Here is a 54,641-nt window from a genome sequence, read left to right on the forward strand (position 1 = left end):
GGCCGAGGTCGAGGAGCGCGCCCGGGCGCTGCTCGCCAAGGTCAAGCTCGTCGACAAGGAAGACGCCTATCCGGCCGAGCTTTCAGGCGGCCAGCAGCAGCGCGTGGCGATCGCCCGGAGCCTCTGCATGCGGCCCGACGTCATGCTGTTCGACGAGGTCACCGCCGCGCTCGACCCGGAAACGGTCAAGGAAGTGCTGGTCACCATCAAGGAACTGGCGTCCGACGGCATGACCTGCGTCCTCGTCACCCACGAGATGGGCTTTGCCCGCGAGATCTCCGACCGCGTCTATTTCACCGACCACGGCAGGATCGTGGAAAGCGGCCCGCCGGAAATGATTTTCGAATCCCCACAGGACCCCCGCACGCGCGAGTTCCTCTCCAAGGTTCTCTGACGCGCGCCCACAAAAAAACGATTCCGGACGGGGCAACGCCCGAATTCCGTCCGCCTCCAGGAGACCATGCAATGAACGACCAGAGCCTTGTGCGAAGCCGGGACCCCTTGCTGCAGCCGCTGGCCATCAAGAAGCTGACGCTGCGCAACCGCATCATGAGCACGTCCCATGCCTGCGGCCTCGACAAGGACAACTTCCCCCAGGAGGCCTACCAGGCCTATCACGAGGAAAAGGCCAAGGGCGGCATAGCTCTCTCCATGTTCGGCGGCTCGTCCAATGTGGATATCGACAGCCCGGACATCTTCCGCCAGCTCAATGTCGGCACCGATGCCATCATCCCGCACCTGCAGCGCTTCTCCGAGCGCATGCACGCTGAAGGCGCGGCGCTGATGTGCCAGATCACCCATCTCGGCCGCCGCGGCGACCCCTATGCCCAGGACTGGCTGCCGGCCATCGCCCCCTCGCCGATCCGCGAGACCCTGCACCGGGCGATCCCGCGCGAGATGGACGAGGACGACATCGCGCGCATCGTGAAGGCCTACGGCCAAGCCGCAAGGCGCTGCGAGGAGGGCGGCCTCGACGGCATCGAAACGCTTTCGGGTGGCCACATCATCGGCCAGTTCCTGTCGACGAAGACCAACCACCGTACCGACCGCTTTGGCGGCTCGCTGGAGAACCGCATCCGCTTTGCGCTGATGGTGCATGAGGAGATTCGGCGCAATGTCAGCGATGACTTCATCGTCGGCATGCGCTTCGTGGTCGACGAGGGCATCGACGGCGAGCTCTCGCCGGAAGACTGCATCGAAGCGGCGCGCATCCTGCAGAGCGAGGGCGCCGTCGACTTTTTCAACGCCCTTTACGGCTCGATGGACACCGCCCGCGCCCTGTCGGAGGAGACCTTCCCCGGCATGGGAACGCCGGCCGCGCCCTGGGTCGGCGCCGTCGGCCGCTTCAAGCGCGAGGTCAATCTGCCGGTGTTCCACGCCGCCAAGCTCTCCGACCTTGCCTCCGCGCGCTTTGCCGTCTCCGAGGGCCATGTGGATATGGCCGGGCTGACCCGCCCGCAGATCGCCGACCCGCACATGACGGCAAAGCTGCTGAGGGGCGAGGAGGACCGCATCCGCCCCTGCGTCGGCGCCGGCCACTGCCAGTCGCCCCACCGCCCGAAATGCCTGCACAACGCCGCCACGGGACGCGAAACGACCCTCAGCCACGACATCGCCAGGGCCGACACGCCGCGCCGCGCGGTCATCGTCGGCGCCGGCCCCGGCGGGCTGGAGGCTGCCCGCATCCTCGCCCTCCGCGGCCATGAGGTCCGCATCTTCGAGGCGGCCGCCCAGCCCGGTGGCCAGCTCCTCCTTGCCGCCAATGGCTGGCGCCGCGACATGATCGGCATCGTCGAATGGCGCCTGGCCGAACTGGACCGGCTCGGGGTGACCGTCGAGTGCAACAAGTTCGTGGAAGCCGCGGACGTGCTGGCGGAATCCCCCGATCTCGTCATCCTCGCCACCGGCGGCGTGCCGCAGACGGAGTTCGGTTCGGGCGCGCATCTGGTGCACAGCGCCTGGGACGTCGTCGGACGTCAGGTGCGGCCCCAGGGCGACGTCCTCGTCTGGGACGGTACCGGACGTCATCCGGCCCTGATGGCCGCGCACATGGCCGGAGCCGACGGCGCCAACGTGCAACTGACGACCATCGACGCGAACGTCGCCCAGGACCTCGTCTATCCGGAAATCGTCCGCTGGCAGAAGGAGTTCGCCCTCTCCGGCCTCCGCGCTGAGGGGCATTTGCGCCTGACCGAGGTGCGCCGCACCGGCAACCGGCTGGAAGCCGTGCTCCTCAACGAACTGACTCACAAGACCGACACTCGCCTCGTCGACCAGGTGGTCGTCGACATGGGCACGATCCCGATGGACGATCTCTTCGAGGAGTTGCGCGAGCATTCGGGCAATCGCGGCATCACCGACATCCATGCCCTGAAGGAGGTGCGCCCCCAGCCGTGCGCCACCGACGGCTTCGAACTCCACCGCATCGGCGATGCCCAGGCCTCGCGCAACGTCCACGCGGCGATCTACGACGCCTTGCGCCTCTGCTCGGTGAGTTGATCCGGGGCGAGGGGAGGGCGGACCTTCCCTCAGCGCCCGTGCGGCAGGGTCACGCTGACCTCGACGCCGTCGGTGCGGCCGGTTGCCGGCGATCTGAGGTCGAGTGTCGCCGCCGCGCGTTCGCAAATGGTGCGCACGATGGCAAGGCCGAGGCCGCTGCCGTCGACCGTTCCGGCGGAGCGGGCAAAGCGCGCCGTCAGCCGGGTCAACTCGTCCGGCGGGATCACGGCCCCCGCATTGGCGACCGTGAGGCGGCCGGGTGCGATGAGGGAAACCGTCACGGGCGCATCCGCCGCGCCGTGTTTCAGGGCGTTCTCGACCAAATTGCGCGCCAGGATGCCGAAGGCATCCGGGTCGAGGTCGGAGAGCACCGGGTCGTCGGCCATCGTCAGGTCGAGCCGCCCGGCGGCGTTGCAGCGCTCGAAATCCTGCACGATCATCTTCAGGATCGGCCGCATGTCGCTCGCCGTATCGGTGCGCAGCCGGGCGCCCTCGGCCCGGGCAAGCTGCATCAGCTTTTCCGACAGGCTGTTGAGCCGCTTCAATGTGGTCTCGATCTCGCCGGCGCGGGCGGCGGCGCTCTCGTCCTTCGTTTCGGCCTTCAGCCGCTGCGCCTGGGCGATGGCGCCGGCAACGGGCGTGCGCAATTCGTGGGCGGCGTTGGCGGCAAAGCTGCGCTCCGCCTCGAAGGCGGCCTTGAGGCGGGCAAACAGCGCATTGATGCTGCCGACGATCGGCGTCAGCTCGCTCGGCAGGCCGTGGTCGGCAACGGGAGAAAGGTGCCGCGCGTCCCGGTCGCCGAGGTCGTCGCGCAGCTTGCGCACGGGCGTCAGGCTGCCGCGCACGACGAAGAAGATGGCGAGGATGCTGAGCGGAATGACGGCGAGCAGCGGCCAACTAAGCCCCATCGCCATTTCCCGCGCCACGGCGGCGCGCCGCGACAGGGGCTCGGCCATGACGATATAGACGTCGCGCCGGCGCGTGCGGTCGTAGAAGAACTTGTAGCCCTTGGCCTCGAAAAACCCTTCGCGCTCGAACGGCGGAAAGAAGGACGGGTCGACGCCGTCGGAAATCGCGATGACCTCTCGCGCCTCGTCGAAGATCGCATAGCGATAATTGTCCCGGGCCTCCGGCAGGCTGTCTTCGATATCCGGCGGCGGGCTGCCGTCCCCGGGCCGCGCTTCCTCCTGCCATCGCCGCCCGCCCCAGCCGCGGCCTCTACCTCGACCTTGTCCCCAGCCGCGCCCCGGTCCGGGGGGCCGTCGGCCATGCATGACCAGCGGCAACATCCGGTGCGCGGTGTCCCGCAGCGCCGCGTCGAACACCACCTCCATCTCGCGCTGGAGCTGCTTGGCCATGATCGCGGCGGCCGCCAGCCACAGAAGCGTGACCGCGACGCCGAGCGCCAGCGCCAGCCTGAGGAGAAGCGAGCGCGGGCCTTTCATGGAGTGGCCAGCCGGTAGCCGAGGCCGCGCTCGGTCTCGATCAGTTCCCGGCCGAGCTTCTTGCGCAACCGGCTGATATGGACCTCGATGGTGTTGCTCTCGATGATGTCGTCGAAGCTGTAGAGGTGCTCTTCCAATTGGGTCTTCGACAACAGGCGGCCCTTGGCCTGCACGAAGGCCTCGAACAGCGCCCATTCCCGTGCCGTCAGCGTCACCGGCGTTCTGTCGCGCCTGACCGTCTTGGCGGCAAGATCGACCTCCAGCGAACCCAGATGCACCAGCGGGTTCGGATTGCCCGTATAGCGCCGGGCGACCGAGCCGATGCGGGCGGAGAGTTCTGAGAGGTCGAAGGGCTTCACCATATAGTCGTCGGCGCCGGCATTGAGCCCCTCGATCCGGTCCGACACCTGGTCGAGCGCGGTCAGGATGATGACGGGCGTCGCGTCGCCGCGCGCCCGGAGCGCCTTCAGGAACGGGATCCCCCGTCCGTCCGGCAGCATCAGGTCGAGGAGCACCAGGTCGAAGACGCCGACGGCGAGCGTTTCCTCGGCCATGTCGAGACGCGTCGCCCAGTCGGCCGAATGGCCGTCGGCCTTGAGCTGGTCGTGCACGGCGGCGCCGAGCACCGTGTCGTCCTCGACGAGAAGGATTCGCATGGGTGTTCCTTTGTCGCGAACCACCCTACTGCGCCCCGATCCTGACAGGAAGCTGAAGCGGTTTTTCGTCCCTCGTCAGCAACGCTTCAGCCCCGCAGAGGAGGGTTTGGCTACCGATCCACCAAAGGAGGTTGCCATGAAACCCGCACTGAAGACCCTTCTCGCAGCAACGGTGCTCGCCGTGTCGCTGTCGCCCTTTGCCGGGGCGTCGGCCCAGACGTCGCAGCAGCCCGCCGCCAATGCCCAGACCCAGCAGCAGACCGTGCCGGTCCAGGCGCAGCCCGGCCCGAACACCTACGGTCAGCCCGGTCCCGGATGGGGCGGCCGTGGCTGGGGCGGCCCCGGTTGGGGTGGTCCCGGTTGGCGCGGGCAAGGCTGGAATGGTCAGGGCTGGCGTGGCCGCGGCTGGGGCGGTCCCGGCTGGGGCCGCGGCGGATGCTATCGCGGACGCGGCTACGGCCGGGGCGGCTATGGCTACGGTTACGGACGCCGCGGCTACGGCTATGGCGGCTGCCGCGGCAATTGCCCCGGCTGGTCTTACTAGGAGTTCCCCGCCGGTGCCGGATGTGCTCGTAGCATCCGGCGCCGGCCCGCCTTTCCGAGCAAAAAGAAATGCCCGCCGGCGATGTTGGCGGGCACTTTTGTGTCTGGGAAGAAGAAAAGGCCCTCCGCCGACCGCATGCCGGCGGAGGGGTTATTGCCTACTGAGCCTTGGCGGTCAGTGCCCTTGCCATATCCATCATCGACTTGCCGGAGCCTTCGGCGATGGCATTGAGGGACTGGCCCGGCGCAAGCTTGTAGCCGGCGGCGGCGAGCTTTTGCGTCAGCGCCTCTTCGGTGGTGCCGAGCGCCGGGGCGACCTCGGCGGGCGTGTGCTGCATGATCTGGCGCGACAGCGCAAAGACCGGCGGGCCGCCGCGGCCGGCATTGCCGGTCGGAATGAAGAAGATCGCCGAGGCGAGCACCGAGACGACGGCGGAGAGGAACAGCGGGCGTCCCTTCAGGTAGAGCGTCATCGGCCGCCAGTTGCGCCAGACATGGAGCACGAAGGGGATGATGAGCACCATCGACAGCCATTCGTGGATGCCGTGGAAGGCCGACGGGCCGACATGGAAGAAAAGGGCGATGCCGGAGACCAGCGAGACGATGAAAAGGGTGATCGTCGCTGGCGTTGCATAGCGCATCAGGAGAGCGGTCATTTCGGGTATTCCTGTTTCTCGGACGCGTTTTTCGCGAAGCCGGTGGGAGAACGGCAGGTCCGGGCGCATCGCCCGGCCTCGGAAACGAGAAAACCCCTTCTGCCTGACGGGAGGCTTAAGCGCGATCCGCGATGGCGATTTTTTTGAAGGAGAGGAGCCGTCGGGCCGCTGAAGAGCCCGGCGCCGGGACATCGCGCTGAGGAAACGGGGCCTTGGGGAAGGCCCTAAGCAGTCCGCGCGGCCACGGACGCCATGTAGCTGCGCCAGCCGCCGAAGGCGGTGATCTCCGTCGCCCCCTTGAGCCCGGCGGCCTCGCACAGGAACCCCTTGACCTCTTCGCCGCCCTCAAGGGTCAGCGTGCCGATGCCGAGCGGGCTTTTGACGCCGTCCATGAAGGCGCCGAATTGGCGTTTCGGAACGGCCCAGGTCTCCAGATCTATCGCCGCGCCGGCGCCGTCGCGCACCAGCCCCGGCTTGAAGGGTGGCCCGCCGGCAAGGGCATGGAGGCGATAGAAGGGTGCGGTGCGGGCGGCGCGCAGGAACCGTGCGCCGAGCCGCGTCAGTTCGCCATTCAGCGGCATCCCCGACATATGCGCGCCGACGACGGCAAGCTCGATCTCGTCCTCCGCCGGCCCGAAGGGCAGGGCAGCGGCCTGCGGCAGCGGCGCCCCGGTCGCGCCGAGCGTCGGTGCGGAAAGCGCATGGATCTCGCGCGCCAGCGCTGCGATGGCGGCGTCCCGGTCGGCACGGGCCAAAAGCGTGATGCTGCCGGGCCGTCCGTCCGCGCGCGGCCCCGTCGGCACGGCGATGCCGCACATGTCGAGGAGGTTGACGAAATTGGTGTAGGTGCCGAGCCGGGCATTGGTGCCGACGGGATCGGCGGCGATGTCGGCGACGGTGTAGAAGGTCGGGACGGTCGGCACGCAGAGCGCGTCGAGTGAGGCGGTGGCCGACGCGGTGATCCGTTCCAGGGCCTTCAGCCGGTAGATGCCGCGAAAGAGGTCCGCCGCGCTCATGTCGCGGCCCTTTTCGATGATCGCACGGGTGACCGGATGGACCGCCTCCGGCTGCGTTGCCAGCATCTCTTCCAGCACCACGAACCGCTCGGCCACCCAGGGGCCCTCATAGAGCATCTGCGCGGTTTCATAGAACGGCGCGAAGTCGATCTCGACGAGGTCTCCGCCGAGCGTCTCGACGAGCCGCAGGGCGTCAAGGAATGAGCGCTCCTGATCGGCGTCGCCGAAGAATTCCCGCGAGGCGGCATCGGGAATGCCGATGCGGAACGCCGGTGGCGGCCCGGAGAGGGGGCTGGTCGCGAAGTTGCGCGAATAGGCATCTGCCGGATCGGGACGGGCGGCGACCCGGTACGCCCGATAGGCGTCGTCGACGGTGAGCGCCAGCACCGAGACCGTGTCGAGGGACCGGCAGGCCGGCACGACGCCGGTGGAGGAAATCGCGCCGAGCGTCGGCTTCAGGCCGACGATGTTGTTGTAGGCGGCGGGCACGCGGCCGGAGCCGGCAGTGTCTGTCCCGAGCGCGAAGGCAACGATGCCGCGGGAAACGGCAACGGCCGAGCCGGAGCTGGACCCGCCTGGGGCGAGAGCCGGATCGACTGCGTTGCGCGGCGCTGGAAACGGGGTGCGCACGCCGACCAGTCCGGTCGCGAACTGGTCGAGATTGGTCTTGCCGATGAGGATCGCGCCGGCCGCGCGCAGCGCCGCCACGCAAAAGGCGTCGCGCTCGGCCCGGTAGGCATAGGCAGGGCAGGCCGCCGTCGTCGTCCGGTCGCCAACGTCGATATTGTCTTTCACGGCGAACGGGATGCCCCAGAGCGGCTTTGCCGCCGGGTCGAACGGGCCGAGGGAGGCGACCGCGGCCATTAGCGCGGCGCGGCTTTCCACATGGAGGAAGATGCCGTCGTCGTCGGCCGCATCGAGGCGGCGCAAGGCCTCGTCGATGACGGCTTCGGGCGAGAGCCCCGCGGCGTAGGCGGCATGCAGGGCGGGCACCGTGAAGGGACCGGAGACGGCCCCCTCGGCGAGAGGCGACGTTGCAAGCGTTTCCATGGCTGTCGTGGCGCTTCGGGCGTTATTCCGCCACGTCGGCGATGGCGGCGGCCTCGACCAGCGGCCCGTAGGTCGCCGTCAGCCGGTTGGCGAACATGTCGACCTTCGGGATCATCTGTTTCTGCCGGCAGACGGCGAGGTCGACGAACATCGGCATGACGGCGCCCATCTTCAGCGATTTCGGGGCGACGACATTGATGTCCCAGTGCGGGAAGCCGTTCGGCGGGACCGCCAGGCTGCCGCCCGGATAGGGGCAGTCGAGCCGGTTGGCGAGCACCAGGGCGATGCGGTTGTCGGCCGCGCGCGGCACGGTCAGCCATTCGCGCTCCTGGGGCGTCCTAAGCGCGGCGGGCCACAGCACGATGTCGGCGGCGGCAACGCCGAGGCAGCGCGAGGCCTCCGGGAAGAGGCCGTCATAGCCCATCATGATGCCGATGCGGCCGAAGGGCGTCTCGAACACCGGGAATTCGGAGCCGGGCGAGGCCCATTTCTCCTCCTCGGCGGTGAGGTGAACCTTGCGGTAGCTGCCGATCTCGCCCTCCGGCCCGACCAGCGTCGTTGCCGGAAAGAGGCGTCCGTTGTCCTTGAGGACGCCGGGCACGGCGATGACGCAGCCATAGCGCGTGGCGATCCCGGCCGCCCGCTCCACATGGGCCGGATGGACCTTCGCCAGCTCCGCCGCCCCGGCCGCATCGGGCATCCAGGCCGGCGAGAAGGCATATTCCGGCAGGCAAAGAACCTTCACGCCGAGCTTGGCCGTGTGGTCCAGCATATCGAAGACGTCGTCCGCGCCGGTCGTCTCCGGTCCCGGCAAAAGGTCGGCGACGTGGCTCTGGACGGCCGCGACCTTCGACGTCGCCTCGGCCGGCACGATCGGCTCGAAGGCGACCTTTGAGACCGGCGTCTCGTCATAGGGCGTCTTGAGGATGCCGTAGGCGTCGGGGCGCCGGTCGGCGATCTTGTTGCTGGCGCCGTAGACGCGCTTGTGCCGGGCCGCGGCAAGGTCGATGTCGGCGACCGCCACCCCGTGGGTATCGTAGGGAATGGAGGTGACGACGCGGCCCTCCGGGTCGGCGATCATGCTGCCGCCCGGATAGTAGATCGAGCGCTCGTAGCCGGCCTTGGTGGCGGCGACCAGCCAGATGCCGTTCTCGAAGGCGCGGGCCGGGCCCCACATGTCCGCCTGGTCCATGGCGAAGAAGTTGGCCATGTCGACGATCACCTCGGCGCCCTGCAGGGCGAGCGAGCGGGCGATTTCCGGAATGCGGCCGTCGAAGCAGATGAGGAGGCCGATGCGCCCGAGGTCGGTGTCGACCACCGGGCAGCCGCGCTCGCCGAAGGCGAACCAGTTCTGGTCGTGGGTGGCGAGGAACTGCTTGTGGTAGTGCACGGCGACCTGGCCGTCGCGGTCCAGCATCAGGCCGGTGTTGAAGATCTTGTCGCCGTCCTTTTCCGTGATGCCGCTGGCGATATAGATGCCGTGCTTCTTGCAAAGGCTCGCCATCGCCGTGACGAACGGCCCGCCGGGGATCGGCTCGGCGAGTTCCGCGCAGTGTTCCGGGGAATCGAAGAGGTAGCCGGTGTCCATGCATTCCGGCAGGACGACGAGTTCGGCGCCCTGGCGGACGGCCTCGTCCACATAGGTCGTCATCAGCGCGATGTTGTGGTCGAAATCGCCGAGCTTGGCGAGGGTCTGGACGACGGCGGCGCGAAAGACGGACTTAGGCATCTGGATGCTTCCCTTGTTCGGGTTTCTCGTTGGGGTGTTGCGGCCTCAGCGGACCGCCGCTTCGCGCTGGAACACCTTCAGGCAATGGCTTTTCAGGTCGACGAAGTGCGGATCGGCGACCGCTTCGGTGCCGCGCGGCCAGGCGAGGTCGATGTCGACGATTTCCGCGACGCGGGTCGGCCGCCGGGTCAGCAGCAGCACCTTGTCGGCAAGCTGCACGGCCTCTTCCAGGTCGTGGGAGACGAGGAGCATCGTCGTCCCGGTCTTCAGGAAAATCTTCTGCAACTGCTCGCGCATCGACAGGGTCATTTCGTAGTCGAGGGCGGAGAACGGCTCGTCGAGGAACAGCACCTCCGGATCGGTGACCAGCGCGCGCAGGATCGAGACCGTCTGCTGCTGGCCGCCGGACAGCTGGTAGGGGTAGGCGTTGAGGTCGATGTTGATCTCGAAGTCGGCGAGCAGTTCCTCGATGCGGGCGTCCTGCTCGCGGCGCTTGAGGCCCATGATCTTCAGCGGGTAGCGGATGTTGTCGATCGACCGGAACCACGGGAACAGCGCCTCCCGGTAGTTCTGGAAGACGTAGGAGATCCGCGTCTGGGCGATCGTCTTGCCGTCATAGAGGACGCGGCCGGCGTCGAACGGCATCAGGCCGGAGATCAGGTTGATCAGCGTGCTCTTGCCGCAGCCATTCGGCCCGAACACCGAGATCATCTTGCCTTCCGGCAGGCTGAGGGTGAAGTCCCGGTAGACCACATCCCGGCCGAACGACTTGCTGAGCCCTTCGATGGTGATGAAGGTCTGTCGTTTGCCGGAAGCGGGCGGCGTCGCGGTGCCGTCCGCCGCCTGCTGCCGGGAAGACGGCGCGACGGGTGTCGCGTCGCCTTCTCCGGTGCGGCCGGTGTGTTTCCTTGCGTTCAGCATTGCGGTGACGTTCATGCTCGCAAAGTTCCCTTTCGCGGGGCTGTCCTACGGGCGGCCGGTCGGCTTCAGCCCGCGAGGTCTTCCTTCTTCAGGATCTTTTCCCGGACGTTCATCTTTTCCTTCATGACGCCGAACTCATAGAAGATGTCGACGAAGGCCTGGTAGGAATTGAGGTCCGTCTCGTTGAGATCGTAGAACGGGCGCAGATAGGGCTGGGCCAGAAGGTCGAGCTGGCTTTCCTGGATCGCCGTGTATTTCGGGATGATGACCTTGTACTTCTCGAAGTCGGCGTTGACGAGGTCCGTCGCCTCGTCGATGACCTCGACCACCTTGGCCGCCACTTCCGGGCGCTCCTTCATGAACTTGGTGGTGAGCACGGCAGCGCCCGAATAGAACGGATCGGCGATGACGGAGGCGACCGGGTTGGTCATGGCGCGCTTGGCCTTGCCGGAGGCAACGGCAATCGAGCCGACCGGCTCCAGCGACAGGGTCGCATCGACCGAGCCGCCGGCAACGGCCGGCACCTGCATGGCGACCGCGAGGTCCGTCAGTGTCACGTCCTTGTCGGGATCGAGGCCGGCGGCCTTCACCATCTTCTTGGAAATGGTCCGCCACTGGATGCCGGGCACGTGGCCGAGGGTCTTGCCCTTCAGGTCGGCGAAGGATTCGATGCCGCTGTCCGGCTTGACGATCAGCCCGTCATTGATCAGGCCGACCTTGATGCCGCCGCCCTGCAGGCCGAACACCTTGAAGGTGCCGGGGAATTTCTCTTCCGCCAGCATGGCGATGCCGGCCGCCGCGCCCGGAGGCCCGAAATCGGCCCGGCCGCCGACCAGCGCGTCGATGATGTGGTTCGGCGACTGCATCTTGTTGGAGACGATCTCGATGCAGGCCTTCTCGAACAGCTTTTCCTCAAGCGCGACGTAGTAGGCCGTCGTCTGCATGATCGGCAGCCAGGCCGCGGTGACCGTTTCCATCTTGTCGCAGGCCATCGCCTGGCCCGTGGAGGCGGCCGTGACACCGGCAAGGGCCAGCGCAGACAAAAATTTCTTCATGATGTTTTCTCCGGGTTTGCTCATGACGGAATCCTGTTTCCTGCCCTTTGCGGATTGTGGGGTGAGGGGGCGGCCGGTCAGCGACCGGACCAGTGGACGAAGACGTCCTCGATGACGAGGAAGAAGAGGTTCAGCGCATAGCCGAGCGCACCGGCGATGAGGATCGAGCCGTACATGTCGGTGAGCTGATAGGAGATCTGCGCATCGATGATGCGGTGGCCGAGGCCGTCGACCGCGCCGATGAACATCTCCGCGACGATGATGACGACGAGCGCCATTGAGACGGCCGTGCGCAGGCCGACGAAGGTCTGCGGCAGGGTCTCGTAGAAGATGACGTCGCGGAAGATGCGAAGCTGCGAGGCGCCCATCGACTTTGCCGCCTGGATCCGCGTCGGCCGCGCGTTCATGACGCCGTAGGCCGTGTTGAAGACGACGACGAGCCAGGCCGCGAAGGCCGCGACCGCGATCTTGGCGAAGTCGCCGAGGCCGAACAGGAGCAGGAACAGCGGAAACATCGCCGTTGCCGGGGTCGAGCGGAACAGGTCGATGATGAATTCCAGCGACCGGTAGACCTTGGAATTGGCACCGAGCGCAATGCCCACCGGCACGCCGAAGACGGCGGCGATGGCGAAGGCGTAGCCGACGCGCACCAGCGTGCGCCACAGATCGAACAGCATGTCGCCGCCGACGATGTTGCCGGCAGTGTCGACCAGCGTGTCGACGGGGGAGGGGAGCAAATTCTTGTCGACGAGGTCGAGCGCCCACGCCACCCACCAGATGGCGAAGAGGATCAGCGGCCCGAGCGCAAAGCGGCCAAAGGATTGCAGGGATTGCGAGCCGGCGATGCGGCGAAGCGATCCCTGCGAAGCGTTGGCGGTCCTGTCGGTCGAGCTCATTTCAACCTCGTTTGCTGGAGAGGCGGCGTTGCCGCCGCCGGAGGCTTCTGTCGCGATCTGCCCTTTTCGGGTCGGGTGCGTCCTCTTGCCGCTGACCCTATCGAGGCTTTACGTTGCCGTCTGCTGTTATTTGAACGCGGCACCGGTGCAAAAAACGCAACAGTAGGACGGCGCCATGCGGCACCTGATCACCTATCGCTATGTGGACGAGGTGGCCAAGGCCGGCTCGATCCGCGGCGCGGCGGAGACGCTCAACATCACGCCCTCGGCCCTCAACCGGCGTATTCTGGGGCTGGAAGAGGAACTGGGGGTGCCGCTTTTCGAGCGCCTGCCGCGCGGCGTGCGGCTCAGCACGGCCGGCGAACTGATGATCCACCACATCCGCTCGCAGCTCTCCGACATGGAGCGGGTGCGCTCGCAGATCTCCGATCTCTCCGGCGTCCGGCGCGGCCATGTGGCCGTTGCCTGCAGCCAGGCGCTGCTGCCCTATTTCCTGCCCCAGCAGATCGAGACCTACCGGCGCAGCCACCCGGCGGTGACCTTCGGCGTCTTCGTGCGCGACCGCGAGGCGGCGGAAAACGCCCTGATGGACTATTCGGCGGACGTGGCGCTCGTCTTCGAGCCGGTGAAGCTGGCGGACTTCCACACGCTCCTGATCGTCAAGCAGCCGATCCACGCCATGATGGCGGCCGACCATCCGCTGGCGGACCGCGAGACCGTGCGGCTGTCGGATTGCCTGCAATATCCCTGTGCCATGCCGTCGCTGCCCTATGGCGTCAGGAGCCTGATGGAGGCGGCGGCCAAGCGCCACAACATGCGGCTGAGCCCGCAGGTCCAGTCCGACAGCTTCGATTTCCTGCGCAGCCTCGCCGAACGGGAGGGGTTCATCTCGTTCCAGATCCCGATCGGCCTGCCGCCGGAGGCTTCGCGCAACGGGCTTGCCCACCGACCGATCGACGCCAAGGACGTCGCCTTCGGCCAGCTCCACCTCGCCCAGCTCCGCGGCCGCACGCTGCCGGTCGCCGCCGCCCGTTTCGCCGACCAGTTGGCCGGCGTCTTCGCCGAAAGCTACGAATTCGCCTGAGGCGATGCTCCCCGGCATCAGGCCGCGGCCGGCATCGGCGTCTGCATCTCAAGCCAGGCGACGAAGGCGTCCAGATAGGGCCGCTTCGGCGAGCGCGGGTCGTGGCCCACATGATAGGTCCTGCCGGTGAGGGTGCGGCCGGGGAAGACCTCGGTGAGATGGCCGTCGTCGAGCAGTTGCGGGACGATCTCCAGCGGCACGACCATGGCGCCGCGGCCGGCGAGCGCCGCCTCAAGGGCGATGTAGTTGTGCGGGTAGTGGACCGCGGCTTCCGCTGCCTTGGCTCCGAAGCCGGCGGCATCGAGCCACGCGGCAAGCTCGCCGGGCCGGGTGTCGGCGGCGACGAGATCGCCGGGGCGCAACGCCCCCCGCGCCCCGCGCAGCCGCTCGGCGACGCACCGCGTCGCCACCAGTCCGATGGTCTCGGTGAAGAGCGGCCGGGAGAGGAAATGGGCGGGCATGTCCGCGCCGCGCCGGACCGCGATGTCGAAGGGAATGGTCTGCCAGTTGTCCGGCGTATGGGTCGGCCGGATCTGCGGGTGGACATGGGGGTGGCGGCCGGTGAAGTCCGGCAGGCGCGGGATCAGCCAGCGCATGGCGAAGGTCGCCGGCGCGACGATATCGAGTTCCACGGTGCCGCAGCGCTCGGCGATGCCGGCAAGGGCCCCGTCGATGAGGCTCTCCGCCTCGCGCACGGCCTTTGCCAGGACCTCCGCCTCCGCGGTCGGCATCAGCGTCCGCCCTGTCCGGTTGAACAGCGTGTGGCCGAGATAGTCCTCTAGTATAGATATGTTTTTCGATACTGCACTATGCGTGATGCAAAATTCATTGCCAGCTTTCATGACGCTTTTATGACGGACAACGCTCTCAAATACGAGGAGCGCCTTTACCGGAATTCTTGACCATGGCGATATGTGAGCGGATGGAACATTCATTCGCGTAACTTTCACTTTACCAGAACCATGGCGTCCAACATACCTTCACCGAGATCGAGACAGCGGGTCTTGGAACACCGGGGAAGGCTAGTCCATGGTTGCGACAGTACCGTTACACGAAGTGGCGCGCGGGAATGCCGCGGCCGAGAGCGGCCGCACCGTTACGGTCAACGGGCGCACCTATCGCCTGCCGCGCCGCCCGCTGGCGGTCATCTGCTTCGACGGCTGCGATCCGGCCTATCTGGAGACGGCTGCCGGCACCGGCCTCATCCCGACCATCGATCGCATGGTTCGCGAGGGTTTTTCTGCGACCGCGCTGTCGGCCATGCCGAGCTTCACCAATCCGAACAATCTCTCCGTCGTCTGCGGCGCGCCGCCGAGTGTCCACGGCGTCGCCGGCAATTTCTATCTCGACCGGGAGACCGGCGAGACGGTGATGATGACCGACACCCGCTCGCTGAAGGCGCCGACGGTGCTGGCCGCGCTGGCCCGTGAGGGCGTTTCGACCGCCGTCGTCACCGCGAAGGACAAGCTGCGCCAGGCGCTCGCCCTCGACCTCGACGGCATCTCGGTCTCGGCCGAATGCGCCGACAAGGTGGACGAAGCGACCAACGGCATTGCCGATGTCGCCAGCCTCCTCGACGCGCCGCTGCCCGACCGTTACTCCGCCGACCTCTCGCTCTACGTCCTCGACCTCGGGCTGGAACTGTTGAGGCGGGACAAGGCCCGGCTGCTCTATCTCTCCCTCTCCGACTACGTCCAGCATCGCCATGCGCCCGGCGCGCCGGAGGCCGACGCGTTCCTTGCCGCCGTCGACCGGCGCCTTGCCGCGCTCATCGCCGCCGGCGCCGATATAGGCATCGTCGCCGACCACGGCATGACGGACATGGCCAAGGCGGACGGGACGGCCAATGTGGTGTTCGTCGCCGACGAGATCGCGGCCCGGTTCGGCGAAGGCGCGGCGCGGGTGATCTGCCCCATCACCGATCCCTTCGTGCGCCACCACGGCGCCCTCGGCGGCCTCGTCCGCGTCCACGTGATGACCCCCGACCTCGACCTCGTCGCCCTCGGCGCGTTCCTCGCCAACCTTCCCGGCGCCGAGCGCGTCCTGCCGCGCGAGGAGGCCGCCCGCGTCCTGGAAACGCCGTTGGACTCCGAGGCCGATTTCGTCCTCACGGGCGAGAAGGGCGTCGCCCTCGGCAGCCATGCGGCCGAGCACGACCTTTCCGCGCTCGCCGGCGAACGGCTTCGGTCCCATGGCGGCTTCCACGAGCAGCGCGTGCCGTTCCTGCTCTCCCGCCCGCTTCGCGCCGACTACCGCGAGAAGGCCGGACCCTTGCGCAATTTCGACATCCTCGATTTTGCCCTCAACGGGACGGAGTAAGCCATGCGGCGCTCGGTTGTCGTCATCCTCGACGGTCTGCGGCGCGACTTCGTCGCCCCCGACCTGACGCCGAACCTCTGCCGGATCCGGCAGGAGGCCGAATGGTTTCCCGACCACCGCAGCGTGGTGCCGTCCGTCACCCGCGTTGCCTCGAGCTGCATCGCCACCGGCTGCTACCCGGACGCCCACGGCCTTGAGGGCAATGCGCTGGCGCTCCTGGAAGACGGCCGCCTCGTCGTCCACGATGCCGGCCTGCCGGAGTTCTTCCCGCACCGCAAGCGCGTCACCGGGCGTTCGCTCGACCTCCCGACGCTCTCGGAACGCCTGGCGCCCCATGGCGGCGCGGCGGTCTTTTCCAACGTTTCGCCCGGCGCCGCCTATGCCCAGGACCCGGACGGCTTTGGGACCATGTACCACCGTGCCGGCTCCCATGGGCCGGGGCGCACACCGCTCGATCCGCCCCCGGTCAAGGGCGGCACGGCCGGCGACCGCCACATCGCGGACCGGTTCCTGGAAACGCTGATGTCCGACGCCCCGCCCGCCCACGCCCTGCTATGGCTCTCCGAGCCCGACCTCAGCCAGCACGATTCTGGTATCGGATCGCCGGAGCACCTTGCCGCCCTGCGCGCCGCAGACGAAGAGGCCGGCCGCGTTTTCGATGCGGTCAGCGAGCTTCGTGCTCGCGGCGACGACGTCCTGTTCATCGTCGGCTCCGACCACGGCCACCAGACCGTCGCCGGCATCGTCGACATCGCAGCGGAACTGGACCGGCTCGGCTTCGGCGAAGCGCTTGCCGCCGGCGATATCGCCATCGCCCCGAACGGCACGGCCTTCCTCCTCTATGCGTCCGAGGCGGCCCGCGACCTCGTCCCCGCCCTTGCCGCCGCCGTCGGCGAGCAGCCCTGGGCCGGCGACGTGATCGCAGCGGACGCCCTTGCAACGGTCAACCACACCGACCGGCGCGGCCTTGCGCTCTACGTCTCCATGGCCGCCAGCGAGGAGCTCAATGCCTTCGGCGTGGCGGGGCTCAGCCACACCGCCAAGCCGGTGACCGGCGAGGGCAAGCCCGCCGGCTGCGGCCAGCATGGCGGGCTCGGCCGCTATGAGCAGGCACCGTTCCTGATGATCGCCGGCGCGGGATTTTCCGCCGGCGCAACCCGCAACGAGCCGACCGGCCTCGTCGATATCGCGCCCACCATCCTGGCGCATCTGGGCATCGCCGCAGACGGCATGGCCGGCCGCTCGCTTGCCTCCTCGTCCCCAGCCCAACTGCACCCTGAAAGGAAGTCCCATGCTTAGGTCCGCACTGACGCGAAGGACCGTCCTTGCCGGCGCCGCCGCGCTCGGCATGACGCTGTCCGTCGGCCAGACCCTTGCCGCCGACGAGCCGCACTATGGCGGCACGCTCAATTTCGCCACCCTCGGCCTCGACACCGCCGATCCGCACCGCCACACCGGCTCCATCGGCGTCCAGCAGGTCTATGCCGAGGCGCTCACCTCGATCGCCGACGACGGCTCCGTCAAGCCCTGGCTCGCCGAGAGCTTCAGCGTTTCCGACGACGGCCTGACCTACACCTTCAAGCTCCGCCCGGACGTTACCTTCCACAACGGCGAGACCATGACCGGCGCCGACGTCATGGCCAATTTCGAGCGCATCAAGGCCAACGTCACCAAGGGCTGGCTGGCCAGCGCCATGAAGCAGGTCGACGGCTTTGCCGCCCCCGACGCGACCACCTTCGTCGTCACCATGAAGAAGCCCTACGCGGCGTTCCTCAACCTCATCTCCGAGGCCTGGATCCTGTCGCCGAAATCGCCCGGCTGGGACGCGACCATCACGACGCCGATCGGCACCGGCCCGTTCAAGTTCGGCACCTGGACCCCGCAGGTGGAGCTGATCGCGCCGAAGAACGAGGACTATTGGCAGGCGGGCCTGCCCTATCTCGACGCGGTGCGCTTCGACCTGCGCGGCGCCACGAGTGAAAACGCCCTGGCCCTTCGCTCCGGCGACCTGCAGGTCGCCCGCGTTCCCGGCGATGCCCTGCCGGAGCTGCGCGCCGATCCGAAGATCGACATCCAGTTCCTGAAGGACACCACCTGGTACTTCTGGTCCTTCAACAACCGCTCGCCGAACCCGCCCTTCGACAATCCGAAGGTGCGCGAGGCGGTCGCCTATGCGCTCGACAAGAGCGCCTACATGACCTTCATCGCCGGCGAGGACGGCATCGTCACCAACCAGATGGCGATCCCTGGCAACTTCTATTACGACGAGGCCCTCGGCAACGCCGACCGGCACGCCAAGCCGGACCTTGAAAAGGCGAAGGCCATGCTCGCCGAGGAGGGCGTCGTGCCGGAAGAGACGACGATGAAGGTCGTCTCCTGGCAGGAGCCCTATTCGGAAGTCGCCGTGCAGATGCTGAAGAAGCTCGGCTTCAAGGTCGAGCACGAGGCCCTCGACGACCTCGGCACCCAGAAGATGCTCGGCGAGTACAAGTGGGACCTGGCGCCGATGGCCTCCGGTCCGCGCGCCGACATCTTCCTGCGCTTCGTGCGCTTCATGTCCGACGGCCCGAACCCGGTGTTGTGGGGCGGCGTGCAGGACCCCGAACTCGACGCCATGATCACCGACGCGGTGACTACCGTCGACGCCGATGCGCGCCGCGAGAAGTACCTCAAAGCCTGGAAGCGGATCATGGACCGCTACTACTCGGTCGTGGTCGGCCATGCCTCCAACGCCTTCGGCGTGCGCGGCGAGGTCAAGGGTTTTGAGACCGGCTTCACCTGGTCGCCGAACCGGGTCGATGGCGGTCTCGCCTTCACCTGGCTCGCCAGCGGGAAGTAAGACCGATGCACGGCAACGCCTTGGCCGACAAGATGGCGGAGACCGCGCCGGGCGCCCTGTCCGCGACGGCGAAGCCGCCGGCCGAGGCGTCCGCCCGTGACACCGCGAAGGCCAGGGCCCCGTTCTCCCTGCGGGGCCCTGGTCGCACGCTCCTGACTGTCCTCCCCCTCGCGATTGTCGTCCTGGCCCTCCTCGTCGCCATTCTCGGACCGACGCTCGGTGGGCTCGATCCCTTCGAGCAGGACCTGCTTGAGCGCAACAAGGGCCCGAGCGAGGTCTATCTCCTCGGCACCGACCATCTTGGCCGCGACGTGCTTGCCCGGCTGATCGTCGGCACGCGGCTGAGCCTGGAAGCCGGCCTCGGCGGCGTCGTGGTCGCCCTTGCCCTCGGCGGGCTCCTCGGCTTTGCCGCCTCGGTCGCGGGCGGTGTGGCCGAGACGGCCTTTTACGCCTTCGTCGATCTCATCCGCGCCATGCCGGGCGTGTTGCTGGCGCTGTTGCTGGTCGTTGCCCTCGGCGCCGGCCTAGGCCCGGTGACCGTCGCCCTCGGCGTCACCTTCGCGCCGATATTTGCCTATGTGGCGCGCGCCACCTACCGGCGGGAACTGGCGATGGACTACGTCACCGCCGCCGAAAGCTTCGGTGCCAGCGGCTGGCGCATCCTCATGACCCACATCCTGCCGAACGTCTCGGGCGCCTTCGTCACCCAGGGTGCCATCGTGCTGCCGCGCTGCATCGTCACGGAATCGGTGCTCAGCTTCCTCGGCCTCGGCGTCGAGCCGGACACCCCGACCTGGGGCCGCATGATCGCCCAGGCCAGCCAGTTCATCGAGCGCAACCCCGTCGCCGTCCTGGCGCCGGTGATCGCCCTGTCCCTGCTGACCATCTCGCTCGCCCTCCTCGGCGACCGCCTGCGCCGCCGCCTCGACCCCCGGCGCATCGACGAGGGAGCCGCAGCATGACGGGCCGCTTCGTCCTCATAGGCACCACGGTCCTGCGCTCCGCCTTTCTGGTTCTCGGCATGGCGGTGCTGATCTTCTTCCTGGTGCGGATCATCCCCGGCGACGTCGTCGATCTCGTCAGCATCGAGGGCGGCCTCACCGAAGAGGCCCAGCAGCAACTGCGCCAGGAACTCGGCCTTGACCGCAGCAAGCCGGAACAGTTGCTGATCTGGCTGTCCCATATGGCGGAAGGCGATCTGGGGCTTTCGGTGCGCTTCCAGCGCCCGGTCGCCGACCTCGTCACCCGCGCCCTGCCGACGACCCTGGCGCTCGCCTCGCTGAGCTTCGCGATCGGCCTCGCGCTCGCCATCGGCGTTGCCGTTGCCGCCGTCATCTGGCCGCGCTCGGCCTTTCCCGCGCTCGTCAATGCGGTCAATGTCTGGTCGATCGCCATGCCGACCTTCTGCGCCGGCATTCTCGGTATTCTCCTGTTCGTCCTCTGGCTCGGCTGGATGCCGCTGCTCGGCAACATGGTGCTGCCGAGCCTCATCATCGGCCTCGACGTCGCCGGCCAGATCGTCAAGCCGCTGCACGAGGACCTGAAGGAGGCGGCGACCGCGCCCTATATCCGCACGGCCCACGCCAAGGGCCTCGACCGGGCGACCATCGTCTGGCGCCACATCCTGCCCAATTCCCTGAGCGTGGTGATCGCGCTTTCCGGCCTGATCGCCACCGGCCTCGTCGGCGGCACCATCACCATGGAGGTGCTGTTCGGCCTGCCGGGCATCGGCAAGCTGGCCCTCGATTCGGTGCTCGGCCGCGACTACCCGACCATCCAGGCCGTCGCCGTGCTGCTCGCCGGCTCGGTCGTTGCCATCAACGCCGTCATGGGCATCGTCGCCCGCCTGTTCGATCCGAAGCTGAAGACATGACCGGGACACACGCCGAACCGATCCTGACGGTCGAGGACCTGCGCGTCGCCTTTGCCGACCGGGACCGCAGGACGGTCGCTGTCGACGGCATTTCGTTCAGCGTCCGGCGCGGCGAGACCCTTTCCATCGTCGGCGAATCGGGGTCGGGGAAATCGGTCACCGCGCTCGCCATACTGCGGCTCGTCGAACTCGCCGGCGGCAGCATCGAGACCGGAAAGGTGCTGTTCGCCGAGACGGCCGGAACCCCGCCGCTCGACCTCGTCGGCGCCGACCGGAGCACCTTGAGGGGCCTGCGCGGCCGCGCCGTCTCCATGGTGTTTCAGGAACCCATGTCCTCGCTCAACCCGGCACACACCGTCGGCGACCAGATCGCCGAGGTCGTCCGCCGGCACGAGCGGGTCGACAAGGCCGAAGCGATGCGCCGCGCGGTCGCGCTTTTGGGGCGCGTCCACCTGCCGGACGCCGAGCGCCGCATCACATCCTATCCGCATGAACTCTCCGGCGGCATGCAGCAGCGGGTCATGATCGCCATGGCGCTCGCGCTGAAGCCGGCGCTCCTGATCGCCGATGAGCCGACCACCGCCCTCGACGTCACCATCCAGGCCGGCATCCTCGACCTGATCCGCGAGTTGAAGGCCGAGACCGGCATGTCGGTCCTCTTCATCACCCACGACATGGGCGTCGTCGCCGAACTCGCCGACCGGGTCGTCGTCATGCGCCACGGCCGGATCGTGGAGGAGAACGACGTCGCGTCCCTGTTCCGGGCTCCTGAGCACCCCTATACGCGGCAGCTTCTCGCAGCTGCGACCATGGCCGGCGCACGCCGCCTGCCGGCAATCGCATCCGCGCCCGAGACCTTTGCGGCCGATGGCGCCGGAGCCCCGCTCCTTGAAGTCCGCGACCTCGTCACCCAGTATCCGGTCAAGGGCGCTGGCTTCAAACGATCAAAAACCCATTTCCGCGCCGTCGACGGCGTCTCCCTCGACATCCGTTCTGGCGAAATCCTCGCCATCGTCGGCGAATCCGGCTCCGGCAAGTCGACGCTCGGCAAATCGATCCTGCGCCTCGTTGAGCCGGCATCCGGCGGAATCCGCCTTGCCGGCACTGACATCCTCGGCCTGAAAAAGCCGGAGCTACGGCGCCTGCGGCGGCACATGCAGATGGTCTTCCAGGACCCGTTCGGCTCGCTCAATCCGCGCCGCACGGCGTTTTCCCAGATCGCCGAACCCCTCGTCATCCATGGCGTCGCAAAGGGCGCGGACCTTGCCGACCGGGTCGAGGGGCTGGCCCAGCGCGTCGGCATTCCGGTCGACATGCTCGCGCGCTATCCGCACGCCTTTTCCGGCGGCCAGCGCCAGCGGCTGTGCATTGCCCGTGCGCTCGCCCTGTCGCCGAAGCTGATTGTCGCCGACGAGGCGGTCTCGGCCCTCGATGCCTCGATCCGGGCGCAGGTCTTGGAACTGATGCTGGAGCTGCAGCGCGAGATGGGCCTGACCTACCTGTTCATCTCCCATGACATCGGCGTGGTGCGCCAGATCAGCGACCGCGTCGGCGTCATGTATCGCGGCAGGCTGGTCGAGCTGGGCGAGACGGAGGCCGTGTGCTCCGCGCCGGCCCATGCCTACACCAAGACGCTTCTCGACGCCGTGCCCGTCGCCGATCCGGCGGCCGCCCGGCGCATACGCCGTGTCGCGCGGATGGCGGAGCCTGCCGTGTGAGCCCGGTGTCCGCGCGCCGGAAGCGGCTCCGGGCGACGGCCTGCCGCCCGCTCAGGTCAAAAGCGCATCGATATTCCAGACATGGCCGCCGATCGAGATCTTCTCGATGCCGACGAGGTGGTCGGTGCCAAGGTTTCCGGTGGTATCGGTGATGTCATAGCTGTCGGCGCCGGTCCTGGTGACCTCGAAGTGGTCGATCGAGCCGCCATAGCCCGCGATGTCGGTTCCGTCGCCGCCTTGGATCGTGTCGTCGCCGACCCCGCCATAGAACCTATCGTTGCCGCCATTGCCGACGAGCAGGTCGTCGCCGTCATTGCCGGCGAGGGTGTCGCTGCCGCCGCCGCCGAACAGCCGGTCATTGCCGTCATTGCCGAACAACAGGTCGTTTCCGTCATTGCCGGCGAGGGTGTCATTGCCGCCGCCACCGAACAACTGGTCGTTGCCGGTGCCGCCGGAAAGCTTGTCGTTTCCGTCGTTTCCGGCGAGGGTGTCATTGCCGCCGCCGCCGAACAACTGGTCGCTGCCGGTGCCGCCGTAGAGCGTGTCGTTGCCGTCGTTTCCGGCGAGGGTGTCGTTGCCGCCGCCCCCGAACAACTGATCGTTGCCGCCGTTGCCGAACAGCAGGTCTCTGCCGTCATTTCCGGCGAGGGTGTCGTTGCCGCCGCCCCCGAACAGCCGGTCGTTGCCGTCATTGCCGAACATCAGGTCTCTGCCGTCGTTTCCGGCGAGGGTATCGTCGTTGCCGCCTCCGAACAGGCGGTCGTTGGCGGTGCCGCCGGAGAGCTCGTCGTCGCCGGCGTTGCCCGCAAGGGTGTCGTTGCCGCCGCCCCCGAGGACGGAATCGCCGCCGCTGCCGCCGGCAAGCTCGTTGTCGCCGCTTTGGCCGGCGATCACGTTGGCAAGGCCGTTCCCGGTGCCGTTCAGGTCGTTGCCACCCAGAAGAAGCAGGTCCTCGACGCCGGCCGAGAGCGCTTGGGACACCGAACTGCGAACCGTATCGTCGCCCGCGCCGCCATTTTCCACGATGCGGTCGCCCGCATTGTCGACGATGTAGGTATCGTTGCCGGTACCGCCGCCCATGGTGTCGGCGCCGCTGCCGCCGTCGACCGTGTCGTTTCCGGCGCCGCCGTTCAGCGTGTTGCTGCCGCTGTTGCCGGTGATCTCGTTGGCCTGCCCGTTGCCTGTGCCGCTGATGTTGGCGCTGCCTTGCAGGATCAGGTTTTCGATATTGTCGGAAAGGGTGAAGTCGGCCGAGGCGCGCACCGTATCGGTGCCTTCGCCGCTCTGCTCGGTAACGGTGTCGCCGGTGGAATCGACGTCGTAGATGTCGTCGCCCCCGCCGCCGGACATGTCGTCGTCGCCGCCGCCGCCGTCGAGATAGTCGTTGCTGTCACCGCCGATGAGCGTGTCGTCGCCGCCGGCGCCGTTGAGGGTGTCCTCGCCCTCAAGCCCGGTCAGCACATTGGCATTGCCGTCGCCGTTGATGGTGCCGCCCTGGCGCCGGGCGACGGCATCGGTGGTCTGCAGGAAATTGGTGGCGCCGGTCTGGAAGTCGGAGATCTCGATCGTGTCGCCGCGTGGGTCCCAGATCGAGGCGAAGATCTCGCCCCCCTCGCTCCAGGTGAACAACAGGCGGCCGTCCGCGGTGACGCTGATGTCGGTCTCGCCGGTGCTGCCGGTGGCCGGGTTGAAGACGGCGCCGTTCGTCGTGCCGTCGGCGTTGTAGGCCTGGGCGCGCTGGCCGACGCTCTCGTCGTTCCAGACGACGACGAAGCCGCCGTCGGGCAGCGCGATCACATCCGGTTCGTCTTCCACGGCGGCGGTGGAGGCGACGGTGATCTGGGACTGGAGCACGCTGGCATCCGCGTTCATGACGCGGGCGACGATGTCGCCATTGTTGGCGCCATCCGTCCAGACCGCAACGGCACCGCCATTCGCCAGCGAGGCGATGTGTGGCGTCCCTTCGTTGCCTATCGCGATATTCTCGCGCTCGTTGACCAGGGTGCCGTCGGGCTGGAACACCCGGATGTCGAGGCTCGTGGCCGGCCCGTCGAAATCCCGGTAGACGCTGACATAGTTGCCGTCAGCGAGGACCGCGATGTCGCCCAGGTCCTGGACGTCCGCGGCATTCTGGGCCGCGTCGAACTCCGCGCTCTGGGTGAATGTGCCGCCGCCCGGGGTCGTCATGTCCACCAACACGGCGCTGACGTTCGTGTCGCCGGAGGCGAGATCGGTATAGGTCACCACGAAGTCGTTGGTGGTCAGGTCCAGCGCGATCTGGGGATTGGAGAGCGAGTCCGCCGCGGCGGTCTCGATGGCCACTTCGTTGGCGGCGCGGAAGGCACCGGTCTGGTAAAACATTTCCCAGACGATGCTCGTCTCGTCGGTATCGACGCTGTCGTGGTCGACATAGGTTGCGACCCAGCCGCCGAGGCTGTCGGCGGCAATGTCGAAGTCGCTTTCGTCGTCGAAGGCTCTAAGCGCATTCATCTGGAACGAGTCGACGGCGACATTGCCCTCGGCGTCGAAGATCTTGGCGACAATGTCGGGGCCGGCACTCGATGCGACGCCCTCGGTCGCTTCCTGCCAGGCAACGAGGAAACGGCCATTCGACAGACCGACGATTTGCGGCTGGTCCTGATCACCGGTTGCGGCGGTTCCGGTGTTGACCTGAAATTCCGCGAGCCATTCCGTCGGCGTTGCCATGCATTTACTCCATACCGTGCATGCACCGGATGCTGTCATGTTTGCGACTTATTGTCACTCAACCTCAGACGGCGTGCGTTTCGGCTGTCGCCGGGTCGCAGCGGTGCCGCGGGACAAGCGCAGGCAGGGGAATGCAACGCTGATCGGACCGCGGAATGCGGGAGCCCGTCGTCACGATGGGCGAACGGCGGTTCGTGCAGGAATGATCGAGCCGGTCCCCTCAGATGGGACCTGTTCGGGAAACGGTCAGATCAGAATCCGCGCCGACGGTCGATGGTGTGCTCGATGGGTCGCCCCGACCTGTGGTTCCGGATCGCCGCGATCACCTGGCGCGCGGCGTCGTCCGGCTGGCTGGCGCTCGCCGTATGGGGGGTGACGAGGACGCGCGGATGGCCGAGCAGGGGATGGGACGGCGCCGGCGGCTCTTCGTTGAGGACGTCGAGCATCGCACTGTCGATCCGGCCGCTCTCCAATGCGGCCAGCAGGTCGGCCTCGACGAGGTGACCGCCGCGGCCCGCGTTTAGGATCCTCGCTCCCCTTGGCAGGCGGGCGAACAGGTCGCCGTTGAGGATGCCGCGGGTCTCGGGCGTCAGCGGCAGCATGCACACGACGATCTCGCAGCCCTCCAGGAACGCGTCGAGACCGTCGTCGCCCGCATGGCAGCGGACATTGGCGATGTCCTTCCGGGTCCGGCTCCAGCCGCGCGTTTTAAAGCCGAGAAGCGCGATCTGCTCGGCCGCGGCACGGCCCAGCACGCCGAGCCCGAGAATGCCGACGACCCGGTCCCGCGCCCGGCGGATCGACCGCGTCGTCCAGACGCCCCGACGGGTCTCTCCCAGATAGGCGGGCAGATCGCGGTGCAGGGCCAGGACCCCCATGGTGACGTATTCGGCCATGGACCGCGTCACGTCGTCGGCGACCATGCGCACGACGACGACATCCTCGGGGATGTGTTCCAGGGGCAGGTGATCGATGCCCGCGCCCATGGAAAAGACGGCCTCCAGCCGGGGCATGCGCCGCATGATGTCGGCCGGCGGGCGCCAGGCGACCAGATAGCGCGTTGCGGAAAGATCGGCCGTCTCGTCCCAGTCGGCCAGGATCAGGTCCGGCGCCTCCTCCGCAAAGATCGCATGCCAGGCGGGACCGTGGGCGGAATCCGTCTTCAGGACGACCGGTATGGACGCGGCATCGGGCATCTCCGTTTGCTCCATGTGCTGTTCGCTGGCGTCTGGCACCTAGGGGCTTGGCTGTGCCGGCGCTCGATCCCGCCGGGGCCGTGATATCCAAAGTCCGAAGCCGACCATGGCGATCCCGACCAGGTGATAGGCGCGGATCTGCTCGCCGAGGATGACGATCGACAACACGCTTCCGATCACCGGCATCAGGTGCAGATAGGGCGAGGCCCGGTTGGCCCCGATCAGTTCGACGCCCCGGTTGAAGAACAGGAGCGCCAGCACCGAGGCGCAGACCGCGAGATAAAGCACCAGGGCGACATCGCCGGCCGCGACCGGGCGCGCCATCGGCCGGGAAAAGAGAAAGTAGCAGGGTGTCAGGAAGACGAGCCCGAGGCCGAAGATGACGAACAGGAAGCTCATCGCGGAAAGGCGGGGCCGTTTGCGCAGGAGCGCGAAATAGCACGCGTTGCCCAGAACGGCGACGAGCACGTAAAGGCTGCCGGCTCCCAGATCGACGGCCGACAGCCGGTCGAGCGAGCCGTGCGTGAGAATGACGAGAACGCCGGCAAGTGACGAGGCAAGACCGATGCCCTGGCGGCTGCTGATCGTGTCCCTGAAGAGCAGATAGCCCATCGCCATGATGGCAATGGGCATCGTCGACTGCAAAAGCAGCGCATTGATTGCGGTGGTCTGTTCCAGGCCGAGATAGACGAGCGTGTTGTAGAGCGTCACCGACAGGAAGCCGAACAGGCAGAGCATCGGCAGGTTGGCCAGGATGACGGGCAACTCGCGGAGCGCCTGGCGGACGCAGAACGGAAAGATCAGCAGAAAGGCGACGAGCCAGCGCCAGTAGGCAAGGCCCCAGGGGTCCAGCCCGCCGGGCATGTCGGCGACGGCCCGTCCGATGATGAAATTTCCGGCCCAGAAAAGGTTGGCCAGCGCCAGCAGTAGCGGCGCCACCGACCACAGCCGCGTGACCCACGCGCGTCCCGGCAGGCGGACGTTTTCGGACTGCACGGTCATGTCAGCAGGTCGCGATGCCGATGATCTCGATCCTGATCCGCTCGTCGGCCATCTCCGTGACGCCGCACATCCGGGCCGGTGCGCGCTCCTTGTCGATCCAGGCATCCCAGACGGCGTTCATCGCGTCGTAGTCGTCCATGGTCTTCAGCCAGATCGTCGCCTGGACGAGCTTGTCGCGGCTGCTGCCCGCTTCTTTCAGGACGGCGTCGATCCGGGCGAGCGTCTCGCGCGTCTGGGCGGTGATGTCGCCATCCCAGTCGTTGGCGACCTGTCCGCCCAGATAGACCGCACCATTGGCGACGACCGCGCGCGACCGGCGGCCGTTATTGTCGATATGTTTCATGCTGGTTCTTGTCCGTTGAAAGAAAGGTTGGGGGATCAGTCGCGACCGCGCCGGGCAAAGGCCGGCGGGTCGAAGGCGCACACCGGGGGGAGGGTGCTGCGATAGGGTTCGACCTCGACGAGGCAGGACTGCGCGGACGGCCCCTGGGACAGCCGCGAGGTGCCGTGGTCGGCGGTCAAAACGTTGGGGTTTCCGTGCCGGTCGAGCGGCCGGTCCGATCCGTCGTCGGCCGGGTCGTACCAGGCGCCCGTGGAAAGCTGGACGACGCCGGGCAGGATGTCGTCGGTCAGCTCCACCGCGGCGAGGCACGCCCCGCGCCCGTTGAAGACCCGGACGACACTGCCCTCGGCAATGCCGCGGGCGGCCGCGTCCTTTGCATGCATTCGCATCACCTCCCGGTCGTGCCTCTTGGCGGCGCGCGAATGGCTGCCGAGGTCGTACTGGCTGTGCAGGCGGGTCTTCGGCTGGTTGGAGATGAGGTGCAGCGGATAGGTGCCGGCCGCTTCCGCGCCGAGCCATTCGCGCGGCGGCAGCCAGGCCGGGTGGCCGGGGCAGTCGTCGTAGCCGAAGCCGGCGATGCGCTCCGAGAACAGCTCGATCCGGCCCGACGGCGTCGCCAGGCCCGCCGCCTCGGGCGCGGCGCGGAACTCCGCCAGGAGGTCGCCCTGGTCGTCGAGGTCAGGCGCGGGCAGCATCACCAGGCCATCGCGCCAGAAGGTCTCGAAGTCGGGCAGAGCGATGTCGGCGGCGGCCGCCTTGTCGCGTCCCGCCTCATAGAGGTGGCGAAGCCATCCCTCCACGTCCCGCCCTTCGGTGAAGGCGTCCGCCGCGCCGAGCCGGGCGGCAAGCGCGGAAAAGATCGCATAGTCATCGCGGGCCTCGCCCGCCGGTTCGGCCACCTTGTGGGAGGCGGCGATGAAGCGGTCGCGGCTCGATGCGGCAAGGTCGTTGCGCTCCAGGGCCGTCGTCGCCGGAAAGACGATGTCGGCATGGCGCGCCAGCGGGTTCCACCAGCTATCGTTGACGATGACGGCTTCCGGCTTCTGCCAGGCCCGCCGCAGCCGGTTGAGGTCCTGGTGGTGATGGAAGGGATTGCCCCCCGCCCAATAGACGAGCCTCAGGTCCGGATAGCGCCGGTCCATGCCGTTGAAGGCGTAGGGTTCGCCCGGATGCAGCAGCGCATCGGCGATCCGCGCGACGGGAATGTAGTCGGCGACCGGATTGTCGAGCTGCGGCAGCGAGGGAAAGGACAGCTTCGGCACCGGATTGCCGATGCCGTTGACGGAGGCATAGCCGAAACCGAAGCCGCCGCCGGCAAGCCCGATCTGGCCGAGCATCGCCGCCAGCGCGATGGCCATCCAGTAGGGCTGCTCGCCGCTATCGGCGCGCTGCAGCGACCAGGCCACCATCAGGAAGGCGCGGCTCGACGCGGCAGCGAGCGCCAGGTCGCGGATCGTGGCGGCGGGAACGCCGGTGATCCCTTCGGCCCATTGCGGCGTCTTCGCAACGCCGTCGCTGGTGCCGGTGACATAGGCGACGAGCGTCTCGAAGCCGACCGTGCAGCGGTCGAGGAAACCGGTCGCGACGCGATCCTCAGCGATCAGCACATGCGCCATCGCCAGCATCAGGGCCGTGTCCGTGCCGGGCCGGATCGGCAGCCATTCGACACCGTCTCCCGCGGTGTCGTCGCGGATCGGCGAGACGGAGACGAGCCGCGCGCCGCGCTGCCGGAGCGCGCCAAGATTCTCATCAAGGATATGCCGGGCGATGCCGCCCGAACTCACCTGCGCGTTCTTCCAGGGAACGCCGCCGAACATGATCAGCGTCTCGGTGTGCGCCGCGATCCGCGGCCAGCTCGTATGCGCGGAGACGAGGCCGCGCTTGTCGCCGACGACATGGGGAACGATGGTGTCGGCCGCGGCATAGCTGTAGTTCTGGATCGAGCGGACATAGCCGCCGACGGAATTCAGGAAGCGATGGATCTGGCTCTGGGCGTGGTGGAAGCGGCCGGCCGACGCCCAGCCGTAGGATCCGCCATAGATGGCGCCGTTGCCGTGCTCCCGGCGCACCCTGTCGATTTCGCCGGCGGCAAGGTCGAGGGCCTCGTCGAACGGCACCTCGATGAACGGCTCGAAACCCCGCCCCCTGCCGTCGGTCTCCAGGCGACCTTCTTCGCGGGCGGCGAGGAAGGAGGCGCGAATGGCGGGCCGCTCGATCCGGGCGGGCGCCGTCAGCGCATCGATCATGCCGTCGGCAATGGGCGAGGGATCGGGGTCCTCGGCGATGGGGCTGAGCGCCACCGGGCGCCCGTCCCGCATCTCTGCGTGGTAGGTGCCCCAATGGGTGACGACGACGGGCCGGTCCGGTGACTGCAGCATGCTTTTCGGTGAACTCTCGGCTTTTTGAGGAAATCAGCGCTTGCCGGCCGGCTGTCCGGCCGATCGCGACCAGTCGTCGACAAGCCGCCAGGCAACGGCGAAATGGGCCCGCTGCAGGGCCGCCATCTGCACGGTGTCCCGGGCGCGCAACGCCTTGATCAGCGCATGGTGCTCGTCGGCCCGCGACAACCATTTCTGCTGCGCCAGAATGGAGAGGTACCGCACGCGGTGGAGCCTGAGGCTGAGGTTCGAATGGATCTCGATGAGGGTACGGTTGCGCGACGCCGCGATGATCGCCAGGTGGAAAGCCTGGTTGGCATGGAAGTATTTCAGGCGGTTCTGCTCCGCCGCCGCCTCTTCCATGATCTCCTGGTAGCGCTCGATCTTCAGGAAGTCGGTTTCGCTGCCCTTGCGGCAGGCCGCTTCGCCGCCGAGAACGTCCAGCTCGCAATAGACCGACAGCATGTCGGTGATGTCGTCGAGGCTGTTGTCGACGACGACGGCGCCGCGATTGGGGATGAGGTCGACGAGGCCCTCGACCGACAGGAGCTTGAGGGCGTCACGCATCGGCGTGCGCGAGACCTTCAACTGTTCGGCGATGGCGCGCTCGCGGATCGGTTCGCCCGGCTTCATCAGGTCGTGGATGATCTGATGGCGGATGTAGCCCGCGATCCTGTCGGGCAGTGGCAGGCGGCTGTCGGCGAAGGACTCGCTTCCGTCGCCCATGTTCAGCAGCATCTCGGCAAGGCTCAAAGCCTGGTCACGTTGCGGCCGTGAAGCCGATCCCGAACCCTCCAGTCCCCACATCACGAGTCCTCCCTTTGGGCGTGCGTCATGCCGCCGATGTCTCCGAGCGTGACGGGCTTCACCGGCATGCGCAGGCGAAAATAGCCGACGTCGGCCGCGCTGCGGCCGGACAGATCGGAGATGACGGCCCCGATGCTGTGCCCGCACATGCGGCCCTGGCAGGGGCCCATCCCCGCTCGGGTGAAACTCTTCAACTGATTGGGTCCCGGGCAGCCTTCCGCCACCGCGTCGGCCACGGCGCCCCGGCGCACTTCCTCGCAGCGGCAGAGGATCGTCGCCTCGTCCTGCGGTGCCAGGTCGGTATCGGCGGGACGGTAAAGCCGGTCGAGGAACGGACGCGGCGCCATTTCGGCACCGATCCGGCGCAGCAATGGCGCCGAGCGGGCGGCAAAGGCCGCAGCGTCCAGCCGGCCGAGATCGTGCGCGGCGGCAAGTGTTGCCAGCCGGCCGGAGAGCTCGGCGACCTTGGCGCCGCCGATGCCGGCGCCGTCGCCGGCGGCCAGCAGCCAGGGCAGGCTCGTGCGACCATGGGTATCGCGGTCGACCACCCAGCAGAGCTGCACCTCGTCCCATTGATGCGCGGCGCGGGCCGCCATCGTCATGTTGGGGTTGGGAACGACGCCCTGATGGAGAAAGACGTGCCGGCATTCAAGGCGCCGGCGCTGCCCCGATGCACCCTGCCGCCAGGTCACGGCCGCGACCCGCTCCTCGCCCTCAAGCGCGATGTCCTTTGCGCCGTGGATCACCTTCGTTCCCGAGCGGCGGATCTGCGCCAGCATGCGAAGGCCCTTGGCGATGTAGCCGGACTGCCGGAGGGCCATCGGCAGATGGGGCAGGGCAGCCCATTTCGCGGCCGGGCTGGCGGTGTCGATGATGGCCTCGATGCGGGCGCCAGCGTTCAGATACTGGACGGCGACGAGATAGAGGAGCGGTCCGGTGCCGATGAATACGGCGTCGTCGGCGAGGAGGCCTGACCCCTTGAGCAGGAGTTGGGCGGCCCCGGCCGTCATCACGCCCGGCAAGGTCCATCCGGGCAGGGGGTAGGGGCGCTCCATCGCCCCGGTCGCCACCAGCACCCGCGATGCGGCGATGTCTCCGCCGCCGTCGGCGCCGGCATAGGAGACGCCGTCCTCGGAAATCTGCCAGACCGTGGCGCCCGACCGGTAGTCGGCGCCGGAGTGGGTGAACGCATCGACGAGCGGCAGGCCGCCAAGGTAATCCGGACCCAGCACCGCATCGCGGGCTGATGTGCGCGGCGCCGTGATGGCGTGGTAGATCTGGCCGCCCGGCCCGGGCTTTTCATCCAGCACGACGGCTTTCAAGCCGAGGGCCGACGCCTCGCTTGCCGCCGCCATGCCTGCCGGCCCGGCGCCCACCACGGCAAGATCGTAGGAAGAACGGTTCACCGGATCACTCCCCGCCATGCTGAGGGCCGGGCAAGCGGGCGCCGTTCTGGCGTTCCACCACCATGCCGGCGCGGACCGTTTCCAGGCAGGTCTGCCGGTTCGGCACGCCGTCGACGATCGCCAGGCAGTCGAAGCATACGCCCATCATGCAGTAGGGCATGCGTCCGGCGCCGCTGACCGGCGTGGTGCGGAACGGCTCGACCTCTGCGGCAAGAAGCGCGGCGGCGAGGTTTTCCCCCAGCCGCGCTTCGATGCGCCGGTCGTCGACGACGATCTCGACGATCGGGCCGGCGACTTCGTCAAACCGTCTGAACATGGAAACGCTCCGGTGAAAAGGCTGAGAACCGGTCCGCCGGCAACGACCCCGATCTGAGGCTGTCGACGAACCCGCGGGCGTGGAAGGGGGCGAGGGTGACGCCGGAATGGACGCAGACCACGAAGGCGCTGCCGTCGGGACTGGCCTGGTAGACCGGAACACCGTCGGGCGTCATGATCCGCAGCGCGCCCCAGGCGCGCACCACCCGCACGTCGCGCAGCAACGGAAATGCGGCAACGGCCTTTTGCGCCGTGTCGCGCATGACCGGCAGGCTGGTGCCGTCGTCAAGGCCGACCTCTTCCACGGACTCCCCGAAGATGCACCCGCCCTCAAGGGTCTGGCGGATGAAGTTCGTGCCGCAGGCAAGGAACGGGCGGACCTTTTCCGTGACCATGATCTGGCCCCGGACCGGGCGGACGGGACCGTCGAGCCCGACCATCGGCGCAAGATGCGCATTGCCGAGCCCGGCGGCGAGGACCAGCCGGCCGGCACGGACCGTTCCAGCCGTCGTCTCGGCCGCATAGCCGTCGCCGTCGCGGGCGACGGAGGTGACGCCATGGTGCGGCAGATAGCGGGCTCCGAGGTCCTTTGCTGCCTTGATGAGCGCGCGCAGCAGCAGGAGCGGGTTCGCCGTGCCGTCGTCCGGGCAGAACGTCGCGCCGGCCACCTGCGGCCCGATATCCGGCAGGCGTTGCCGCAGGTCCGCCAGGTCGAGCGCCTCGAAGACGCTCTTGATGCGGGCCTCGGCGTTGGACTGTTCGAGGACGGCGACCCGCTTTGCAAGGTCCTCCGGACTGAAGCAGATGTAGGCAGCCCCCGGTCGGCGGAAATGCAGGTCGATCCCGGTCTCTGCGGCGAGGTCTTCGGCAAAATCCGCCCAATCGTTGGCTGCGCCGCGGGTGAGGTCGGCATAGGCGGGACATGTTGCCCCTTTGCCCTGCACCCAGACATTGCCAAAATTGCCGCGCGCGGCGCGAAACGCCACGTCTCCCTCGTCGAGGAGGGCGACGCGCTCGCCGCTGCGGGCAAGGCCGTAGGCGATCGCCGCACCGACGATCCCCCCACCGACGATCATGTAGTCGGGTTCGCTCATCGTGCCATCAGAACATTGCGTAGCGGCGCGGCTTCAGGCTCGCCTGGAACGCGTTGACCATGGTGACGGTATCGAACACCTGCAGGCCGGTGGCCTCGGCGATATAGGAGGCGAACGGGGCGAGGTTGGTGCATTCCAAGACGATCGCGCCGATCTCGGGATTGTCGGCGACGAACCGCTTCGCCGTCGCGACCACTTCCTCCTTCAGCGTCTCGTAGCTGACGGAGGTGTCGCCCTGTTTGATCCAGCGGACGAAGTTGGAGTCCTGCGGCACGCCGACGACCGGGGTATCCTGGGCGATGCCGACGGCCTCCAGGTACGGCCCGTTCAGGACATCGCCGTTGTAGGTCATGATCCCGACCTTCTTACCCGACGGCAGCAGGCGCTCGACCATCGGCACCTGCAGCAGGCTGGACGTGGCGACCGGCACCGGGCAGTGGTCGGCCAGTTCGCGCTGGTAGATCGACAGGAAGCCGCAGGTCGTGGTGATGCCGTCGACGCCGGCCGCGACCAGCTCGTCGGCCGCGCGCTTGAACGGATCCAGCAGGCTGACATTGTGCAGGTCGGTCATCTTGGAGGGCACCGCGTCCGTCACGATCTTGTACTGGACGGGAAAGTCCCAGGTCATCGCGTTGCCGATGTCGCCGAGATATCGCTGGAAGGTGCTGTTGACCATCAGGATGCCGAGAGACACGCCGTAATAGGTCTTCTGGCGGGAGTGCATGTTTCTGTCCTTATTCATCGTGTTCGTTGAAAGGCTGCAAGCGGAACCGTTCCTCACAGCGCGGTCCGGAAGCTGACGTCGCGCAACCGGGGGCCGTAGAGCGTTGCAAGGAGAAGGCCGTATCCGGCCAGTCCGCGGATGAGTTCCGGCGCCGAGTGCCAGAGCGCGCAGGCGGCCCCGCCGAAGAACAGGACCAGCCGCAGCCACATCGGCAGTGGGCGATCCGTGAAGCCGACATAGGCGAGCGAGATCAGCACGATGCCGGAAGAGACCGCGAGCACGGTGGTGCCGATCTCCCACGCCGTTCCGTCAAGGGTCAGCCCCGGTTCGAAGATGAAGCTGATGCCGACGATGAAGCCGCCGACCGCCATGCGGAATGCCTGGACGCCCGTCTTCAGCGGATTGGCGTTGGCAATGGCCGCCGCCGCATAGGAAGCGGCGGCAACCGGCGGCGTCGCATCGGCCAGCACCGCGAAATAGAGAACGAAGAGGTGGATCGCCATCAGCGAGGCCGACGACTGCTCGGCCAGCAGCGGGGCGCCGATCGCGGCGGTGACGATATAGGCCGGCGTCGTCGGCACGCCCATGCCGAGGAACAGGCAGCTCACGGCGACGAGCAGGACCAGGAGCAGCAGCGAGTCGCCGGCGAGCATCTTGATGATGCCGGTGAAGGCGATCAGGAGGCCGGTGCTGGTGAGGCCGGCGGTGATGATGCCGGCGGCGGCGACCGCCACGGCGATGACGCCGATCGTGGCGCCGGCATCGATCAGCGCGTTGAGGATCGTCGCCGGCCCCATCCTGCTGTGGCTTCGCAGCCAGGCGCTCGCAACGACCGCGATCGTTCCCCAGAACGCGGCGAAATACGGCGAAAAGCCCATGGTCATCAGCGTCAGCAGGACCACCAGCGGGATGGCGAAATGGATGTCCTTCAGGATGTCGCGCCAGCCGGCGATCTCGTCCTTGGCCAGCGCATCGATCCCCAGCCGCTTCGACTGGAAATGGACGGAAACGAAGATGCCGAGATAGTAGAGGAAGGCCCCCAGGATCGCCGACTGGACGATGCTGAGATAGGGAACCGAGATCATCTCGGCCATGACGAAGGCGGCGGCGCCCATGATCGGCGGCATGATCAGCCCGCCGACGCTGGAGGCGGCCTCGATGCCGCCCGCGAGCTGCGGCGTGAAGCCGAGCCGCTTCATTTCCGGAATGGTGACGCCGCCCGTGACGACGACGTTGGCGACCGACGAGCCGCTGGTCATGCCGAAGAGGCCCGACTCCACCACGGCCACCTTGGCCGGCCCGCCGGCATAGCGCCCGGCAAGGAACGTTCCAAGGTTCATGAACAGGCGGCCCATGCCGCTTGCCTGCAGGAACGCGCCGAAGACCAGGAAGGAGGCGACGATGGTGGCGGAAATCCCGGTCAGTTGTCCGTAGAGCCCGCTACCGTTCATCAGATAGGTGATGTCGACGACCTGGGCGAACGGCAGGTCGCGGTAGTACCAGATGCCCGGCAGCAGATCGCACACGAACATGTAGGCGATGACGATGCCGACCAGGATCGAGAGCGCCATGGACAGCGCCCGGCGCACGGCCTCCAGCACGACGAGCGTCATGACCGTGCCGAGCACCAGCTCGACCGTCGTCGGGGCGTCGAGGAACGGACTACGCGCATAGATGCGTGCGGTGTTGAAATAGATGTAGAGCGACGGCAGCAGCGCCATGAGGGCGAGCACGGCGTCGAACACGCTGGGCCGGGAGCGCGGCGAGGAGGGCCGGGCCGGATAGATCAGAAAGACCGGCGGCACGGCCAGCGCCAGGTGCAGGCTGGCGAGCTTCAGCGGCTCGGGAAAGCCTGCGAAGGTGAAGTAGAAGTGGACCGCGGCGGTCACCGCGAGCCAGGTGCGAACGATGTATCGCGACGGGCCCGTCAGGTTTCGCATGGCAAGTTCCCCGTGCAGCGTCTCGGTTTCGAGAAACGCCGGGGGCGGTGTGATGCCGCCCCCGGCCGGCGGATCACTTCATGAAGCCCAGTTCCTTGTAGGCCTTGGCGGCGCCGGGATGCAGGGGAACCGGCTGGTTCTGCCAGGCCAGAGCCGGATCGTATCCCGCGAGGCCCTTGTAGATGTTGGCGAAGCGGTCGCGGTTCTCGATCAGCGTCTTGGTCATCTTGTAGACGACGTCCTCCGGCACGTCCGAGGAGACGAGGATCACCGCTTCCATGGTGGTGACGGGCAGCGCCGCGTCGCCAGCTTGGAGCTTCTGGTAGCTGGCGGCCGGAATCGTGCCCTTGCCGTAGCCGAAGGACGTGGACAGGTAGTCCATCAGCTCCGGCGGGAAGGCGATGAGCTTGGCGTCCCGGCGGCCGGCTTCGACTTCGAGGGCGATGCCGGTCGGCGCGCTGCCGGCGCCGAAAAGGACGTCGATCTGGTTGTCCTGGAAGGCCGAGACGAGCTGGCTGTAGGTGCCGTTGATGACGGTTCCGCCGCCCTTGGCGATGGCGTCGCCGTCGTTCTTGTAGAAGGCCAGGACCCGCTGCAGCGTCAGCTCTTCGGACGTCGCCTTCGGCGAAGTGCCAACGCGGATCGTGGGATCGGCGAAGATCTCGGCCAGCGGGCGGGTTTCGTCCGCCGCGACGATGACGTGGAATTCGGCCGGCGCCCAGGTGCCGCCCATCGACATCAGCTTGTCGTGGGGCTTGCCCTCATAGGGGTCCTGGCCCTTGAGGGCGGCGGCGGCGAGAAAATCGATGCCCATGCCCATCTGGCTGATGCCGGCCTGGATCGACGAGGGGTTGTCGCGGCCGCCGCCGGGAACGACGCGGATCGAGATATCCGAGTTGTCCTCCATGACGATGTTGGACAATCCGGTCACGATCGTGAACCAGCTGCCACCCGGGGATCCGGCCGCCCATTCGACATTGGTTTGCGCCTGGGCGGGCAGGGCGGCGAACAGCGCGGCGCAGACCGCAGCCTTGGCGAGTGCATTTCGGATGCTGTGGCGCATTCGTTCCTCTTTCTTCCTGGAAGCCGCGCCTGTGCCGACGCGGTTATGGGGTTGCAGCAGTTGCGGATCAGGAGCGGTCCAGACCCGCGGTCTTCAAGGCACCCTCCAGATCGGCCTTGAGGTCTTCCGCATCCTCGAGCCCTGCATGCAGGCGCACGAGAATCCGTTTTTCCGGCCATTCCGTCGCCGACCGGGCATGCGCCGGATCGCCGATCAGAACCAGGCTTTCGTATCCTCCCCAGGAAAAGCCCATCGCAAAGATCGAGAGGGTCTCGACGAAGCGAACGGCCGTGTCGGCCTCCTCTGTGTCGAGGAGCACCGCAAAGAGACCGGATGCGCCGGAAAAATCCCTCTTCCAGAGCGCATGATCGGGGCTTGAGGCGAGGCCGGGATGGATCACCCGGGCAATGCCGGGTCGGGTCTCCAGCCAGTGCGCCAGTGCCAGGCCCGTTTCGTGGTGCTGACGCAGGCGGGCGCTAAGGCTGCGCAGGCCGCGCGCCGCCAGATAGACGTCGTCGGGCGAGACGTTATAGCCGAGCCAGTTGGCCGCCTCGCGCAGCGTCCGGTGAAGCGCCGGATCGCTGACCGTCAAAAGGCCCAGCACCGCGTCGGAGTGGCCGACCACATATTTGGTCGCCGCCTGCACGACGATGTCGACGCCGAGGTCGAGGGGGCGATGGAAAACGCCCGTCGCCCAGGTGTTGTCGCACATGGTCAGGATGCCGCGTTCGCGGGCGACCGCCGTGATGGCGGGGATGTCCTGGACCTCGAACGTCAGCGAGCCGGGGCTTTCCAGATAGATCATCCGCGTCTTCGGCGTGATCAGCTCGGCAATGCCGGCGCCGATGCGCGGGTCATAGAAGGTGACGTCGACGCCGGACCGGGCGATGAACTTCTCAATGCTGGTGCGGGCCGGCTCGTAGACGCTGTCGACCACCAGAAGATGGTCGCCGGGCGCAAGGAACGCGACCAGCGGCAGCACGCAGGCGGCGAGGCCCGACGGCACGCACAGCGAGGCCGTGCCGCCCTCAAGCACGCTGACCGCATCCTCGAAGGCAAAGACGTCCGGCGTGCCGAAGCGGCCATAGAAGGTCGTGCCCTTGTCGAAGCGCTTCGCCTTGGCCTCGGTCAGCTCGGCGACGGTGTCGAAGAGGATCGTCGACGCCCGGTTGACCGGTGCATTGACGGTCGGGCCGTGGCGTCCGCTGTGTACGAGTCGGGTCTGGAGAAGGGGAGTGCTGGCGGTGGGCAACGGGCTTCCAATCCAAATGGCGTTCTACTCAGATATATTGCATGCCATTTTGCGCTGCTCAAGCCCAAATTTTATGCATGCATATTTTATGGACGGAGTTGGCCGAGCGAAAACCGACGCGGTCAGGCGGAGCGTCGCTCCGGATCAATCGGGCGTTTCAAATAGACGGGAAGACGTACCGAGCGGCCTGCGGCTTTAAACAATTAGAATATAAGTCAGTCGACATAATTCTCTTGTTAGAAATCTATATAGAGAGAAGTTCTGCCGATACGCGGAAATATTCTGAAATGGAATGTGAGTCCGTGAAGGGAACGTTCCTCGTTACGCGGCGTTGTTTTGCCATCGCTCTACAATGAGGAGATAGTGAAGATGTTGAAATTCGTCACCGCCACGTCGGCCGCCGTGATGCTCGCCGCCGTCGCCGCAACGCCCGTCTCCGCCCAGGACGCCACCCTGACCGGCGTCGCCGGCGGCGCCGTCGCCGGCGCTGTGATCGGCGGCCCTCCGGGTGCCGTCATCGGCGCCATTGCCGGCGGCACGATCGGCGCCTCCGCCGACAAGGTCGAGGAGAACACCCAGCCGGCCCCGCCGCCGGAGCCCTACGTCGTCAAGGAAGTCCCGCCCCGCGTCGGCGTCTACGCCCTGGAACAGCCGGCTCCCGCCGTGCGGGTTGATGGACCGGTGGTTATCGGCCAGCCCCTGCCGTCCACGGTCGAGGTGATCCGGGTTCCGGACTATCCGACCTACGCATATGCCAATGTCAACGGCCACACGCTGATCGTCGACTCCCAGACCGGCAACGTCATCGGCGTCGTCCGGAACTGACCTGGGCGGCCAAGCCCGCAGATGCGCTCGCCGATGTCTTCTCGTCCGATCGGCGAGCGCACCGCCCGATGGCCGCAGATCGTAAGCTTCTCCGCCCTCAAGCGGAAACCCATGCGGGCGGGCCGGCCACCCCGGCCCGCCCCCGCGCACCGGCCGATCAGCCTCCCGCCAAACGATCAGCGACGAGGGGCCGGGAATCAACGACATATCCCCGCCGCCAAATAGCCGATTGGCCGATCCAGGCCGCCCGACCACGTGTCCTGTAAAGCCTTAATTTCGTATTCGACGAATTGTGCCGGGGGCGAGATCGAACCACCGACACGCGGATTTTCAATTCTCGGAAGCGAATTCCATGGGAGTTCCTGAGAATGTCCAATGGTGCCTAGAGAACTGATATCATTTGTGTCCAGTTGCTTTTTCTGAGGCCGGGTTGTCCTTGCATCGCCCAACAGCTAGGTACCAGTTGGGCGCCACGCCCACCTTCATTATTTTGCTTGGGACGGGCTTTCAGACAATGAACTCGGTCGAAAAACAATACCCCGAATAGGTCTCGGATTGTTCGAGATGCGGCAGATCAGACGCCGGCCAAGGGTCAATTCTCGGCCCTGAGCGGTCGATGAGTCGACGATCGTCCGCTGCAGCGCAAACTCACCGAAGTTGACAACCGTTGAGGGCACGAGAGCTGCGTAGTCAATTTCTATCAGCTCATCGCATCGATGACGCGGCTCGCGATTTCCGGCTTGTTCAAATACCCGATTATCCCGTGACGGTTCTTTGTTTGGTTCCGCAAAGTGGGAATATTCTCGATCGCCGGATCGATATTGAAATTGTTCGCGTCGAGCGGATAGAGCGCCACCACGTCACGGTTGTCAAAGCCGTTGAGCCATGCCTGAACGACGGCAGGATGACGCAGCGGCCTGAGCGGCCGGCGGATGGCACGGATGCCGAGTGGCGATCCGAGGGTAACGAGCAATGGGACTTTGGGCGCCTTAAGTTCCCGCAGGATATAATAGGCGACGACTGTTCCAAGCGAATGGGCGACAATCACCGTCGGACGGTCGTCGATTTCTTTGCTGACGATGCCGTTGATGATACGGCGTACCGCCGAGCTCGAATTGTAAACATAGACATCGCGGAGTGCTATCTGCAGCGCATTGGAGGTGATGGCGTCGCTATGGCGGTCTATGGCACGGAAGATCGCCTGCACCCATTCCCAATTAAGCGGGCCCTTCTGGCGCGGATTGTTGCCATAAGCGGCATCGACCTGTTCATCCGTGATGCCCGCCTTCATCCGGATATCCTGCGCGACTTCGGCCTGAAATGCCAAAAAAGCGTCCTGTTCGGCCGTTCCACGGGCCGTGACATCGGATGCAAGCGGCAAGTTGAACTCAGCCGTCAGCCGGTCGAGTTCATCCCCATAAAACGGCAGGGCGATGTCGAGATTTTCCGGAAGGTTGATCCCCGCGGCACGCGCCCCCTTTCCAAGCGCCTGCGTCCATTCGCGTCGGATATCGGCGATGTCGCGCCCACCCTGCGCGCGACCATGGACAAACAGGATTCGTCTCACAGGTTCGGCTTGCGCTGGTTGGAATGCCAAGGCCGATAGGGCGGCCGTCGCACCGGCCATGAACTCGCGTCGTCCAATCATTGTGGAAGGCCTCCCGAGGGCGTGCTGGCAACGAGATCGGTAACGAGTTTGGCGGCCTCGCCATCATATGTGGTCCACAAACTGTTGAGCAGTGCGGTCCGCGCGGTGGCCATGATACGTGTCGTTTCCACCCCGCGAACCCTCAGATACTCCCAGCCCTGGCGCATCAATGGCACCGGCGGCACCACCGGCCTGCCACTTTGGGCGCGTCCATCCGGGCCGAGGCGGCCGGCTAGGAGCGCCACATCAAACAGCTCGGCACCAAGCGTTTCGAGCATGCTGTCGTGGACCGAGCGCACGCCGTCTTCCATAAATGCGGTCGCGTATGCGTAGGCGGCATAGATGCCCAGGGTCGGGTCATATCCCTTGCCCATTCGTACCCGCTCCGCGAAACTGCGCGCCGCCGCTTCCCGCTCTTCGCGCGATCCTTCAAAGACGAGCGCGCCTTGCCGCGTCGCTTCGGCGGCAAACCCCCGCAGGAAAGCCAGCCGGTCGAGTGCGTCCAGATAATCAATAAACAGGAAGTTCGATTGCGCCGGGTTGAAGCGCATGTCGACGACCCCTTGCGGCTCTACCGTCACATGCGTCCCGAAGCCCTGGAGGACCGGGAGAACCGTTCCGCGACCGTCCTCGAAAAGCACCGCAACGTGCGCTGCCCGTTGCCCGTCGGGCATGTACGCGCGCCAGATGTCGGCATCCGAGTCTTCGGGTGACCTGCCCGTGTCTATCCTCCAAGCCCCAACCTGCGCGACCCGAGCTCCGTAGACGGCGAAGCCCGTATCTTCCAGTTCCACGTCCCGTTTCTGGAAGTCTATCGCCTGGAATACGAGTTCGCCGGCAATGCGCGTTGCAGGCGATACGTCACCAGGAACGGCAAATACCTCCTGCGCCCCGCTGGTGCCGGTGAGGATGCCTTGCACCGCTTTCTGGATCGCATCAGGCACCGCGACGTCTGCAGGCTCGGGCTTCGCAGGCGTCGGACCGGCCGTTCCCGACAACGAATGCAACTGGCCAACAAATGTCGGAATGTCGGAGGTGATACGCGCCTCGGGATATTGCTTCAGGTTGATCGCGTGGTCCTGCGCGCGCTCACTGACTTCACGGAATAGGAAATCGCGCATCTTCCGGTTCGGGATCACGGTCACACCGTTGTCGAAGCGGTATACCATGTCGTCCGTCGGCTGGGTGAACGCCTTAAGGAAGGCGGCCGTATAGATGCCTTCATGCTGCTGCACGCTCTCGCTAACCGAAAGCTCGTAAGAAGACGCGCCGGGCCTTGTGCCGAAGAAGATGTCAACGTCCGTGCGGCGATCGGGAGTTCGCCCGGCGGGGAAGATCTTGCGCCCCGTCACTTGGCTGGTGCCGAGGTCGCTGGCGAGAGATCGGCAGGCATCCGATATGATGACGACGTTGGGAATATTCGACTGGTAGGCAAGTTCGGCGCTTTCGAGCACCGACACGGCCTCTGCCGTGTCGTAAGGCGCGTTCGACAGCATCCAAATCTCGGTCGTGCCGCTCAAGAAGCCGTGCCCTGAGAAGTAGATGACGAGTTGGTCCAGACCGGCTGAATCGTCTACGAAACCAGCAACGGCGTCGAAGATATCCGAGCCTCTGACAGGCCCGCCGCTATCGGTGAACAGGCGCGTGTCGAAACCTTCGCCTCGAAGAAAAGCGGCCATTTTCACGGCGCCTGAAACAGCAGCCTTGAGGTGAGGAAGATGCCGGTAGGAATCGATGCCAATAACGACAGCTGCCCGCCGCATCTTGCTGATATCGAATGTGCTCTGCGCATGAAGATGGCGAGTGGTGAAACTTCCGAACAAGGTCAGAGCACTCACCAATACACGCCGCCGTCCTACGCGTTTCAATAGGAAATCCATATCCACGCTGCCAAGCCGCAATGGAGCCAAAATTGACTATCTCACAATTGGAAATGTTCGCCAACATAATATAATTTGCGCAGGCTGAAGAAAAATCTATGGTCCGTGACCTTGGGGTGCGGGTCGATTTGATATTTCAATTAGATTTTGACCGGATGCATTCTGTGTGCGGCAAATAAGTGTCGTCGCGGCCCGCTTAAAGCATACATTTTCTTTCCGATCTGCCGCGTGACGCTTTCATGGCCTATGCCCGAACGCGAACAATCGTGCCCATGCGGATTGTGAAACGGCCGATCCTTCCCCACAAAAGCGGCCTGGCGGCGTCCGATCAAGACACACTTGCTACAAGTCAGAATGCAGGATCAGCGAATCAAAGTATTCGCTTCACCTCATAGGAATGTCCGCTTCGGAACCGCCAGCCCAATCTCTTATTCAATCTCGATGGTCTCGTGCGAGACGGCGCATTCCAAAAGACTGCAACGATTTTCCAAGCCGTTGAATTATCGCGAAAAAATTCGATTGCTATCTGGGGTGGTGACGACGTCGGATTTCTGAAGAGGAGGAAAGAAAAATATGTTATAGGTTGTATGGGAAGGGAATTTTCAATCTGAAGGCATGTGATGAAACATAGGCTTGGGCTTTTAATAGTCGCTGCGGTACTGACCGCTCCTACCACTTTCGCAACCGCACAAGGCGAAGTGGTCAAGCAACTGCAAGGCTGGGACGCAAATCTCAGAACGCTTTTTTATCACACGCCGCAGGGCTCGCACATGATGCAAGCCGATCTGTTCGCCGCTTTGGAGCAGCCAGGTGGTGGTGGGCGTTTTGCGGATTCAAACTATCTTGCTCAATTCGGTTTTCTGCCGCCCGACGGTCCGTCGACCCTCAATCCCAATGGTTATCCGATTGGATTTGCCATTGAGGAACGTGCGAACCAAGTGGGGTTGACCTGCGCTGCCTGTCACACGGCGGAGGTCGAGGTTAACGGCGAGCGTATCCGTATCGACGGCGCGCCCGCTCACCTTGACTTCGATAGTTTCTATCAAGCCCTCGCAACCACCGTGCGATTGAACGCTGTCAGCGATGCGCTGTTTGAGCGGTTCGCGGCCAATTTTGGGGCAGCAGAAAAGGACAAGCAAGCGCTAAGAACGCGGCTTCGTTCCGCCAGCCTCAAACTGACCGGCGGCTCGGTTCTGCGCCGTCCGGCGCTGGCATCGGGATATGGAAGGGTCGATGCTTTAACGCAGATCGTCAATTCACTAGCGGTCACCGATCAGTCGGCCCCACAGAATATGTACCCCGTCGCGGCACCGACGAGCTATCCGCCGCTCTGGCTCACCCCAGATCTCGAATTTGTGCAATGGGTGCCGATCGCGGCCAGTCCCATAGCAAGAAATGGGGGGCAGGTTCTAGGCGTCTTCGGAAACAGCAACATGTTACCCGATGCAGGAGCCGATGCCTTCTCGTCCAGCATCCTTTTGAAGGAGCTCACGGAGCTGGAAGATTGGCTGAAAATTTTGAAGCCGCCCGTGTGGGATGAAGACCTCATGGGTCCGATAGATGCCGACTTGCGGGACAAAGGTGCGGAGCTTTTCCGCGAGAACTGTGCAGCTTGTCACAATATGGCGCCCTATCGACGTACCGATCCAGCGGTGAATTATTTCAAAGAGACTTTCATCGAAATCGGCCGGGTGGACTATTCGGTAGTCGGTACTGATCCTGCCTATGTCCTAAGCCTGTTGACCCGCAGGGTTGAGACGAACACAACGACCGCGCCGCTCTTCAACGGGGCATCCGAAGTGCCGGCCGCCAGCTTCTTTGCTGCCACGGTTCAAGCCAATCTCGGAAGGGCCATTGCCGAAGCGCAATTGACCCAAGAGGAGTTTTTCGAGCTGAATGGCAAACGATTCACAAAAAGTGATGATGGCAAACCAATACCGTACTCACCACAGTGGCCGCCCACATATTTGAAAGCCAGCCCGCTTGCTGGCGTTTGGGCGACCGGCCCCTATCTTCACAATGGCTCGGTTCCGACAGTCTATGAACTTCTGTCGCCGGTTGAAGAACGACGGAAGGTATTCTGGACTGGAGGGCGTGCTTTAGATCTCCGACGCTTGGGCTATAGCAGCGGGGATGCACCGGGGCGTTTCCGTTTTGATACCAGTCTGCCGGGGAATGGAAACGGAGGTCATCTTTATCCTCCCGGCGGCCTTGTGCACGACGAGCGTATGGCAATCGTCGAGTACTTGAAGAGCCAGTGACCAACATGAGCTATTTAAGCCAGATCGATGCGGCGCCGGCGTCTGATAAGTGGCCGTTGGTGCGCAGTTGGATGCAATCGCAACCCCTGCCGCTTTATGCCGAGTTGAGAAAACACCGCCCGGTGATTGACCTCGGTCCCGTCACACTGGCGACCCGGCACAGCGACTGCGTGAATATCCTGGCACGCCACGATCTTTACAGTGTTGAACCCTACGTATCGAAGCAGGGCGACTACTGGATGGCGCAAGACGATACGGCTCGCCACTGGCGCGAAAAGTCGATCATGCGCGCCGTGCTTGATTTCGAGAGCGTGCCCGATCTGCGGTCATGGTCAGAGGCAGAGGCGGCTCGACGTCTGGAGGTTGCCTCTTGCACGGAAATTGATCTGATCGCCGAAATCACACGAGGTGTGCCGCTTGCGGTTGTGGAGAGATTCTTCGGGTTTGAAGGCGCGTCCCACGCGGACATGTTCGATTGGTCGTACTGGAACCAAATGGACGCTTTTTGGAACCAACCATTTGACACTCCGCAATTTGCTACGCCCGATGAGATCGTGTCGCGCCGAAAAGCGGCGAATGCAGCCATGCGGACATACCTAATTGAGCTGGTTCAAAGGCGTGCGATTGATCTCAAGGCGGGCAAGCCAGGCACTGATGTGGTTTCACGCCTACTCATCCTATCGGGATCAGGTGCTCTCAAGTTTGATGTGCCGCTGGTAGTTCTGAATGTGGGTGGTTTGCTGATTGGAGCCGTGGAAACGACCTCCCATGCTGTGGCCAACGCGCTCTTGGTCCTCGTGTCCGATTCCGAACTTCGCAAGGAAGCAACCGCAGCAGCCCAGTCTGAGGATCCTTCAGCGCTGGACGGATACGTTTTCGAGGCTTTGCGCTTCAAGCCGGCGTTTCCCTACTTCTTCCGGCGGGCGACCAAAGACACCCGGTTGGCCCAAAGCAGTGATCATCAGACAGATGTTCCGGAAGGAACCATGGTCCTTGCTGTCACACACAGTGCAATGTTTGATCCCGCAGCTTGCGAAGCACCTGAAAGCTTCAATCCGAACCGCGACCTTAGGGGCAGTTTCACCTTCGGTTACGGCATTCATGAATGCTTGGGCCGTGCCATCGGGACCGCGCTGATCCCTGCCATCGCTCGAGCGATCTTGCGGCGAGACAAGGCTCAGCCCGGCTACATCGACTACCGGAAGGGTCCAGTCCCGGAGAGTTGGCCATGGTCAGTCACGTGATTGAGTGCGTGCAGCAACGTCCAGCCATCAACTGTCACCGTCCAGTTGTTCTATTTGGATTACAATGATCACTCACTCGATAATTGTCACGAGCCCCAATAACGATCTTGAAGAAGCCCTCAAGGATGTCCCCTATGGGTCAGGATTTCGTGTCGTAAACTTTCTAAAATTTCATCCGGTCGCCATTTATCCCAGTGACTATGAAGGTCCTTCGGTTACTGGTGAGTACGCTTACTGGACACTGTATATCGGTGGAGTTGCTCCCATTGTTGGCGCCGCTGGGGGGAGTCTTAAACATCGTTCAAAGGCGTATGGCACGATAGCAGGGTTGCCGGGCGAGGAGTGGGACGAGGTCGCGATATTCGAATGGCCAAACGTCCAAACAATGACGTCATTGGCAAAGCACCCGAAAGTTATCGAGCTTTCTGTTCATCGCATTGCAGCAACGAAGAATTTGAGAATGGTGCCAATGGCAATCCAGTTAGATGGCAATTGAAGTGGTCCGCAAGATGGAGCACCAGCCATCAGGCTGCCCGTTGGTGGAAGACGTTGCCTGAAGTTTGGCTGGTGGGTTAGGTGCTTATCGTGGTGACTATATGCAATCGGCGTCCTATGTCTTGGCGACAACAGTCGCAAGGTCTGTCCTTTTGACCGCGTCTTGTCGAGTGCCTTGGGCAGGATGGTGGTGTGAACCCGGCCCCTCGGTAACTGTGGCATTTGGTGACCAAGCGAAATGCCCGAGTGCAATGTCAAAAACGAGCGCACCGAAGGCGAAATCTGCAATCGACCCGGGCTCTTCGGACGGACAAGCCGCTCGCGCCGGCCACCCTCCTCTCAACGCTCTGTGCGGTTCAGGAGTTTTTCAGCTGGCTGGCTCGCGAATCCGGATATCGGAAAAGAACAAACCTGACGATATTCGGTGTCTCAACCTGCCGCACAAGGACCGTGCAGCCGCGCGGTCGTCGAGTACGCGGAAGGTTCCGACTGTCGAGCAGGTTCGTGCCGCCTTTGCGGCAATGCCGAAGGAAACACAGCTACGGCAAGGTTTCTACGTACCGGCAGGTCAATTGGCTCGGAACGCCGGCATGCGCGACCTGCATGAGGAAACGCTCGGTAGTATCGCTTCAGTGCTCGAAGAGCTCGAAAGTCGGACGAGGCCGTGAGGCGAACCGGAGCGGCGTTCCGGACAGTTCGGCCAAACCGCAAATACGGCGCCGGACGCCTCAGCCCTCGCCAGTAGGAGATTCCGAACGCTCGTCGTTGTAGTTCGGGAAGTGTTTTTTCAGGCGCTCGACCGTTGATCGCCATCCTGGCGTCTTAGGTTTGCAGACGGTGTTCTGGTTGCCGAACATGCCAATTTCCTGCACGGCCTGGTCCTCATCCACGGTGTGCAGCCATCTGACCGGGACGAAATATTCCGCTTGGTCCGGATCCTCGGCATGGTCTCGAACATAGTCGCCAGATAGCACCTCAAATGCCGGCCTGCCGTCGATGACATAGTCCTTCGCGAATACGCGGGGGCCGGTGACGCGGCCAACTCCAACGAAGCCTTTGCCCGGTATCTTCACCCAAACCCGGTCGCCCTCGCTCAACATGCTGAGCGTATTGACGTACCAGTTGCCGCCGCCCGCCGAGATGAAGCCGTGCTGCCGGGCCTCGTCCCAGCGCCGCGTTTCGTCGGAAAGGAAATTGACATAGAACTCACCGTTCCAAGGTTCCTGTTCCCCCCGGCCACCCGCGTTCGCCGCCTGAACCTGGACCTCGCCCGGGTCGATCAGCCAGGCGCGGCTGAGGAGTTGTCCGTCGCCGTGATCGAAGACCTGGAAGAACAGGACGTTGATCGCGACGCCGCGGTCGTTCAGGTAGTTGACGATCCGCTCGCTGCTGGCGTCGAGCGTCGCCGCAACGATGACGACCTGATGGCTTTCGTTGAGCGTGTCTTCGTCGAGCGGTCGGCCGAACCGGCTCAGAAAGTCGGCGGAAAGGCTCCGCTCGGGGCGGAAGCGGGCATAGATGCCGGCGACATCGTTGGCGTCGAGGCCTTCTTCCATCCAGGAGGCATAGTCGAGCGCCTGGGCGACCACCTCGCGCGGCGTGCGATCGCGCTTGAGTTCGACGAGGACGAGGGCGCCGTCTGGCGCGATGGCGAGGAGATCGATCCGTCCGCCATATCCGGTATCCACCTGGCGGCCGATCAGCATCCATTCGGAGGAAAGGATGCGCGGTTCAGCGACGATCATCTTCTCGAGCATCTGTTCCGACGGGAGCGTCCCTTGCGGGATCTCGGTCGGCGCTCCGGAGACGGTCCAGACGGTGTGCTGGATCGGCATTACTCGGCGGCCTCCCTTTCCGCTGTCGAAACGGGGGCGAGTGCCTCATGCAAAAGCGCTTCGAGGAGGCGTGCGCGAGTGGTATCCGCGATGGTAAGGGCGGCCTCCAGCCGGTCGCAGAGGGCCATGAGGGCATCGACCTTCGCCACGATGCGGTGTTGTTCGGCGAGCGGGGGGAGGGGGATCGTCAATGAGCGAATGTTGTCCAAATTCAAACCCGGACGTCCGGCACCATAAGCTCGCTCGACGAGTTCGAACCTACCCCCATGATCGGCCATGAGGCAAAGAAGCAGCCACCATGAGATTTTCGGATCGGTGGGGCGTGCTAGCCCTACATGCTGACTGACATAGGCTTCGCCGATTTCTCTTTCCAGGATCGCTGGATTAGTAACGCCAGCGCCAGTAATGACGATCAAGACGTCTCCTTTGGCAACCTGTGTTCTGCTGCCTTCGCTGTTGGACGGCGGTTGCACGTGTGCGAGATTGTCTAGGAGCAATTGTCCGAACCGGATGTTTTGCGCTCGGATGAAGAATGGGCCGGAATCAGCGTAATATTCGGACCATCCGCGCGAACCACTTGTCACAAAGTTGAGCAGGTCGCCCAGCGCGATGCCTTTCCAGCCTGAAGGCAGTGTTGCGATCGCATAGTCCGGATCGGAAGACGGTGCCTTTTGACGAAGGACCATCTTTGCCTTTAGCAGCCGTGCTTTCTCGGCCGCCACTCGCTTCAACAACTCCGACGCCGGTTCGTCGGTTGGGTCCTGCTTCACCAGCTTGCCCCGCACGGCGAGGTTGAGGATGGTCTGGCGAAGTTGCCCGATCTGGTCGGGGCGCGCGGTGAGGGCGGGGAGCGCGTCGAGGGCGAAGCGGGCGGGGAACGCGTCGTCGTGGGGCTCGGAGCCGGCCGGAAGGCCGGCCTTCCCTTTTTCCTGCTCCGCTCTCGCCTTCATGGCGGTCAGGCGGGCGAGGCTGGCGGCGGTCAGCCGGTCGCGGGTGGCCTCGCGCTGGTCGCGGGCCGCCTCCAACCGGGCCAGCAGCGCCATCAGTTCCTCCACCTTCGCCACGATCCGCCGCTGCTCGGCGAGGGGCGGGAGGGGGACAGGCTGATTGTTGGCCATCTGGGAAGTTAGTTCGACCTGATTGGTCGATCCGGCCGCGCGTTCTTCAATGACACCGTAGACGTGATCGGTGCGAAGCCATGTGCGCACATATTCGGGGTCGACTCCAAGACAGCGCACGACAGTCACATGGCTATCGCAGACGAGCTTGTCGGGCGGCTCAAAAAGCCGGATTACGCGTCCAATTGTTCCGGTGCCTGTCGAGTTCCAAAGCAGGTCGTTCTCGCGTAGGAACCTTATCGGTTCATACTTGGCCAGCGAATCCAATGTTACCTGCTTGGCCACGGTGAGATCGAGGCCAGCCCATTGAACGCACTTCTGCGATATCACTGGCGCACCATCTGCGGCTGTGTATTTCGGCGATTTTCCTCGTTGGATGTAGGCAGCGATATTGCCGAGCCGCGTCCAAATCCAACCCATTGGGACCACGAATAGTGGTTCTTCAACCGGCTCAAGCGGTTTGGGCTTCATGATCTCACCCGCTTTGGCCAGCCGCACTTTCTCAGCCGCGATCCGCTTCAGCAACTCCACCGCCGGTTCGTCGGCCGGATCCTGCTCCACCAGCTTTCCCCTTACGCCGAGATCCAGCACGAAGCGGCGCAGGCGGGAAACCGCGTCCGGCGCCTCGGCAACCTTCTCGTAAAGGGCGAGCAGGCGGCCGGCGGAAAACGAGAGCTGGGTCATCGCACCAGCGCCTCGGTCAGGATGGCCCTGAGTTGGTCGCGGAGCGCCGCGACTTCGGTCTCGGCGGCGGTCAAGTCGTTGAGCAGCGCTTCGGGGTCGCCGTAGTCTTCTTCGACCGTGTGCGGGTTCTTGATGTCGAGATTGCAGCCGCGGGCCTTGATCTCCTCGGCGCTGACCTTCCAGCCGCGCTCGGTCTCCTCCCGCCCCTCGCGGAGCGGCCCGCCCCACCAGGCGATGCAGTCCGCCAGATGCTCCAGCCGAATGGGCCGGGTCATGGAATAGGCCTTCTGCCCCTCGGGCACCCGGTGCTCCCAGAACCATGTCTCCGTCGTCGGCGCCCCTTTTTCGAAGAACAGCAGGTTGGTGCCGATCGAGGCGTAGGGTTTGAACACCGAATTGGGCAGGCGCACGATGGTGTGGAGGTTGCACTCCTCCATCAGATGCTCCTTCAGCCTCGTCTTGACGCCCTCGCCGAAGAGCGAGCCGTCGGGAAGCACCACAGCCGCGCGGCCGCCGGGCTTCAAAAGGCGGATGATCAGGGCAAGGAAGAGGTCGGCGGTCTCGCGGGTGCGGAAGTGCTGCGGGAAGTTGGATTCGATCCCGTCCTCCTCGCGCCCGCCGAAGGGCGGGTTGGTGAGCACGATGTCCACCCGCTCGTCCCGCGTCCAGGAGATGTAGGGGCGCGCCAGCGTGTTGTCGTGGCGCACGAAACTCGGATCCTCGATCCCGTGCAGCAGCATGTTGGTCACGCACAGCATGTGCGGCAGGGCCTTTTTCTCCACCGCATGAAGGCCGTTCTGAAGCATCCACTCGTCATGCGGCTTCTTCACGTAGCGCTCGCGCATGTGGCGGATGGCGCAGGTGAGGAAGCCGCCGGTGCCGCAGGCCGGATCGAAAAGGGTCTCGCCCGGCTTCGGATCGATCATCTGGGCCATGAAGGAGGTGACGGCGCGCGGCGTGTAATATTCGCCGGCATTGCCAGCCGATTGCAGGTCGTTGAGGATCTGCTCATAGATGTCGCCGAAATGCTGGCGATCGCTCAGGTCGTTGAAGTCGACAGCGTTGATCTTGTTGACCACCTGCCGCATCAACTGGCCCGATTTCATGTAGTTGTAGGCATCCTCGAAGACGCTGCGGACAGTGCGGGCGCGGGGCGTCGTCGGTACAAGGTTCTTCAGGCCGGGAAACAGCGCGTCATTGACGAAGGAAAGCAGCTCGTCGCCGGTGATGCCCTCCGGATCGGCCGCCCAGGCGCGCCATTGAAGGGCAGCCGGGATCGGCGGGCGATAGTCGTCCTTCAGCAGCTCCAGTTCCTGGTCCTGGTCGTCGATGATCTTGAGGAAGAACATCCAGCAGAGCTGACTGATGCGCTGGGCATCGCCATCGACGCCGGAATCCTGGCGCATGATGTCCTGGATGGATTTGACGAGAGTGCGGACGGACATGGGTTAGGCGGTATCCCTGTAGAGTTCGGATTGCAGATCGTGGACGGCCTTCTCAAAGCCGGGTTTGCCGCCGAAGGCGCGGATCAGTTCGATGGGCGTGCCGAGGCTGTCGAGCGGCGGGATCTTGAGGACATTTGCGTCATGGAGATTCAAGACACCTTCATCGGCGTATTTGGCGAGCAGCGCGTCGAGCACGGCGCGGGCCTTTCCGCCATATGCCGCGAAAGCATCCCTTTTCCGGACGCCCTCCGCCCGCTCCCGGCGGGTCAGCGGCTTGGCGTCGAAAGCGATATGGCAGACCAGGTCGAAGGGGTCGAGGTCTTTGCCTAACTCGGCGCCGATTACGTCAAGTGGCAGGCCTTCTGTCGCCAGCTCTTCGATAATGGCTTGCTTGCGCTCGGCGGCATTCCAGCGCATCAAAAAATCGTCGAGACTGGCGAAGCGTTTGCGAAGCGCTTTCTTGGTGAAATCGCGCAGTGACTCGGTAACGAGCTTTCCGTTCTCGTCGAGATATTCGACCCGCTCCGCCACGATGGTGGCGCCGATACCATCGACATAGACCTTCGTTCGCGCCCCGCCGGTCGGCGGCGGCAGGCCCGGCTCGTCGACCACGGTTTCGTCTTCGCCCGGTTCGTCCGGCAGGGGGGCTCCGTCTTCGTCGGTGGGCGGTACGTCGGGCGGATCGATGGGCTGGTCGTCGGCCGGCTCGTAGATCTGAACCGGCTCGCCGTCGAAATCCGGGTCCGCGAAATGGCTGCTGGCGCCGCGGAAATCGATGAGCGTGAAATAGTATTTGTGGGTGTCCTCGTGCACCCGGGTGCCGCGCCCGACGATCTGCTTGAATTCCGTCATCGAGCCAACCTCGCGGTCGAGCACGATCAGGCGGCAGGTTTGGGCGTCGACGCCGGTGGAGAGCAGGCGCGAGGTGGTGACGAGCACCGGCCACTTGGATTCCGGATCGATGAAATTGCCGAGCTGGGCCTGGCCCTCCACGTCGCTGCCGGTGATACGCATTACATATCGCGGGTTCTCGGCAACGAGATCGGCATTCTCGTTGACCAGCGCCTGGCGCATTCGGGCTGCGTGTTCCTGGTCGACGCAAAAAACGATGGTCTTCTGGTAGCGATCCCCGCTCTCCTTCAGGAACTGCGTGACCTTCTCGGCCACCAGCTTGGTCCGGTCGTCGATGACCAGCGTGCGGTCGAAATCCTTGACGTTGTAGAGACGGTCTTCGACCTCTTCGCCGTCTCGGTCGAGCTGGCCTCTCTCGGGTCGATAGCCAGCGACATCCCGATCGATGTGGACCTTGACCACCTTATAGGGCGCCAGAAAGCCGTCCCGGATGCCCTGTTTCAGGGAGTAGGAAAAGACCGGGTCGCCGAAATAGGCGATATTGGAGACGTATTTGGTTTCCTTCGGCGTTGCCGTCAGGCCGATCTGCGTGGCGGATGAGAAGTACTCGAGGATCTCGCGCCAGGCCGAATCCTCGGCCGCGCTGCCGCGGTGGCATTCGTCGATGATGATAAGGTCGAAGAAGCCGGGCGAGAACTCGCGGAACAGCTTCTGGTGCTCTTCCGGTCCGGTGATGGCCTGGTAAAGGCCGAGATAGACCTCGTAGGCAGTATCGATCCGGCGCTTCTTGTCGAGCGCCACTGTTACGTCGTCCGTGCTGCCGTCCGGGCGTTCGATGGTTTTCGCATTGGTCGAGAGCTTGGCCATCGTTCCGCCAAACGGGCGAAAATCGTTTACCATCGTCTGGTCGATCAGCACGTTCCGGTCGGCAAGGAAAAGGATGCGCTTCTTCCGGCCCGCCTTCCAGAGCCGCCAGATGATCTGGAAGGCGGTGTAGGTCTTGCCGGTGCCGGTCGCCATCACCAAAAGGACACGGTCCTGCCCCTTGGCGATGGCCTCGATCGCGGCGTTGACGGCGTTGACCTGATAGTAGCGCGGGGTCTTGCCACTGCCGTCGTCATAGTAGTCCTGCAGGACGATCTGCTCGGCCTCGGCGTCCAGGCCCTTCCAGCTTCGATACCGCGCCCACAATTCGGCAGGTGCCGGGAAGGCATCGAGCGCCAGCGTTGTTTCGCGTGGATTGCTGGTGGCGGTGCGGTCGTGAAAAACGAAGCCGTCGCCGTTGGACGAGAACACGAAGGGGATGTTCAGTGTCTCGGCATAGTCAAGCGCCTGCTGGATGCCGTCTCCGACGCTGCGGTTGTTGTCCTTTGCTTCAATGAGTGCAATGGGAATGTTGGGCTTGAAATAGAGAACGTAGTCGGCGCGCTTGCCCTGGCCGCGCGTGACCAGCTTGCCCCGGACGATGATGCGCCCCTTGGTGAAGCTCACTTCTTCGCGAATCTGCAGCACCTCGTCCCAGCCGGCATGGCGCAATGCCGGCGTGATGAACTTGGTGCAGATGTCGCGTTCGCTGAGGGTTTTCTTATCCACGTCGATGAACGAAAGCTCGGTTCGAAAAACAGATGAAATGACACGTTGGCTAGGCGCCATGATTGACCATGATGCGCTCAGATTCAAACGTGGACGGCGCAGGGAAAACTGAAAAACAGCGGGGGGGGGGGGGGGGGCGGGGCATTGGCACCAAAAGGGTTAAAATTTTGCTAAATTGAAGATGGTACAGGGGTTCTGGTGGGGTAACCAGAAAATATAAATTATGAAAAAATGTT

42 protein-coding genes (1 of these 42 running past the window's edge) are annotated in these 54,641 nt (G+C 65.2%); 14 read left to right on the forward strand and 28 right to left on the reverse strand.

The genetic code is table 11. The annotated features are described in order from the left end of the window. Positions 1-394, forward strand: partial view of an amino acid ABC transporter ATP-binding protein gene (locus tag M2319_RS04965; protein WP_319801762.1) — the 3' portion only. 365 nt of this gene lie to the left of the window's left edge; the window shows 394 of its 759 coding nt (coding positions 366-759); the start codon falls outside the window, past its left edge; its stop codon occupies positions 392-394. A 71-nt stretch (positions 395-465) separates the two neighbouring features. Next, positions 466-2,499: an oxidoreductase gene (locus M2319_RS04970; RefSeq protein ID WP_264600333.1), complete on the forward strand. Its 2,034-nt coding sequence runs from the start codon at positions 466-468 to the stop codon at positions 2,497-2,499. A 29-nt stretch (positions 2,500-2,528) separates the two neighbouring features. Here the strand turns inward: M2319_RS04970 and M2319_RS04975 are convergent, their stop codons facing one another. Together M2319_RS04975 and M2319_RS04980 are read right to left on the reverse strand one after the other, a co-directional pair. Further along, a complete protein-coding gene (locus M2319_RS04975) occupies positions 2,529-3,944 on the reverse strand; it encodes a sensor histidine kinase (RefSeq protein WP_264600334.1) in 1,416 nt (471 codons plus the stop codon). Continuing rightward, positions 3,941-4,600 (reverse strand): response regulator transcription factor, encoded by a 660-nt coding sequence (locus tag M2319_RS04980; protein ID WP_264600335.1) that lies wholly within the window; start codon positions 4,598-4,600, stop codon positions 3,941-3,943. The genes M2319_RS04975 and M2319_RS04980 overlap by 4 nt, the downstream gene beginning before the upstream one ends. A gap of 136 nt (positions 4,601-4,736) precedes the next feature. On the opposite strand from M2319_RS04980, the gene M2319_RS04985 reads away from it, so the two are divergent. Continuing rightward, a complete protein-coding gene (locus M2319_RS04985; protein ID WP_264600336.1) occupies positions 4,737-5,144 on the forward strand; it encodes a hypothetical protein in 408 nt (135 codons plus the stop codon). Positions 5,145-5,301: 157 nt separating this feature from the next. Here the strand turns inward: M2319_RS04985 and M2319_RS04990 are convergent, their stop codons facing one another. The 6 genes from M2319_RS04990 to M2319_RS05015 all read right to left on the reverse strand — a co-directional run bounded on the left by M2319_RS04990 (position 5,302) and on the right by M2319_RS05015 (position 12,466). Beyond that, positions 5,302-5,799 (reverse strand): DUF4405 domain-containing protein, encoded by a 498-nt coding sequence (locus M2319_RS04990; RefSeq protein WP_264600337.1) that lies wholly within the window; start codon positions 5,797-5,799, stop codon positions 5,302-5,304. Between the two features lie 224 nt (positions 5,800-6,023). Continuing rightward, on the reverse strand, positions 6,024-7,865 hold the full coding sequence (gene atzF, locus M2319_RS04995) for an allophanate hydrolase (protein ID WP_264600338.1): 1,842 nt from the start codon (positions 7,863-7,865) through the stop codon (positions 6,024-6,026). A gap of 22 nt (positions 7,866-7,887) precedes the next feature. After that, a complete protein-coding gene (locus M2319_RS05000; RefSeq protein ID WP_264600339.1) occupies positions 7,888-9,594 on the reverse strand; it encodes a carbon-nitrogen hydrolase family protein in 1,707 nt (568 codons plus the stop codon). 45 nt (positions 9,595-9,639) lie between these two features. Next, on the reverse strand, positions 9,640-10,530 hold the full coding sequence (locus M2319_RS05005; RefSeq protein WP_264600340.1) for an ABC transporter ATP-binding protein: 891 nt from the start codon (positions 10,528-10,530) through the stop codon (positions 9,640-9,642). Between the two features lie 50 nt (positions 10,531-10,580). Continuing rightward, the gene (locus tag M2319_RS05010; protein WP_264600341.1) at positions 10,581-11,594 is read right to left on the reverse strand and encodes an ABC transporter substrate-binding protein; all 1,014 of its coding nucleotides are present in this window, start codon (positions 11,592-11,594) and stop codon (positions 10,581-10,583) included. 53 nt (positions 11,595-11,647) lie between these two features. Next, on the reverse strand, positions 11,648-12,466 hold the full coding sequence (locus M2319_RS05015; RefSeq protein ID WP_264600342.1) for an ABC transporter permease: 819 nt from the start codon (positions 12,464-12,466) through the stop codon (positions 11,648-11,650). Between the two features lie 175 nt (positions 12,467-12,641). Here M2319_RS05015 and M2319_RS05020 point away from each other — a divergent pair, with 175 nt between their 5' ends. Further along, a complete protein-coding gene (locus M2319_RS05020; RefSeq protein WP_264600343.1) occupies positions 12,642-13,550 on the forward strand; it encodes a LysR family transcriptional regulator in 909 nt (302 codons plus the stop codon). Positions 13,551-13,567: 17 nt separating this feature from the next. Here M2319_RS05020 and M2319_RS05025 read toward each other — a convergent pair whose 3' ends face one another. Beyond that, the gene (locus M2319_RS05025) at positions 13,568-14,485 is read right to left on the reverse strand and encodes a LysR family transcriptional regulator (protein ID WP_264600344.1); all 918 of its coding nucleotides are present in this window, start codon (positions 14,483-14,485) and stop codon (positions 13,568-13,570) included. A 94-nt stretch (positions 14,486-14,579) separates the two neighbouring features. Here M2319_RS05025 and phnA point away from each other — a divergent pair, with 94 nt between their 5' ends. From phnA to M2319_RS05055, 6 genes are read left to right on the forward strand one after another with little or no spacing between them, the layout of a single operon-like run. Then, positions 14,580-15,869 (forward strand): phosphonoacetate hydrolase, encoded by a 1,290-nt coding sequence (gene phnA / locus M2319_RS05030; protein WP_264600345.1) that lies wholly within the window; start codon positions 14,580-14,582, stop codon positions 15,867-15,869. Between the two features lie 3 nt (positions 15,870-15,872). Next, positions 15,873-17,168 carry an alkaline phosphatase family protein gene (locus M2319_RS05035; protein ID WP_264600346.1) on the forward strand — a complete coding sequence of 432 codons (1,296 nt, stop codon included), beginning with the start codon at positions 15,873-15,875 and terminating at the stop codon, positions 17,166-17,168. Then, entirely contained in the window at positions 17,161-18,708 is a 1,548-nt protein-coding gene (locus M2319_RS05040; protein ID WP_264600347.1) for an ABC transporter substrate-binding protein, read from the forward strand. Before M2319_RS05035 ends, M2319_RS05040 begins: the two co-directional genes overlap by 8 nt. Before the next feature lie 5 nt (positions 18,709-18,713). Continuing rightward, entirely contained in the window at positions 18,714-19,670 is a 957-nt protein-coding gene (locus M2319_RS05045) for an ABC transporter permease (RefSeq protein WP_264600348.1), read from the forward strand. Continuing rightward, complete coding sequence (locus M2319_RS05050; protein WP_264600349.1) at positions 19,667-20,581, forward strand: ABC transporter permease; 915 nt, start codon at positions 19,667-19,669, stop codon at positions 20,579-20,581. The genes M2319_RS05045 and M2319_RS05050 overlap by 4 nt, the downstream gene beginning before the upstream one ends. Then, on the forward strand, positions 20,578-22,299 hold the full coding sequence (locus tag M2319_RS05055) for an ABC transporter ATP-binding protein (protein ID WP_264600350.1): 1,722 nt from the start codon (positions 20,578-20,580) through the stop codon (positions 22,297-22,299). The genes M2319_RS05050 and M2319_RS05055 overlap by 4 nt, the downstream gene beginning before the upstream one ends. A gap of 51 nt (positions 22,300-22,350) precedes the next feature. Here M2319_RS05055 and M2319_RS05060 read toward each other — a convergent pair whose 3' ends face one another. From M2319_RS05060 to metC, 13 genes are all read right to left on the reverse strand, one after another. Continuing rightward, a complete protein-coding gene (locus tag M2319_RS05060) occupies positions 22,351-25,005 on the reverse strand; it encodes a calcium-binding protein (RefSeq protein ID WP_264600351.1) in 2,655 nt (884 codons plus the stop codon). 251 nt (positions 25,006-25,256) lie between these two features. Further along, on the reverse strand, positions 25,257-26,201 hold the full coding sequence (locus tag M2319_RS05065; protein WP_264600352.1) for a 2-hydroxyacid dehydrogenase: 945 nt from the start codon (positions 26,199-26,201) through the stop codon (positions 25,257-25,259). Between the two features lie 39 nt (positions 26,202-26,240). Beyond that, the gene (locus tag M2319_RS05070) at positions 26,241-27,203 is read right to left on the reverse strand and encodes a DMT family transporter (RefSeq protein ID WP_264600353.1); all 963 of its coding nucleotides are present in this window, start codon (positions 27,201-27,203) and stop codon (positions 26,241-26,243) included. 1 nt (position 27,204) lies between these two features. After that, positions 27,205-27,546 (reverse strand): RidA family protein, encoded by a 342-nt coding sequence (locus M2319_RS05075; RefSeq protein WP_264600354.1) that lies wholly within the window; start codon positions 27,544-27,546, stop codon positions 27,205-27,207. Positions 27,547-27,581: 35 nt separating this feature from the next. Then, entirely contained in the window at positions 27,582-29,924 is a 2,343-nt protein-coding gene (locus tag M2319_RS05080) for a molybdopterin-dependent oxidoreductase (RefSeq protein ID WP_264600355.1), read from the reverse strand. Positions 29,925-29,957: 33 nt separating this feature from the next. Continuing rightward, a complete protein-coding gene (locus M2319_RS05085) occupies positions 29,958-30,677 on the reverse strand; it encodes a GntR family transcriptional regulator (protein WP_264600356.1) in 720 nt (239 codons plus the stop codon). Between the two features lie 53 nt (positions 30,678-30,730). Next, positions 30,731-32,137, reverse strand: coding sequence for an FAD/NAD(P)-dependent oxidoreductase (locus M2319_RS05090; protein ID WP_264600357.1), 1,407 nt, complete (start codon positions 32,135-32,137; stop codon positions 30,731-30,733). A gap of 4 nt (positions 32,138-32,141) precedes the next feature. Beyond that, on the reverse strand, positions 32,142-32,453 hold the full coding sequence (locus tag M2319_RS05095) for a (2Fe-2S)-binding protein (protein ID WP_264600358.1): 312 nt from the start codon (positions 32,451-32,453) through the stop codon (positions 32,142-32,144). Then, positions 32,437-33,546 (reverse strand): NAD(P)/FAD-dependent oxidoreductase, encoded by a 1,110-nt coding sequence (locus tag M2319_RS05100; protein ID WP_264600359.1) that lies wholly within the window; start codon positions 33,544-33,546, stop codon positions 32,437-32,439. The genes M2319_RS05095 and M2319_RS05100 overlap by 17 nt, the downstream gene beginning before the upstream one ends. Before the next feature lie 7 nt (positions 33,547-33,553). Continuing rightward, entirely contained in the window at positions 33,554-34,270 is a 717-nt protein-coding gene (locus tag M2319_RS05105) for an aspartate/glutamate racemase family protein (protein WP_264600360.1), read from the reverse strand. Between the two features lie 53 nt (positions 34,271-34,323). Then, positions 34,324-36,210 carry a TRAP transporter permease gene (locus M2319_RS05110; protein ID WP_264600361.1) on the reverse strand — a complete coding sequence of 629 codons (1,887 nt, stop codon included), beginning with the start codon at positions 36,208-36,210 and terminating at the stop codon, positions 34,324-34,326. Positions 36,211-36,283: 73 nt separating this feature from the next. After that, positions 36,284-37,273, reverse strand: coding sequence for a TAXI family TRAP transporter solute-binding subunit (locus tag M2319_RS05115; RefSeq protein WP_264600362.1), 990 nt, complete (start codon positions 37,271-37,273; stop codon positions 36,284-36,286). A gap of 67 nt (positions 37,274-37,340) precedes the next feature. Continuing rightward, positions 37,341-38,525 (reverse strand): cystathionine beta-lyase, encoded by a 1,185-nt coding sequence (gene metC, locus M2319_RS05120; RefSeq protein WP_264600363.1) that lies wholly within the window; start codon positions 38,523-38,525, stop codon positions 37,341-37,343. Positions 38,526-38,894: 369 nt separating this feature from the next. Between metC and M2319_RS05125 the strand changes: the two genes are divergently transcribed. Beyond that, positions 38,895-39,350 carry a DUF1236 domain-containing protein gene (locus M2319_RS05125; protein WP_264600364.1) on the forward strand — a complete coding sequence of 152 codons (456 nt, stop codon included), beginning with the start codon at positions 38,895-38,897 and terminating at the stop codon, positions 39,348-39,350. Positions 39,351-40,050: 700 nt separating this feature from the next. Here M2319_RS05125 and M2319_RS05130 read toward each other — a convergent pair. Both M2319_RS05130 and M2319_RS05135 read right to left on the reverse strand, forming a co-directional pair. After that, the gene (locus tag M2319_RS05130; RefSeq protein ID WP_264600365.1) at positions 40,051-40,998 is read right to left on the reverse strand and encodes a lipase family protein; all 948 of its coding nucleotides are present in this window, start codon (positions 40,996-40,998) and stop codon (positions 40,051-40,053) included. Continuing rightward, complete coding sequence (locus M2319_RS05135) at positions 40,995-42,836, reverse strand: caspase family protein (protein WP_264600366.1); 1,842 nt, start codon at positions 42,834-42,836, stop codon at positions 40,995-40,997. Before M2319_RS05135 ends, M2319_RS05130 begins: the two co-directional genes overlap by 4 nt. A gap of 662 nt (positions 42,837-43,498) precedes the next feature. Between M2319_RS05135 and M2319_RS05140 the strand changes: the two genes are divergently transcribed. The 3 genes from M2319_RS05140 (at position 43,499) to M2319_RS05150 (ending at position 46,879) form a co-directional block, all read left to right on the forward strand. Further along, positions 43,499-45,139 (forward strand): di-heme-cytochrome C peroxidase, encoded by a 1,641-nt coding sequence (locus M2319_RS05140; protein WP_264600367.1) that lies wholly within the window; start codon positions 43,499-43,501, stop codon positions 45,137-45,139. A 5-nt stretch (positions 45,140-45,144) separates the two neighbouring features. After that, a complete protein-coding gene (locus M2319_RS05145; protein ID WP_264600387.1) occupies positions 45,145-46,383 on the forward strand; it encodes a cytochrome P450 in 1,239 nt (412 codons plus the stop codon). 64 nt (positions 46,384-46,447) lie between these two features. Further along, entirely contained in the window at positions 46,448-46,879 is a 432-nt protein-coding gene (locus M2319_RS05150; protein WP_264600368.1) for a hypothetical protein, read from the forward strand. Positions 46,880-47,606: 727 nt separating this feature from the next. On the opposite strand, the gene M2319_RS05155 is transcribed toward M2319_RS05150, so the two are convergent. The 4 genes from M2319_RS05155 to hsdR are packed head-to-tail and all read right to left on the reverse strand — an operon-like array spanning position 47,607 to position 54,405. Further along, the gene (locus tag M2319_RS05155; protein WP_264600369.1) at positions 47,607-48,713 is read right to left on the reverse strand and encodes an endonuclease NucS domain-containing protein; all 1,107 of its coding nucleotides are present in this window, start codon (positions 48,711-48,713) and stop codon (positions 47,607-47,609) included. Then, a complete protein-coding gene (locus tag M2319_RS05160; RefSeq protein ID WP_264600370.1) occupies positions 48,713-50,515 on the reverse strand; it encodes a restriction endonuclease subunit S in 1,803 nt (600 codons plus the stop codon). Before M2319_RS05160 ends, M2319_RS05155 begins: the two co-directional genes overlap by 1 nt. After that, positions 50,512-51,960, reverse strand: a complete 1,449-nt coding sequence (locus tag M2319_RS05165; protein WP_264600371.1) for a type I restriction-modification system subunit M — start codon at positions 51,958-51,960, stop codon at positions 50,512-50,514. Before M2319_RS05165 ends, M2319_RS05160 begins: the two co-directional genes overlap by 4 nt. A 3-nt stretch (positions 51,961-51,963) precedes the next feature. Beyond that, positions 51,964-54,405, reverse strand: a complete 2,442-nt coding sequence (hsdR, locus tag M2319_RS05170) for an EcoAI/FtnUII family type I restriction enzme subunit R (RefSeq protein WP_264600372.1) — start codon at positions 54,403-54,405, stop codon at positions 51,964-51,966. Between the last annotated feature and the right edge of the window lie 236 nt (positions 54,406-54,641).

It is taken from the genome of Rhodobium gokarnense, from assembly GCF_025961475.1.
Taxonomy (GTDB): domain Bacteria; phylum Pseudomonadota; class Alphaproteobacteria; order Rhizobiales; family Rhodobiaceae; genus Rhodobium; species Rhodobium gokarnense.

What these genes read in the sequence shown, in the direction of transcription:
- M2319_RS05065 (WP_264600352.1), bottom strand. Translation starts at nt 26,201, where the DNA reads ATGCCCGATGCCGCGTCCATACCGGTCGTCCTGAAGACGGATTCCGCC.
- M2319_RS04970 (WP_264600333.1), top strand. Translation starts at nt 466, where the DNA reads ATGAACGACCAGAGCCTTGTGCGAAGCCGGGACCCCTTGCTGCAGCCG.
- M2319_RS05110 (WP_264600361.1), bottom strand. Translation starts at nt 36,210, where the DNA reads ATGCGAAACCTGACGGGCCCGTCGCGATACATCGTTCGCACCTGGCTC.
- M2319_RS05040 (WP_264600347.1), top strand. Translation starts at nt 17,161, where the DNA reads ATGCTTAGGTCCGCACTGACGCGAAGGACCGTCCTTGCCGGCGCCGCC.
- M2319_RS05125 (WP_264600364.1), top strand. Translation starts at nt 38,895, where the DNA reads ATGTTGAAATTCGTCACCGCCACGTCGGCCGCCGTGATGCTCGCCGCC.
- M2319_RS04990 (WP_264600337.1), bottom strand. Translation starts at nt 5,799, where the DNA reads ATGACCGCTCTCCTGATGCGCTATGCAACGCCAGCGACGATCACCCTT.
- M2319_RS05035 (WP_264600346.1), top strand. Translation starts at nt 15,873, where the DNA reads ATGCGGCGCTCGGTTGTCGTCATCCTCGACGGTCTGCGGCGCGACTTC.
- M2319_RS05145 (WP_264600387.1), top strand. Translation starts at nt 45,145, where the DNA reads ATGAGCTATTTAAGCCAGATCGATGCGGCGCCGGCGTCTGATAAGTGG.
- M2319_RS05140 (WP_264600367.1), top strand. Translation starts at nt 43,499, where the DNA reads ATGAAACATAGGCTTGGGCTTTTAATAGTCGCTGCGGTACTGACCGCT.
- M2319_RS05160 (WP_264600370.1), bottom strand. Translation starts at nt 50,515, where the DNA reads ATGACCCAGCTCTCGTTTTCCGCCGGCCGCCTGCTCGCCCTTTACGAG.
- M2319_RS04980 (WP_264600335.1), bottom strand. Translation starts at nt 4,600, where the DNA reads ATGCGAATCCTTCTCGTCGAGGACGACACGGTGCTCGGCGCCGCCGTG.
- phnA (WP_264600345.1), top strand. Translation starts at nt 14,580, where the DNA reads ATGGTTGCGACAGTACCGTTACACGAAGTGGCGCGCGGGAATGCCGCG.
- M2319_RS05000 (WP_264600339.1), bottom strand. Translation starts at nt 9,594, where the DNA reads ATGCCTAAGTCCGTCTTTCGCGCCGCCGTCGTCCAGACCCTCGCCAAG.
- M2319_RS05050 (WP_264600349.1), top strand. Translation starts at nt 19,667, where the DNA reads ATGACGGGCCGCTTCGTCCTCATAGGCACCACGGTCCTGCGCTCCGCC.
- M2319_RS05020 (WP_264600343.1), top strand. Translation starts at nt 12,642, where the DNA reads ATGCGGCACCTGATCACCTATCGCTATGTGGACGAGGTGGCCAAGGCC.
- M2319_RS04985 (WP_264600336.1), top strand. Translation starts at nt 4,737, where the DNA reads ATGAAACCCGCACTGAAGACCCTTCTCGCAGCAACGGTGCTCGCCGTG.
- M2319_RS05005 (WP_264600340.1), bottom strand. Translation starts at nt 10,530, where the DNA reads ATGAACGTCACCGCAATGCTGAACGCAAGGAAACACACCGGCCGCACC.
- M2319_RS05055 (WP_264600350.1), top strand. Translation starts at nt 20,578, where the DNA reads ATGACCGGGACACACGCCGAACCGATCCTGACGGTCGAGGACCTGCGC.
- M2319_RS05060 (WP_264600351.1), bottom strand. Translation starts at nt 25,005, where the DNA reads ATGGCAACGCCGACGGAATGGCTCGCGGAATTTCAGGTCAACACCGGA.
- M2319_RS05080 (WP_264600355.1), bottom strand. Translation starts at nt 29,924, where the DNA reads ATGCTGCAGTCACCGGACCGGCCCGTCGTCGTCACCCATTGGGGCACC.
- M2319_RS05150 (WP_264600368.1), top strand. Translation starts at nt 46,448, where the DNA reads ATGATCACTCACTCGATAATTGTCACGAGCCCCAATAACGATCTTGAA.
- M2319_RS05115 (WP_264600362.1), bottom strand. Translation starts at nt 37,273, where the DNA reads ATGCGCCACAGCATCCGAAATGCACTCGCCAAGGCTGCGGTCTGCGCC.
- M2319_RS05015 (WP_264600342.1), bottom strand. Translation starts at nt 12,466, where the DNA reads ATGAGCTCGACCGACAGGACCGCCAACGCTTCGCAGGGATCGCTTCGC.
- atzF (WP_264600338.1), bottom strand. Translation starts at nt 7,865, where the DNA reads ATGGAAACGCTTGCAACGTCGCCTCTCGCCGAGGGGGCCGTCTCCGGT.
- M2319_RS05105 (WP_264600360.1), bottom strand. Translation starts at nt 34,270, where the DNA reads ATGCACTCCCGCCAGAAGACCTATTACGGCGTGTCTCTCGGCATCCTG.
- M2319_RS05095 (WP_264600358.1), bottom strand. Translation starts at nt 32,453, where the DNA reads ATGTTCAGACGGTTTGACGAAGTCGCCGGCCCGATCGTCGAGATCGTC.
- M2319_RS05130 (WP_264600365.1), bottom strand. Translation starts at nt 40,998, where the DNA reads ATGATTGGACGACGCGAGTTCATGGCCGGTGCGACGGCCGCCCTATCG.
- M2319_RS05010 (WP_264600341.1), bottom strand. Translation starts at nt 11,594, where the DNA reads ATGAGCAAACCCGGAGAAAACATCATGAAGAAATTTTTGTCTGCGCTG.
- M2319_RS05100 (WP_264600359.1), bottom strand. Translation starts at nt 33,546, where the DNA reads ATGAGCGAACCCGACTACATGATCGTCGGTGGGGGGATCGTCGGTGCG.
- M2319_RS05025 (WP_264600344.1), bottom strand. Translation starts at nt 14,485, where the DNA reads ATGAATGTTCCATCCGCTCACATATCGCCATGGTCAAGAATTCCGGTA.
- M2319_RS05075 (WP_264600354.1), bottom strand. Translation starts at nt 27,546, where the DNA reads ATGAAACATATCGACAATAACGGCCGCCGGTCGCGCGCGGTCGTCGCC.
- M2319_RS05045 (WP_264600348.1), top strand. Translation starts at nt 18,714, where the DNA reads ATGCACGGCAACGCCTTGGCCGACAAGATGGCGGAGACCGCGCCGGGC.
- M2319_RS05070 (WP_264600353.1), bottom strand. Translation starts at nt 27,203, where the DNA reads ATGACCGTGCAGTCCGAAAACGTCCGCCTGCCGGGACGCGCGTGGGTC.
- M2319_RS04975 (WP_264600334.1), bottom strand. Translation starts at nt 3,944, where the DNA reads ATGAAAGGCCCGCGCTCGCTTCTCCTCAGGCTGGCGCTGGCGCTCGGC.
- M2319_RS05165 (WP_264600371.1), bottom strand. Translation starts at nt 51,960, where the DNA reads ATGTCCGTCCGCACTCTCGTCAAATCCATCCAGGACATCATGCGCCAG.
- M2319_RS05155 (WP_264600369.1), bottom strand. Translation starts at nt 48,713, where the DNA reads ATGCCGATCCAGCACACCGTCTGGACCGTCTCCGGAGCGCCGACCGAG.